The following is a 57671-nucleotide window of genomic DNA, read 5'->3' on the forward strand; positions in this document are numbered from 1 at the left end:
ACAATACTAAAATATTTAATAAAAAGCATGTTGATGAAGTATTCTGCAATTAATGATTTATTTCAACATAAACAACTCAATTTTAATACGAGTATTTTAATCTATGTTTCTGTGTTTCTGTAAAAAATACGAAATGAATGCTTCGTATTTGGGCGAGACTCCTGAGGGAACAGGACAAGCGGAAGACTACAGGCTGAAGCTGTCCCCTAGGAAAGCGAGACAACAATACTAAAATATTTAATAAAAAGAAACCCTAAGATAAATGAATTATTCATCTTAGGGTTATTTTTTTCAGGATTAATATCCTAGACGCTTAAAATATAAAATAATAAATTATTGCTATTTATCTTTCATAACTATTATTTATAGGTGTCCATTAACACCTTAATTTAATTTTGTTTCATTGCTTATCGTTTTATAAGCCAACCTTAAGTCAGCATTATTTTGTTGACTTATTAAATTCAACACAACATTAAAGTCATTAATAATATAACTCAATTTTTTAAATATAGGTTTCATATCAACAGTAGTATGTTGTTTCAATCCAAGACAAAATATAAGTTGCACTTCCTTAGTCTCCCACTTTATCGGTTTATCCAGTTTAATTACATATATAAATGACTGTTTGGCTTGAGGTGTGACTGGATGTGGCACTGCAATTAAATTTCCATATGCTGTTGTTGCTACTGCCTCTCTTTCATACACCTGTTTCAAAAAATTGGGTTCGATGTAATCTAATTGCTTTAAATCACTTTCTATTGCGGTTAATAATGTTTCTTTAGAATTGATACCATTTTTCAAATCAAATATTTCTATCAGTTGCTCATTCTCATTTTTATCGTAATTGTTTATAAAATGATTTAATTGCAAAATATCCTCTTGAGTTAAAATTGTATTAACAGTGATAACTGGCACATCATATTCCCTTGATAGTGGTACTGTAGCAATGATTAAATCTGTATTTTTAAGTGTTTCTTTACTCAATTCATACATTTGTTGAGAATCTGTCATAGTTAATGCATTTCCAAAATTCTCAAGTAATTTATACTTTATTAATTCTGAACTTGCCATGCCAGAAGCACAGACGATAGTCGCTCTGATTTTTTCTGTTACTGATTGCGCTTTTTGTAATACTAATTGAAAATGTAATGCTAAAAACCCAATCTCGCTCTCTGAAATTTTTATCTTAAATGCTTCTTCAATAACCTTTCCTCCAACTAAAGCAATATCAAATGCATAGGGATAATTCTTCTTTATCTCAGTTAAAATAGGGTTTCTAATATTCATCTTATACTTATAACGATTGATTGAAGTAGATAAGTGTAATGCCAAATTTTTCTTTAATTCTAATTCATTATCCAAATTAATTTGAAAAACATCCTGAATTTTATTAAACATTTGATGAATTAAATCGTTAATTTCTTTACGATCTATGAGTTCATATTTTTTTGAAACTATTCCAGATGCCGCAATATGTGCTTTAATATATTGTTTTTCTTCAATTGGCAATATAACATCATAACGTTGTTCGAGCAGACCTACAATTGCTTGAAAGAAATGTTTCAATTCAGCATCGTAATATTCAAAATTCTGAAATATATTATCTTTATCGGCTATCATAAATTTATTTTCAACTCTGAACATGGCAATATAAATATGAATTACCAAATTTTCAAGTTTAACGTCTGGAATTGTAATTTGAAATTGATTGATTAACTTAATCAGTTGTTCTTTTAAATCATTGATTTTATCTATATCAAATGTGTGATTGTGATAAGGTTTATCGAGCAACATATTTGCAATGGCATATCTTTTTTGAAATTCAGAACCTTCTATTTTCAAACCATAGTACGGACTGGATATCAGTTGTAATTCATATTTATCAAGTTCGTTTCTAATAACCTTTAAGTCCTTTTTCACTGTCGTGTCACTGACATACATACGTTCACTCAAACGTTCTATTTTGACGTAATTATCTAATATGAGTAATTTACTCAATATAAAATGCACTCTGCTTTCCTGATTATTAAAATTCAACAACTCATCTTTAAGATATTGATTATTAATGAATAAATTGAATTTGCTTTTATCCTTTATATCGATTTTGTAACCAGCGGATTTTTTTGATTCAATATAAAAACCATGCGTTGCTGCGATGCCGTTGATCATTTTTATATCATTTCTAATTGTCCTTGGTGAAACGCTTAAACTTTTAGCTATAAATGCTCCTGAAACATAACAATTTGTGTGGTTATATAATAGCCTGATAGTTTCTAATGCCCTTTTATTCATGCGCTCACTTCCATTATCTTTATCGTTTTAAAGGGACTATACTTGATAATCAAATTGGTTCGTTTCAGCTAAATCTTTAAACCAATAACCACTTTTCTTAATTGTTCTTTTTTGATTTTCTAAATCTACTGAAATAAACCCATATCTATTTTTATAAGCATTCATCCATGACCAATTATCCATAAATGTCCACATGTGATAACCATGACAATTAGCGCCTTCATCAAGTGCTCGATGTAACCAATATAAATGATCCTGTAAAAAACGAATACGATAATCATCTTCAATACGCCCATCTTTTAAAAAGCGCTGTTCATTTTCTACTCCCATACCATTTTCAGAAATAAATGATTTGATATTACTATAATTTTGTTTCAAGTTAATCATTATATCGTATATCCCTTTAGGATAAATTTCCCAACCTCGATATGGGTTCATCTTTCGACCAGGCATTTCATAATTATCAAAATAGTATTCCGGTTTAAAAGGTGCATTCGGGTTTGGTAAATTATCTTTTGCTTTGATTCTTCTTGGTTGATAATAATTTACGCCTAGTAAATCAATCGTATTTTGCTTTATCACCTGTAAGTCTTTCGCTTCACACTCAGGTAACAAATCATGCTGTTCTAATATTTCTATTAAGCCACTAGGGAATTCTCCTTTTGTAACAGGATCTAAAAAGCTTCTATTAAAAAATAAATCTGCAATTTCGGCAGCTCTAACATCAGCATGGTTATTACTTCTTGGATATGAAGGTGTCAAATTTAATATAATGCCTATTTCACCTTGATAACCTCGTGATTTAAACAGCTCAATTACTTTAGCATTTGCTAAAATGGTATGAAACGCAAATTGAATACCTCTTTTAGCGTCGTTCACGTCTGGATAGTGAAAATTATAAAAATAACCACCTTCTACTGGAACGATTGGTTCGTTAAACGTAAACCATTTCGTTACTCTATCTCCAAACAATTCAAAGCATGTTTGTGCATAATCTAGGTAATGTTTCACCACGACTTTGGATTCAAATCCACCTTGTTCTTGCTGTTTCAATGGCATATCAAAGTGATATAAATTAACAAATGGTTCAATATCATTACTAATTAATTCGTCAATTACTTTATTATAAAAATCTACTGCCGCTTCGTTTACATCACCTGTCTCTTGATTAATCAATCTAGTCCATGAAATTGATAACCTAAATGAATTATGGCCAGTCGCTTTCATCAATTGAATATCATCTTTATAGGTATAATAAAAATTAGATGCTACATCCGGACCGACCTGATCAAAAAAGCGATTTGGTTCTTGTTGATACCAATAATCCCAATTTGTTTGATCATCTATATTTTGTGTCCCTTCAGTTTGTGTTGCACTAGCTGCACTTCCCCACCAAAAATGTTTTGGAAATGAAATATTCATCCTATCACCTATCCCTTTTCATTAATATATTGGTACAAATCGATAAATTCATTGGCCATGTCTTTAATCGTTATTGCATTCATTAAGTGATCTTGTGAATGAATCAAGATTAAATTAAGTTCATAGTTCTTTCCTTGTGCTTCCGCTTGTAAAAGTTTGGTTTGGAAGTTGTGGGCCTTATTTATTTCTGATGCTGCTTCTGCTAATTTTTCTTGTGCAGCATTGAAGTCATTGTCCTTTGCAAATTGTATTGCTTCCATAGCGCTTGATCTACCATTTCCCGCAAGCAAGATGATTTGAAAAGCCATTTCTGTATTATTCTCCATAAAGCATTACTCCTCATTCTGTTTATTTTTCTGCTCTTGTTTAAAGTAACCATTATCTAGTACCTTAAAGAATGGTAACCAAATGATAAAAGTAACTAATAAATTGACTAATTGTAATACAGCACCTTGCCATGCATTTCCTGTTGCTAAATAACCGCTTATAAATATTGGTGTCGTCCACGGAACTATAACTCCAGAAGGTTTAGGTACTAGCCCTAATTGCATTGAAAAATAGGTGATTAAAGTTACAACAATGGGTGCAATAACCCATGGTATAACTATGATTGGATTCATTATGATAGGTAGTCCAAACAATATCGGTTCGTTTACATTAAATATAGAAGAAGGTGCACCAAGCTTACCTATTTCTTTATTTTGTTGACTACGTGCAATAATATAAATTAATAAAATTACTGCCATTGTGCCACCAGTACCACCCATACCTACTAAAAATGTATCAATAAATTGCTTTGTTATAATATTTGGCAGTTCTTGATGTGCTTTAAATGCTTCTAAATTCTCATTATTTAAGGAGTACCAAATCGGATCGAAAACAGTATTGACAATGATTTGACCATGTAACCCGAAAAACCAAAATACTTGTATCAATAACACTGCAACAATTGTTGCAGGTAATCCACTACCTAATGCTGTCAATGGCTGCTGTAATACTGTATATATAAGATTTTGTAAAGTTTCAAATGGTGTAAATGAAACTATAATTCTAATCAATAACACTATTGTTAAAGTAGCAGAAATAGGTATCAATGCACTAAATGACTTTGATACTTGCTCCGGTACACCATTTGGCATTTTAATCGTAATTTCTTTTTTACATAAGTAGCTATATATTTCACAACTCAACATCGATACGATTAATCCTAAGAACATTCCCTTTGCACCTAGAATTTCAACAGGTATCACACCCTGTGTTTTCCCTACAATTTGTGGCGTCAAAATCAGCACACTACTTAAAGCAGTGACTGCTCCATATATTCCTTCAAACCCATTTTTTTCGGTTAATTTATATCCAATACCGATAATGACAAATAGTCCCATTATTGATAATGTTGATTCTGATGCTGGACCTACGAGTTGTTGCCATGTAGCAAATTGCTGTTTGGATAAAATTTTATCTAAAAATGGAAAATTTGAAATTACAATGAAAATTGATCCAAATATGATTAATGGTAAAGCCACCATAAAACCATCACGTAAACTTGAAAGGTACTTATTATTATTTAATTTATCGGCTATTGGTAATAAAATATCTTCCAATTTTTCCATAAATTTACTTTCCATACTTTCATCCCCTTATTACTCAATTAAATTCAGTGCTTGTTTTAGCACTCCAGCACCATCAATGCGTCCATAAGCAACCGTATCTATAACATCAATAGGAATACTAATATTTTGTTCTTTGACATGTTTTTCAAATTTTCTCTTCATAAATCGCATTTGTGGACCAATTAATAAGACGTCATAACTATTTAACATTGAGAAAGCATTGTCACTAGACACCGCATCAATTTGAACTGATAAACTTTGCTCTTCTGCTACCTCTTTCATTTTTGAAACTAACAAGCTTGTAGACATACCTGCCGAACAGGATAGTAATATTTTTTTCATCATTCATCATCCCTTTCTTTATGTTGAACCCATCATACAATGTATACGCTTACATATTAATGATTACTTTTTCCACTATTAACGGCAATTTTGTTTACCGCTTAAAATGCCTATATCATTCAACAGCTAAACTATACTTTTATTTAACGCTATAACGATGTAAATTAAATCTAGGTACTGACTTATATCCAAGAACATCATCACTTAATAAACGGACACATCAAAAAACCTTTCAATGAAATAATTTCATCGAAAGGTTTTGAGTTTATTTTTGGTTACATCTATTGTTAATTGCTATTTTGTAGCATAGGCTTTAGCCATTATGCGTGCCATTTTGATAATTAATTTTTACACCTTTTTGTGTATTAGACACCCACACATTTATATTTACTGTTTGGCCTTCGTCATTAACAGAATAAGCTCTTACGTGTGAACCCCTAGGAAGTAACTCACTGCCTTGATAAACTGGTGTCACTTTATAATACACTTTAGTTTGTGGATGTTCGTGAATCGCATTACGAATTTGTGTTTCAGCATAACCCATTCCTCCACCATTACGGTCTCGATTAGTACCAACATTTTGTGCGCGTGTACCTAAGGTAAGATTATGTGTTTCCATATCTCCTCCAAGTGACCAAGCTAATGAATGTGATTTATTATAAATATAACCTCGATAACCATTTAACTGCAAAATTTCGTTATTAGATTCTTCTCCCTTCCACGCTTGCTTTTCAGGATTGTATACACCGTCTTTATATTCACCAGCAATATGCACACCATAATCAAACGCTGGTCGTTTTCTAACCTTTGAAGAATGACTTTCCACAGACTGCTGCGTTACTAATGCAGTAACAGTTCCAGCCCTACCATATTGATCTAATTTCGGATAAATTACCCAGAACTTTTCACGACTATATTTATCAAGTAACTTATTATCTGCTGTTGTTAAATTTGTTTTATTATCATTAATATAGGCATAATTTTCACTATTAGTATTAGCGTTAATCAGATCAATATCTGCCTTTGTAACCTCAGGCTTGGATGTATCGTCTGAGTCTTGTTGTAAATGCTTAGTTAAGGTTTCTAATCCTTGCTCTACCTTATCAAAATCTGATTGTGTAAAGTTCCCATCACTATCACATGCGGTTAATAATGTTGTCGTTAATATAATAAGGGCAATTACTTTAAGTATTTTCATGATAGTTGAACTCCTGCTTCAATTTAATTTATAACACGATTTAAATTAACTCTATTCGCTTACTTACTTCAATGATAAAGGCTATAACTGATTTTAAAAGAGGCATAATTACATCAATTATGTGTAACAAACAATTTTAAGGTACATTTATTGTTTTTTCACAACAAGACATTCATATGAAATTCATTTTTTAATAATTTCATTATATATTAAGCCATCATATCTTGATTCCTTTCAATAACCTCAATGCATTCAAGACAACTAATACTGCAGCCCCTGTATCACTTAAAATGGCTAACCACAGCGTGAGCCATCCAGGAAAGACAAGCATAAAAGCAATTAATTTTATAATAATAGAAAAATAAATGTTTTGTTTGATAATTGCAGTCGTTCGTTTACTTAATTGTATCGCGTAATGAACATACTCCAATTTATCTGTCATTAACACTACATCTGCAGTTTCCATTGCTGTATCTGTACCGATACCACCCATAGCAATACCAATATTACTCGTTGCTAATGCAGGCGCGTCATTTATGCCATCTCCTATCATACCGACAACTTTACCTTGCTGTTGAATCATTTCTATTTGGCGCAATTTATCTTCTGGTAATAACTCAGCATAGTATGATTTTATGCCAGAACTTCGCGCAATATTTTTCGCGGAACCTTTATTATCCCCTGTTAACATTATCGTTTCTTCAATACCACAACGTTTTAACTTCAGCATAGTTTCCTGTGTTCCTTCACGTACTTTATCACTCAAAGTAATATAGCCAAGTAATTGTGATTGATTAGCAATAACGACTACGGTTTCGCCTTGAGTCATATGATTTAAAATAGCATGCTGATATTGAGTAACTTTGTCATTTATGCTAGCTACAAATGACATATTACCTGCGAAATATCTTTCACCCTTTATAACAGCACTAATACCTTTGCCAGGTATATTCTCAAATGTTTCAGGTTGCATTGAAGTTAAATTATTCTGCGGATCAGTATAATTTAATATTGCTTGTCCAATCGGATGAGATGATTGCGATTCAAGGACTTGTGCTATTGCAATCAACTGCTGTTTGTCACTATCAATTTCTACAACTGATCGAACCGTTGGCTCCCCTGTAGTCAATGTACCTGTCTTGTCGAACGCCAGAACATTAAGTGAGCTAAGCTGTTCTAGATAACTGCCCCCTTTAATTAGAATCCCGTTTTTAGCAGCATTACCTATAGCAGTCACAATTGCGACAGGTGTTGAAATCACTAACGCACATGGGCATGCGATAACCAGTAATTCCAATCCTTTATAAATCCAGCTCCCCCATGTACCAAAGGCAAATAGTGGAGGCACTATCATAACAAGTAGAGCCAATACAAACACTACAGGTGTATATATTTCTGCAAACCTATCAATAAAACTCTGTGTTGGTGCCTGTTGTTCTTGTGCAGTTTCAACTAAATCAATAATGTGTGCCAGCATGGTTTGTTGTTCTGTTTTAGTCACTTCAATTACTAATGTATTATCCTCATTAATAGTACCAGCATAGACCTCATCACCCATACTTTTATTTACAGGAATAGACTCACCTGTTATTGGAGCTTGGTTTATCGCTGATGTACCTTCTATTATCACACCATCTAATGGCACACGATCACCCGGTCTAATTTGAATTATGTTTCCAACAGCAATACTGGCAACGCTTTGTTCTGACCAACCATCTTCTTGTTTAACTCGTGCTACTTGTGGTGTTAGATTCATAAGTGATTGGATAGTCGCCCGGGTCTTTTCTATGGAAGCTTGTTGTAAACTTGTGCCTATTACAAATAATAAGATAACCATTGTCGCTTCAAAGTATTCTCCAAGTAACACAGCACCTATAATAGCAACTGACATCAATACATTCATATCTAATCGTTTAGCCTTCAAGGCAAAAATGCCACTTTTTACCGTTTTAAATGCGCAAATGATAATTGCAGTTAGTAGCAATGTATTAACTAAAATATCTGACATACTAAAGTAAGTGAATAACCAAGCACACAACAGTAATATTAACGATATCAATGGCAATTTAAATAAAGTCAGTATCGACTGTTGTTGGGTTTGTTCATTTGATAGCGTCGCACTATATCCCAACTTAGATACTTCTTTAATAACCTGTTTGGGCTGTCCATTATATTGTAAAGCTAACTTTCCAGTTGCAAAATTAACGCTCGCTCGATCTACATAATCTAATTGAGTCATATGCTGTTCTATCGTTTTGGCACAATCACTACAATCCATACCCTGAATCTTAAATACTGTTTCAGTACCAGCATTACTAAGCACACTCACACCATAGCCTAACTGTTCAATCGTTTGTATGACTTGCTGTATATCTTCCTTGCAATTAACATTCAAATGTAATTTTCCAGTTGCAAAACTAATACGCGCATCTTGAACAACATTTAACTTTAGTACTGATTGTTCAATGGTCTTAGCGCAATTATTACAATCCATACCTGTTATTTTAAGAATATAATAAGTTTCTGCTGATTGTTTAACTGTTTGAGAGTCAGTTTCACTGTTATTACTATGATCATTCACTTCATGTGAATTTATTGTGCAACAATGATTATCGTGCGCTTCTACTGCCTTATCATGATGCCCTTGTAAATTGTTGCCTCTATACTGTTGACGACTCACTCATATCAACTTCTTTCTTTACTAATACTAATTATTTAATATGATGCTGACATTTTTTTGTATCATCTTGCGTTTCTATAATCACTGTATCAATAAGTGTTAACAATGTTTTCACACTATTCGTTGTGAGCTTATAATACACATACTTACCTGCTTGTCTAGAAGTAACTAAACCACAGCCTTTGAGGCAAGCTAAATGTTGCGACACGCTAGATTGACTAATTCGAGTTGCTGACACAATTTGATTTACAGTACATTCACAATCTTTGATCAATTCTAATATTTGTAGACGTATAGGATTGGATAAACCATGAACAAAATCTGCCCTCTCCTCAATTGTTATAAAATCCAAATCTCCACCTCATATTATTTCTATTTAATATGTTTCATATTATCATTTTCTAATATGAATTACAAATACTGTCATGACGCGATCTTCATAAATTTTCCAAAAATATTTTCTGAATTTTTCGATAAATATATAAAATTTTATTGATTTTAATTCTCAATAAGGCTAATATTTGTATTTCAAGTATGTATAAATATAGAAGATATTTAATAAAGGGGTTATATTATGACGGAAGAAAGTAATTTAGTGTTATCAACGCAACAAGTAACTAAAGCTGCTTTACATAAATTAGGTTTTGATGAGGGGATGTACGAATTAATCAAGGAACCATTACGATTTCTCGAAGTACGTATCCCTATTCGTATGGATGACGGAACAATGAAGACATTTACCGGATACCGTGCGCAACATAACGATGCAGTTGGTCCAACTAAGGGTGGTATTCGTTTCCATCCGGATGTTAATAAAGATGAAGTAAAGGCACTATCAATGTGGATGACATTGAAATGTGGTATTACCAATTTACCATATGGCGGTGGTAAAGGCGGTATCATTTGTGACCCAAGACAATTGAGTCAACAAGAATTAGAACGCTTATCTCGTGGATATGTAAGAGCAGTGTCACAGTTCGTTGGCCCTTCTAGTGATATTCCTGCACCAGATGTATATACAAACCCACAGATTATGTCGTGGATGATGGATGAATACAGTAAGATCAACCGTTCTAATGCTTTTGCGTTTATAACTGGTAAACCATTGGCACTCGGAGGCTCATTAGGCAGAAATCGTGCTACTGCATTAGGTGCTGTAATAACTATTGAAGAAGCTACAAAACGTAAAAATATTAATATCTCAGAATCACGTGTTGCAATTCAAGGTTTCGGGAATGCTGGTAGCTTTATTGCTAAAATTTTACATGAAATGGGAGCAAAAATTGTTGCAATTTCAGAAAGCTATGGTGCCCTGTATAATCCAGATGGGTTAGACATTGAACATTTAGTGGAATTAAAGGAACAACACGGTCGCGTAACACATTTATTTGACGATGTGATTCCAAATTCAGATTTACTTGAGTTAGATTGTGACATTCTAGTACCTGCCGCACTATCTAATCAAATTACAGCTGACAATGCACCAAATATTAAGGCAACCATTATTGCAGAAGCTGCTAATGGTCCAACAACACAAGAAGCAACTGCAATATTAAACCAACGTGGTGTACTATTAATTCCCGACGTTCTTGCTAGTGCAGGTGGCGTAACTGTATCTTATTTTGAATGGGTACAAAATAAGCAAGGTTATTATTGGTCTGAAGATGAAGTAGAATCAAAGCTACGTGACAAAATGGTCGAAGCATTCAACACAATTTATGATTTAGCTGAAGATAGAAAAATGGATATGCGTTTGGCAGCTTATGTATTAGGTATCAAACGCACTGCTGAAGCATCTCGTTTCCGTGGTTGGGCATAATACAACCTTTTGATACTACTTCACGTTCCATAACACTTCGCTATTACATCACTGCGGTACAATGCTTAAATCTTCGCAAAATTACGTTCCCTATTCGCCTTTAAACTAAGCTGAGTTTCTAACTTTCCCAGGTAATATAAATTATATAAGTAATCGAGTATTTACATTCATTTGAAATACAAAACAATAATTTATATAATTATTTACAACAAAGGGGAGGAATTACATTATGAAAAATAATATATATGGCAATATACCTTGTTTTTTAAATAGTAAGAACCTAACTAAGTCACAAACATTAGATACGGATGTCATCATTTATGGTGCACCATTTGAAGGTGAAAGTACTTGGGGAGATTATACAGGTGTCGAATTAGGACCTAAACAAATTAGATCTAGTTCAGCACGTTATAGTCAGTATTTACCGGAATTGAATCACATCAATATTAGTAATCATTTATCACTGGGTGATGTAGGCGATGTCCCATTTGTAGCCCATGACAATAAGCAAAGTTATGAAAATATTGAAGACTTTGTAAAGCCTTTATGGGAAAGTGGCAAATTTCTTGTCGGCTTTGGCGGTGAGCATGGTGTTACATATCCAATTTTAAAATCCTTAACAGAAACTACAGGAAAAAAAGTTGGTATTATACATTTAGATGCACATTACGATAATATGCCAGATTATGAGGGTGAAATTTACGCGCGTAACACACCATTTATGCACTTATATCATACTGATGGTATCAGAAATGAAAGTATTATTCATACCGGTATTCATGGCCCTAGAAATAAACCTGAAACCGGAAAATACGCAAATGAAGCTGGCGCAGTTACAATTACTATAAACGATATTCGTGCTGCAACTAACTTAAAACAATTCGCAAGAGACATATATAAGCAAGCAAGCAAAGATGTCGATGTCGTGTACTTAACTATTTGTAGTGATGTTTTAGACTTTGCCTTTAATCCTGGTGGACCAGTTGATGGTAATGGCATGACCTCATATGAATTACTAACGATGATATACGAATTCGGCACACTCGGATTATGTGGTATGGATTATGTTGAGGTTTATCCAATGAATGATCCGAACCAAAATTCAGCTCATTTTGTATCTACTGCCGTACTGTATGTACTTGCTGGACACGTTGCCTATTTAAATAAAACTAAATAACTGAGGAGTGGTGTAGATGTTTAAGGATGCAAAGAAACTATTTAAGTCTATTGGTCCTGGAATGATAATCACAGCCTCATTTATCGGTCCTGGTACTGTCACAACAATGACCCAAGGTGGCGCAGGATTTGGTTATAGTTTATTATGGGCGGTTGTCTTTTCAATTGTAGCAACAATTGTTTTACAAGAAATGATTATTCGTTTAAGCCTTGTTACACGAGAAGGTTTAGGCGAAGCGATTCAAGATTTATTCGCCAATAAGATAGGTAAATTAATCATCGTTTGGTTTACATTAATTGCCGTAACACTGGGGTGTGCCGCATATATAAGTGGTGATTTAATTGGTACTTCACTGGGTGCTGCTTATTTATTACATTTGCCTGAAAATGCAGTAGCACCTGTCATTGGTGTAATTATTTTATTAATTGGTCTGTTTGGTAACTATCGTTTTTTAGAGAAAATCATGATATTCCTAATGGTAATCATGGGCATTATATTTATTACAACAATGATTGTCATCAAACCGGATATTATTGGAATCTTAAAGGGTATCTTTGTGCCGACTATTCCTAACGGCTCAATTATAACTATTATCGCATTAATTGGTACCACAGTCGTTCCTTATAATTTCTTTATCCATTCTACTGCAGTACATGAACGCTTTGGTAATATCAAAGAATTAAAATTTGCACGTTGGGATACAATTATATCAATTTCTATAGGTGGTATTATTTCAGCTGCTATTCTTATCGCAGCAGCCACTTTAATCAAAGGTAAAGAAGTTACTAGTATCATCCAACTCGCCGGTCCATTAGAACCCGTATTAGGCAATGCCGCACCATTTGCTATAAGTATTGGTTTATTTGCAGCTGGATTATCTTCAGCAATTGCCTCACCAACTGGTGCAGCTGCTACCATCAGTAGTTTACTCGGTTGGCAAGGTGGCATGGAAAGTAAAAAATACAAATTTGTATTCACATGTATCATTATTATTGGTATTATTACATCCGCATTAGGATTCGAACCATTGCAAGTATTACTTGTTGCACAAGCACTAAACGGTATCATCTTACCAACAGTGGCGATTCTGATATTTATTGTAATTAATAAAAGGAATTTAATGGGCAACTATGTCAATACTGTGTGGCTTAATATCATCGGTGGTATCGTCGTAATCGTCGTGACATTCTTAGGTGTATACAGTCTTATTGATGCAATTAATAGCTTTATACAACGTTAATATAAAGTTATAGTTCAAAATGTAATTTAACTTATTCTGCTATTTCGTTGCATATCTAATATTTATCAGCACCTAATTTTAACGAGCAACGCCATTAAATGAATTGGAAAATTCATTTAATGGCGTTTTTTGGCTCTATAATATTTATGTCAATCTTTCTAAATTACAACTATTACGATGAATGAATAGTAAATCATATTAATACAAATACTCGGTCTCATGTCTAAACTTTATAATACTTAACAATATTTTAAATCGATCCCGCTTCCTTTAAATTCATACTTTTTGTTTCTGGTGCCATAAAAGCCGATATTACGAAGCCAATCATTAATAAGAATGCAGCAATATACATCGTTATACTAACACCAAAATTATCTAAGATAACTGGGAAGAAGAAAGTGCTAATCGCTGAAGCAATACGACTAATCGTTGTCGTAAATCCACCACCAGTCCCTCTTACATGGGTCGGAAATAATTCATATGGATAAATCCATTGATGACTTCCCATACCTGTATTAAAAATGCCATATATAATAAATATTAAGATAATAAATATAAATGGTGTCGAGCCTGCAGACAATACGCCCAAACTAAACAATGCAATAGCTGTAATTAGGAAAGGCCAAATTAATGTTGGACGACGACCATATTTTTCAACTAAATAAAGCGCAGGAAAAATACCTATTAAATAAAATAAATTGATAATTGCTGATCCTAAATACTTTTGAGAACCATCTTGAAAACCAAACTGACCTAGTATTTCAGGGATGTATGTACCTATAGCAAATGTAGTCATTACTTGTAAGGACCAAAATGTAGATACAAAAAATGTTCTTTTACCATAACCATTTTTAAAAATATCAACTAAACTGGTCTTTTTAGCTTCCTGCTCCTCATGAGATACTACCACACCTTGACCAAAGACCTTTTCAACTATTGTATTAGCTTCTTTATGTCTACCTTGTTTAATCAACCAATGTGGCGATTCAGGCATGTTTAGACGCGCTAATAATAACAGAACAATTGGTAATGCACCACTAATCAACATCCATCTCCAACTGCCTTGACCTAATGGCAATAAAAAATAACCAATTAAATAGGAAATCGCATAGCCAATAAACCAAAATGCATTAATTCCCCCTAGTAACGCACCTCTATGCTTACTAGGAGCAAATTCACTCATTAACGAACCTGCAATCGGATAATCTGTCCCTAATGCAATGCCTATTAAAAACCTTAATACAACTAATTGTGTTGGGTCTGTCACAAAAAATTGCAATGTAGTAAATATGCCTAATAACAGCATATCGATGATAAACATTTTCTTTCTGCCTAATATATCGGTGAAGTAACCTCCGACTAAACCACCAATGACCATGCCACCTAAAGTTCCCATACCTAATAGACCAATCATGGTTACGGACATGTCGAAATCACTTTGCATCACTGACAAAGCAATAGCAATAATTCCTAAACTGTAGCCATCTACAAATGAACTTCCGCTTGCATAAGCGAAAATTTTCATGTGAAATTTACAAAGGGGCATATCTTCCATTTCTCTCTTTTTCATGGCAAAAGCCTCCGCTCTTTATTGTAAACGCTTACAAAATATTTTGCATTTCTTCCATTTTATTAAAACCTAATAGGCTGTTAATATTTTGTGCTGCTGTAAAACCTGTTTGAATTGCAGTTTCTGTATAAAATGTACCTAAATAATCGCCAGCAAGGAATAAACGACCATCTGGCTCAGTTAATGTAGCTTGAATTTGACCACGTCCTGGATAAACATATGCAGAGCCATAAGGAAATTTATTAACTTTTGCTTCGACTACTAAATTTCTAAATCCTGGAAACATCTCTTCTAAATCAGTTAAATAAATTTCTAAGATTTCTGCTTCACTTTTATCTATCAATGCTTTTCCTCTATTTGCAGGAGAAAAAGTCATAAAACTACTCCCTTGCTCTCTTTTATTATGCATGGCATGTACTACATTTGAATTGTGTATTAATATATCAAATGATTTTTTAGGTGTTGCAAATGCATATACGTCATCCCAAACTTGTTCACTCGTTTCATTTGTTAAAAATGATGCACTTACGTGCGGACCATATTTAACTTGCTTTAATGCATGTTCTAATTTTGGACTTAAATTTTTAGCGATTTTTTGTGTTATTGGGGCTGGTGTAGCTAAAATGACATATTTGGCCGTTTCAGTATATTCCGTATCTCCTATCTTATATCTGACAGTAACAAAGTCATTATTTTTGATAACTTCAGAAACCTGTGCATTTAATTTAATCTGCTCTTTTAAACGACAAGCAATAGTATTGGTCAATGTTGATGGACCTCCCATAATATTTTGAGATAGCCCTCCTTCTTTATTCCAAATCATATGGAAATAGCCAATACCAGCTCCTGCTGAAATCTGTTCTGGTTCACCAGTTGAACGACTAACTGTCGGTCTAAATATAGCGTCTGCATCAACTGGTAATGCTCCAGTAAAGTCGGTAAACGTCTTATTATTCATAAAGTCTAATATTCGCTGTTGTCTAACACTGTAATCTTCATGCTCGAGTTGCTTTGCAACTTTGCCATATTTAATCACTGCAGCTCTTACCTTAGCTCCTGCTTTAAGTAACGACAATCTAGACTTCCACGACATTGGTACTCTAAATGGATATAATTCAACCCTACCGTTTAATAATAGTTTTCCATTTAAATGCATTGCCGATAACTTTCCAGGAACCGGTAATGCTTTTACACCTACAGACTTCAGTAATTCATCAGTAGCAGAACCTTTACCTGCATACACATGACCTCCCCAGTTCATCCAATAGTTACCTCTTCTTTCAGACATTACACGTCCACCGACTCTATTTTCAGACTCTAGCAATAAGATGTCATGATTCTTTAATCTCCATGCAGCTGATAAACCAGCCAATCCACCGCCTATAATAATTACATCTTTCATAGTAAGCACCTTCTCACATTTTAATTTAACTTAATTTAGGTACGCTTTAATCTTAGCTTCAAATTCAGATGAGGCAGGCTTCAATGGTGATCTACATGTTGTGTTTGCAATGCCTAAAGCCTTGAGACCAGCTTTCACAGTTCCAGGAACAGTTTCTTCTTCTAACAATTGATATAGTGGTAACAATGTTTGATTCAATGCTGCTGCTTCTTGAATTTTATCTTCTTGAATTAACTCATAGAGCTTTGCAATTTTGTCTGGAACCAGATTATGCACTAGACCAATTGCACCTGCGCCCCCTAACGCTAAAGTTGGTAAGAATAAATCCTCAAACCCTGTTAACAATGCAAAATCTGGGTCATCCTTTACAAGTGCGAATAATTTAGATGTATGAATGCCGTCTGCAGTATTTTTAATACCAATGATTCCTTCTATTTTACTAATCTCATGAATTAACTCAGGTGCCAATTCAACTCCTGTCGCGTCTGGGTAATGATAAATTACAATTCCAACATTCGTATTATTAGCAACTTGTTGGTAATGTTCAATGATACCTTCATCACTTGTCACCAAATAATAAGGATTGATAACTAAAGCGCTATCTACGCCTACACTTTCAGCATATTGCGTTAACTCAATCGTATCCTTAGTTCTATGACATCCAGTACCAGCCATCACTTGAACACGCTTATTTACAGTTTCTGTAACGAATTTAATAATTTCCTTACGCTCTTCAAACGTCATTAACGAATATTCGCCAGTACTACCTCCAACTAATACACCATGAATACCACCACTTATCACATGTTCAATCAATTTGCTATATGATTCATAGTCTATTTCACCACTCTCTAACATTGGTGTTGGTAATGCTGATATCATTCCGTATGGTTTATACATATAATTACCTCCATTAATTAATATTTATCATTACGCTCTTAACTTCTGTGTAGCTTTGAATACCGTATTCGCCACCCATTTCACGACCAATACCAGACTGCTTGTAACCACCAAAAGGCATTGTTTCCAATTCAAGTCCAACTGTATTAATCCAAACCGTACCTGCCTTTAACTTTTTAGAAATATAATGACCATGCTTAATATTTTGAGTCCAAACACTTGATGCCAAACCATAATCACTATCGTTAGCTCTCGTAATGACTTCATCAATATCATCAAATACAAATACTGACATTACCGGACCAAAGATTTCTTCACGTGCAATCGTCATATCATCTTGGACATCAGCAAATATTGTAGGCTCTACATAATAGCCCTTATCAAATTTGCGATTGCCTCCCACAATCAAACGTGCGCCTTCATCTTTACCTTTACTGATATATTCTAATACCTTCTCTTGCTGACGTTTCGAAATTAATGGCCCCATATCCGTTGTTTCATCTAAACTTGGTCCAATTGTCACTTCTTCAGCACGTTGCTTTAATCCAGCAATTACATCGTCATAAATGGCTCTTTGTACATAGACTCTTGTACAAGCACTACAGTTTTGACCATGGTTATACATGGTTCCATTAAATGCACCCTCAATTGCTTCATTTAAATCAGCATCTTTTAAAATAATCGCTGGAGATTTACCACCTAATTCAAGTGTGACATTCTTAATCTGATCAGCTGCACCTTTCATTACTGATTTTCCTACACCAGTAGAACCAGTGAACGCAACCTTATCTATCTTGTCGTGAGCTACAATTGATTCTCCAACTGTGCGCCCAGGTCCTGGGATAATATTCACAACACCATCAGGGAAGCCAGCTTCTTTAAATAATTTCGCAGCATATAATAACGATAACGGCGTTTCCGTTGCAGGCTTAATCACAATCGTACAACCTACCGCTAAAGCCGCTCCTAATTTCCATGCCGCCATTAATAATGGGAAGTTCCAAGGGATAATTTGTCCTACTACACCTATAGGTTCATGCACTGTATAACTAACCAAATCATTAGAAATTTGCGTTGTTTTACCATTTATCTTTGTAGCAAAACCAGCATAATATTCAAATTGTTGAATTGTTCCATCAATATCATCAGCTAATGCAACTTCATAAGGTTTTCCACTATCTATGGATTCTAACTGAGCTAATGCTTCCCTATTCTCTTTAAGTAATCTAGCAAATTCATAAATGATATTCGCTCTTGTATGCGCTTCCATTTTTGTCCATAAACCATTATCAAATGCTTCTCTTGCAGCATTTACCGCTTTATCTACATCTTCTTCATTCGCTTCATGGACCTTAGCTATTAATGATTCATCTGAAGGGTCTACTACTTCAAATACTTCATTTTTGCTTGATGCTAGAAATTCGCCATTAATATACAATGGAATTTCATTTTCTAAAAACTCTAGAACTTCCTGTTTCAATTCATTTCTTTTTACATTCAACACTTCCTGCCCCCTTTTGAGTATTTAATGGCATATTATCACCTAAATGAACAAATGTAAATCATTTTAATTTAAGAAGGATTATTTATGTTCATTTTCAGAATTTTTATTCTTTCTAGTTCTTTGATATGATATAGAAAATAATGTTGATGACGAGTAAAGGGGCAAACGAAAGTTATGAATCAAACTTTTGATTTAAAAGCTAAAATTGTAAGTACCAAAAAAACACTTCCAAAAAAACAGCAAAAGCTATGCGATTACATTTTGAAACACTTTGAAGATTTAGGATTAGTGACTATCAAAGAATTAGCAAAAGATGCTGAAGTCGGTATTTCCACAGTTATGCGTACCATACACGCTTTAGATTATGACAATTTCAATGACTTTCGCAGAGATATCTACAATAGCGCAATGCCAAACGATTCCAAATTTTCTCTTAAAAATGCATTTATCGAAAGTGGCAAAGTAAAATCCCATACATTGACACACGTATGGGATAAAAGTGTCTCGTTGCTAAATCAATCACTGAAACCTGATTTAATTTCATCATTTGACCAAGCAATCAATTTAATTGAACAAGCAAACAATATTTATGTATTAGGTACACGACCTTATAAAACAACAGCACTCTACTTAGAACATTTATTAAATGAATTTAATTTAAGTATCCAGCAACTGAGCTATGATACAGATGCCATATTTGATAAAACTAAAAAAATGACTAACAGTGACTTGCTTATTGCATTTTCATTCGAACCTTATACTTATTCAGTAATAAACGCTGTCAAAGAAACCAAACAACAGGGAAACGACATCATCTTAATTACCGATCATGACACATCACCATTAATTGAATTTAGCAATGTTACATTAAAACTATCTGTAAGAAAGGATCATTTTTCTATTTTGCCAATCATCGCCTTAATTGATGCCATCGTATTAGAGTTAGGAAAAAGAACCTCCGAAACATCCCTTAAACATTTAGAAAAACTAGAAGAAGTATTGAATAGAAATCACGTCACTTACAATACTTCTAATAACTAGTTAATTCTCTTGATAAATTAACTAGTTAAGACGTAAACACTAAAAAATCCAGTAAATGATTATTGATAATCATTTACTGGATTCTATTATTATGATTCAACATATATTTGACCTTTTCGTTGGTTTAATTAAATATATTGTCGTTTTATTTTCACACCACAATTTATACACACCCTAACTGCACGATGAGAATGCATCATTTTCGATACTTCAGTTTGTAAGGTTAAAGTGTACTATAATTAATCAGCACCTATATTCATATAAACTATATGTGTATGAAGATATTCTTCTAATCCATGTTTACCATCAGCGCCACCAATACCAGAATTTTTAATACCTGCATGAAATCCTTGCATTGCTTCAAAATTTTCTCTATTTATATATGTTTCTCCAAATTCCAAATTATCAACTAATTTAAATATTTTTTTATTATCGTTTGAATAAATAGATGAAGTCAAGCCATATTTACTATCATTAGCTAGTGAAATCACTTCATCAATTGTTTCAAAGGTAACAATAGGTAAGACAGGACCAAATACTTCTTCTTGAACGATATCCATATCGTTTGTACAATTTGTTATAACAGTCGCAGGATAAAAACTCCCTTTATCATTTGGTAATTCTCCGCCACATTCTAATATGGCACCATCTTTTATAGCTCTTTGCACATGTCTGTGTACATTTTCTTGTGCTTTTTTGTTGATTAGCGGTCCCATATCATAATCACCATCTAATGTGTTACCATAGGTAACACTGCTCATTTTTTGAACTAATTTTTCTATAAATTGCTCTTCAATTGATTTTTGTACATATAATCTTTCTACACAATTACACACTTGACCAGTATTTATGATGCGAGAATCTATTACATACTGTACAGCTTTGTCTATATCTGCATCTTCAAGAACGATTGCAGGTGCTTTGCCACCAAGTTCCAAATTAACCTTTGTTATATTAGTACTTGCTGCTTCCATTACTTTTTTACCAGCATCTTCACTTCCAGTAATAGATACAAGCTCAATATCTTTATTCCTAGCAAGCTCATCTCCTACTATTTCACCCGAACCATTAACTAAGTTAAAAACTCCACTCGGTAAGCCCACAGTATCTAATATTTCTGTAAATATATATGCATTAATAGGAGTTTCTTCTGAAGGTTTCATGATAATTGTATTTCCTGTTACTAAAGCAGGTGCCATTTTTCTTGCAACTAAGAAGAATGGGAAATTCCAAGGAAGTATACCCGATGTAACTCCTAAAGGTTTTTTATAAAGTAAAATATGTTCATTTTTACGATCGCTTTGGATAATTTCTCCCTCATAACGTCTAGCCCATTCTGCCATGTATTCTAAATAATCTGCAGTAAAGTATACTTCTGTACTAGCAAGTTCTCTAGTTTTACCTCCTTCTTTAATAATAATTTCTGTTAATTCTTCGCCACGCTCTCGAATCCCTTTAGCAATTTTCTTTAAGTATTGAGCTCTTTCAATTGCTGGGGTTTCACTCCATGCTTTTTGAGCTTCTTTAGCACATTGTATCGCTTGTTGTGTGTAGTTCTTTGTTCCGTTGTAGGTATGAGCAATGATTTCTTCAGTAGCTGGGTTCAATACGTTTACAATTTCTAAATCTGTTCTTTCAACAAACTCTCCATTAACATAATCCTTAATTTGATACATAATCTTAATCCCTCACTTCATTTAATTTATTTATCTCAGTAGATAATAATTGTGTATTTGGACTTTCTCCATACCTTTCTTTTTCAATTTGGCTTAATGTTTTTCCTTGCGTTTTAGGTGTTAAAACAATTCCTATTATTGAATGAATAATTAAGAAAATAATCATAATAATACCAGTCATTTTGAAACCTAATGTTGCAAGTATTGTTGGTAATATGAATGAATATATCGAAATTCCTGTACGGACAATAAAATACATTAATCCTTGTGCTCCAGCTCTATATCTAGTTGGGAACAATTCGCTTGTCCATAAAGCATAAAATGCTTGAGCACCGATTCCTGCTGCTGATCCCCATAAGACTACAAATAAAATGAGCGACACCCAATTCATTGGTATAAATGTTATAATAATCCAAGCAAGAATCCCCATTGCTGCTCCAATACCAAATAACAATCTTTGATTTAACTTATCTCCTAATTTCATAAATCCAAAATAAGTAGTTATAACAGTTAAAAACCATAATATAGCTTGTAATATATTAGCTTGTGCGCTTGATAAACCTCCTATACTTTCGTATATGAAAGGCATAAAGTATCCCATCGCCCCTGAAGTTAAATTCCAAAAAAGATAAATTCCAATTAAAAGTAGCATTGCTTTTAAATTAACTAGATTTGTAAACAGTTCTTTAACTACAGAAGTCTTTTTAACATCTTGTAATAATTCTTTTCTTTCTTTTTCTTTTTCAGCTTCCCAAATTTCAGATTCGTTCATTCCTTGTCTAATCCACCATGTGATACCTGCAATAATAAATAAATGCACAAATATAATACGTGACCCTAATAAACCCATTGGTGATACAATAACAGCCAGTAAAAATGTAATAGTTGGTCCAATTGACCATGCAAGTTGAGCAGTGCCTATTCTTTTAGCTCGTTCTTTTTCAGGCGCTTCTTCAGCAATGTAGGTCCATGCTACCGGAACACCGATACCTACCGCTATACCAATTACAATTGTTCCAATTAATAACATTGAAAAATTAAATGAACATATCAGAACAAGCATACCTATCATATATAGTATTAGGTCATATTTAAAAATGAATTTTCTACCAAGTTTATCAGTAATTGGTCCACCTATAAGAGCCCCTATCGCAGCACCTAATGCATTAGCACTTAAAGCCCCCAATAAACCAATCTGAACATTATTTAGATTTAAGTATGATTGCCATAAAGACAAACTACTTGCTGCTGCAATTATAGATCCTGCTTCAATATAGTTAGCCATTGCAATAGCTATCGTTGCTACCCATCCTTTTGTTTTCTTGACTTTTAAGTTCATTTCCCTATCCCCTTATTATTTTATTCTAGGAAAAACACTTCTTTTAATAATTGGTACTTAGGACTATTATCAGAATTTACATACATAATATCTGCCATATAATCCCACCATTCTTGACATATTTTGTGATTAGCTATTTCAGAATATAACGATTGGTTTTCAATATCTAAGACTGTAAATAATTCGCCGTTTTTTTCATTCAAGTATATATGATAATTGCTAACACCATGATTTTTTAACATTTCTTTCATTTCTGGCCATATTAGGTCATGTCTTTTTTTATATTCTTCATAACATCCTTTTTTAACATACATAACGTTAGCTATTTTATTCACATTACACACCAACCTCTAAATAACCTGATTTTGGTACTACATTAAATCCTTTTGCTAATTTTAGTAAATCTTCATCGGTAATATCTTGTTTTATACCACCTTGAGATTGAACATGCGTATAGACTTCAGCTGATTTTTCAATAGTTTCTATTAATCCAAAAGTCTCATCTAAATCCGTACCTGCGCCGAATATTCCATGGAAAGGCCATATGACACTTCTATAGTCTTTCATTTTTTCTGCAGTTAACTGACCTATTTCTTCAGTACCTGGAACAACCCAAGGTATAATACCAAGTCCATCTGGAAAGACAACTAAACATTCAGTACACATCTTCCATAATGTTTTTGTAAAATCTTTTTCATCTAACTTATGAGAGAAAGTCATCGCTATTGTATGAGTTGCATGACAATGCATGATGACTCTATGTTCTTTATCGACTTCTAACCTTTGAATATGATTCATAAGATGTGTCGGTAATTCACTTGTTGCAACTGCCCCATTTACAAACCCCCATAAAATTTCGTAATATGATCCATCCTTAGCTATTTTAATTAATCCTATCGAGTCTTGAGGATTCTTTATAATATTCTTAAAATATTTACCAGTTCCTGTTACTAATAAATATTTATTAGCTAATTCTTGTACATTGAAAGGTAACTTTATCTGTCTAACATTTTCTATATTCTTAGTTAAATAAGGGGTGATTTTTTCTTCATCAATAATACATGAAATATTACCTCCATTACGCTCATCCCAACCTTTGTTGTACATTAACTTTGTTATTTCACAAAACTCTTTAACCGTAGATGATTCGATAAACTTTTCCAATTAGATCCCTCTTTCTTCAAGTATATTTTTTTCATAGTCTTTAATAGCATCGTACCAATCTAAACCTGGTTCAACATTATTTCTAATGCAAAATTCATTCCAAATAGGGCCAAATAAATATGTCTTTACTTCCTCTTGAATAGCTAGACGTTGTGTAAAATCCCTATTTTTTTCTGCTTCTTTTAATTGGGCTATAGGATCTAACATTGCTTTTAGTAGGGCTTTTTGCATATTTCTAGTACCAATTACCCATGCTGCTACGCGATTAATAGATGCATCAAAGAAATCAAGTCCTACAGTTGTATCTTTAATTAAATTGTTATAAATTAGCTCTTTAGCAATATCATTCAATTCATCATCTAATATCACGACATGATCGCTATCCCATCTAACTGGTCTTGAAACATGTAAACTAAGACCATTAGTAAATAATGAGAGTGCTGATAATTTGTTTGATACTACCTCAGTTGGATGAAAGTGACCAGCATCTAATAAAATACGCTTATTTCTAGATAATCCATAACCCATATAAAATTCATGTGATCCTACAACATAACTTTCTGATCCAATACCAAACAATTTACTTTCTAGAGTATCAATATTATATTTTTCATCAATTTCTTCTTTAAATATCTCATCTAAACTATTCATTAATCGTCTACGTGGTTCTAAACGATCTACAGGTGTATCTTTAAAGCCATCGGGAATCCAAATATTAGTTATTGAAGGTTGGCCTAATTCTCTACCGAAATATTCTCCAATTTTTCTTGAACGTTTACAGTGTTCAATCCAAAAATCTCTAATATCTTTATTTGGATGGGCTAACGTAAATCCTTCTTCTGATTTTTCATGACTAAAACATGTAGGATTAAAATCTAGTCCCAAATTATTTTTTTTTGCCCACTCAACCCAATTATGAAAATGTTTAGGTTCAATCTCATTTAAATCAATACTTTCATTTGTCTCTGCATATATTGCATGTAAATTAATCTTATGATTGCCCGGTATATGCTTTAAAGCCTCTTCCAAATCATTACGTAATTCTTCACCATTACGAGCTTTTCCTGGATAATTACCAGTAACAGATATACCTCCGGTTAAATCTTGATTAAATAAAAATCCTTCGACATCGTCACCCTGCCAACAATGAATAGATATCTTTATATTTTTAATTGACTCTAAAGCTTCTTCTACATTAATTCCTAACGACTCATATTGATTTTTCGCCAATTCATATGCTTGTTTATGTTCTGTATTCATATTGCGTGACCTCCTTAAATTTCTCTATATCTTTTTGTACTTCTGAAAAATTCCTTGTCTTTTTAAATCTTATTATATTATTAGATTTGCCAATAGATTCTCTCACTTCTTCCACTGTCTCAAATTGTTTTGTAGCAATCATAGTAGCTGCTAAATTACCAAATACTGTGGCTTCAATTGGGCCAACAATTACTTCACAATTTGTATATTGTGACGTTAATTCATTTAAATAGTTATTATTAGAACCTCCTCCTACAATATTTAGTATTTCAATATTAGACTTTGTGATATCTTTTAAATCTTCTATTGAAATTGCATAGATAATTGCTAAATTCAAATATATAACTTGTGCTATTTCACCAATCGTCTTAGGAATTTTTTGATTTGTTTCTTTACAATACCTCTGAATTTCTTCAATCATATTTTTAGGATTTATAAAACGTTCATCATTAAAATCTATAAAAGCTTTAAAATCCTTGTTTTTCTTAGCTTCTTCTACTATTTCAGGAAATGTGTAATTTTCAGGCCAATCTTTACGTACTCTTTGAACAATCCACATTCCTATGATATTTTTTAAAAATCTATATGTGCCTGCAAATCCTCTTTCATTAGAATAACCTTTATTTAATGCGTTTTTAGAGATAATTGGTTTATTTAACTCTTGACCGATTAATGACCATGTACCACTTGAAAGAAAAGCCCATTTTTTCTTTCTATCGCCAACAGCACCGAGGACTGCAGAAGCCGTATCATGTGATGTAGTAGCATAAACATGCGTAATTGGTAAATCATATTTTTCAGTTAAATATAAAGTGATCTCTCCTAGATAAGTTCCTGCTTCAACAATTTCTGGAAATACTTGTTGACTTATATCTAATAATTTAAGAAGTTGTTGATCTAATTCAGATTTATATACATTTATTAACTGTGTTGTACTTAAATTCGTAATTTCATTTTTGGAAACTCCTGTTAATAGATAGTTTAAGTAATCTGGAACGAGTAATATAGTAGATGCTTGTTTCTTTAAACTTGAACTCTCTTCGTATAACTGATATAACGTATTAAAACTTAAAAATTGGATACCTGTTTTTTTATAAATTTCTTCTTTTGAGATTTTTTCAAACACTTTATCCATAGTATTATTTGTTCTTGAATCTCTATAGGAAACAACCTCTTGTAAGCGCTTACCTTTTTGATCCAAAAATATATAGTCTACTCCCCATGTATCAATACTTAAATAACACGACTCTATACCTAGTAACTTTGCTTTATTTAGAGACATTAATATTTGTTCAAATAAGTAATCAATATCCCACACATTCTGTCTATTTTTTCTCGTGAATCCATTAGCAAATCGATTAATCTCTTTGATTTTGATTTTACCATCATCCACATAAGATGCTACGGCTCTTCCACTGGAAGCCCCTATATCTATAGCTATATAGTTATTCATTTTTTCACCTCTTTAGAAAAGTATTATAAACTTAAAAACCACACAAATCAACATTATTTGTAAAATATATTTATTTATGTGGTTTCTTATCAGAGAGTTATATACTCTTATATGATACAATTGACCTAAAAATATAGGAGTAAATAATTATGAAAGCTTTTGAAAGAAAGAAAAAATTACTAAATGAATTGTATTTTAATAAAGTTGTCTATGTTAATGAACTAGCAAAAGAGTTTAAAGTATCGGAAGAAACGATACGTAGAGATTTAGAAAAATTAGAAAAAGAAGGTATCGTAGAACGAAATTATGGCGGAGCCAGATTGTTAAAAACTGAAGATTTACCATATTTAGTTAGAAATACACACAACAAGGAAAGTAAGCTAAATATCGCTAAGAAAATCGACACTTTTATTTGTAATGATATCAGTCTTTTTGCAGATTCAAGTTCTACAGTAGTTGAAACATTAAAAAGATTTGCAGTATCTGATAAAAAGTTACATGTTATAACAAATGCAGTAAATGCATTATACGATTTAAATCAATCTTCTTTAGAAATTAATTCTACTGGAGGCAAATTACTAAAACAATCATACGCATTTATAGGTAGTCAAACAATTGAATCTATTAACAAGTTTAATCCAGATTTTGCAATTATAAGCTGCAAAGCCTTAAATAGAGACGGAATTATTACAGATTCTAATGAGGAAGAAGCTTATATTAAGCAAATTATGATGAATAAAGCTAAAAAAACTATTTTAGCTTTAGATTCCTCAAAATTAGATAAAACCAGTCTTATCACTTTTGGATCTCTGTCAAACATAGATTATATTGTTTCTGACAATGACTTCGATGCAAAATTTATAGAACTCTTACAAAAAAAATCCGTTAAAATTATAAATTAAAAATACTCTATTTAAAAACCATATAAACCAAACAAAAACCACAATAAACAAAAAATATGTTGTTTATTGTGGTTTTTGGTGTTATAATCCCATTTAAATGTAAGCGGTTTCTTTATTTCGTTTATATAATCAATAAAGGAGGATACAAAATGAAAAAAACTGTATCTATAGTTTTAATCGGAATCAACGGTTATGGAAGAAACTATTTAGAAGAATTGTTGTTCAAAAAAAATGAATCGATTATCTTGAACGGAGTTGTGGATATAAATGCAGAATCTTCAGAGTTTTATGATGAGTTAATCAAAAGAAATATATCAATTTATAACTCCATTGAGAGATTCTATGAGAATAATACTGCAGATTTATCCATTATATCTACTCCAATACATTTACATAAGTACCACGCTTGCTTGTGTATGAATAACAACAGTCATGTATTATGCGAAAAGCCTGTAACTGCTAATTATGATGATATACATGAAATGGAGCGAATAAGAGACAAAACTGGTAAATTTTTGGCAATAGGATTTAACTGGTCATTTATAAATTCAATTTTAGAATTAAAAAAAGATATTATTGATAAGAAATTTGGAAAACCTATACGTGTAAAGAGTATGGTTCAATGGCCAAGAAATGAGATTTATTATAATCGTTCTTCTTGGGCAGGAAAAAAATTCAGTTCCGATAATTCAATGATATTCGATAGCGTAGCTAATAATGCAACTGCACATTTTTTGCATAATTTATTTTATTTAAATGGTGATCATATAAATACTAGTGTCTCCTTAAACACAATAGAATATGAGCTTTATCGTGTAAACAATATAGAAACATTTGATACATGTGCATTACATATAAAAAGCAAAAAAAATATTGATATATTTTTTTATGCTTCTCATGCCACTAAAAATGTTAGAAATCCTTGTTTTGAACTAGAATTCGAAAAAGCCACAATAAAATATGACCCTGATAAAGGATATGAAAATATAACAGCATTTTTTAAAGATGGTCTTCAAAAAACTTACATGAATCCAGAGGCCAAAAGTCACTTAACAAAATTATATGTTTGTATAGATGCTATTTTAACTAATAACTATCGTATTCCTTGTGGTTTAGAAGCCGCGACTCCACACGTTTTATGTATTAAGACATTACATGGGTCCTTTTCTAAAATAAATTTATTTCCAAAAAGTTTAATTCGCTACAGTGAGCAACAAAAACAATATTGGGTTAATAATTTAGATAAAGATTTAGAATATTGTTATTCTCATTGGATTTTACCAAATGATGCCGATATAAAATGGTCAAAGAAAAATAATAAAGTCAATGATGTTTTTTCTTAAAACAATTAAATTTAACTAAGGAGGATGAAGAAATTTGGGAGATGCTTCAAGAAAATTTAATTATAAAGACAAATTAGCTTATTTATATGGGGACTTAGCAAATACTATAATACTAGGCTTAGTAAATAGTTTTTTGATGATTTATTTCACTAATGTTTTAGGTATAACTGGATATATAGTAGGTATATTATTTTTCACTACTAGAATTATAGATGCTTTTGTTGATGTTTTAATTGGAAGGTTATGTGATAATTCCAAAGTTAGTAAAGAAGGAAGATTTAGACCTTGGATTCGGAAGATGAAATATCCTTTTTGTATCAGTACAATTATTTTATTTCTACCATTTATTAATGATTTTTCTATGAATTTAAAGATTATTTACGCTTTTATATCATACTTATTATTCGGGATTTTATTGTCTGCCATAAACATACCTTATGGATCAATGGCATCAACTATAACTAGTGATGTTAAAAACAGAGCTTCACTATCTACTTTTCGTAGTATTGGTGCTGCTATTGGTGGAAGTTCAACCGGTTTACTAATTCCTTTATTCGTATATATAAATTTACCTAATGGACATCAAATTGTTTCTGGAAATAGATTTTTTATTGTATCTATAATTTGTGCTATTATTGCATTCTTTTTTTATAAATTGACTTACAAAAATACCGTAGAAAGAATTCAATTCACTAAAAAAGAAATTGAACCTATTAATAAAATTTTTATTAGTTTATTTAAAAATAAAGCTTTAATTGCTTTGGTTATAGTTGATATATTCATTGTAATCAATCAAATATTGACAAGTACAAATATAACTTATTTGTTTCATGATTTTTATCACAATAAAACAGCAATGTCTATAGCTTTATTTTTAAATTATGGAACAGTTATATTATTAGCACCTTTTTCAACTTTATTAGCTACTAAATATGGGAAAAAGGAAGTTAGTATTATTGCTCTTTTATTTTCCAGTGTATTGTATTTAACTTTATATTTCTTAAATATTCAAAACGTATGGTTATATTTATTTTTAATGTTTCTTGCAACTTTAGGGGCATCATTATTTAATTTGATGATATGGGCATTTATTTCAGATGTAATTGATTATCATCAATATACTACTTATTTAAGAGAAGATGGTACTATATATGCGGTAAATTCGTTTGCTAGAAAAATTGGGCAATCTTTGGCTGGCGGATTGGGGGGAATCCTATTAAGTATAATCGGGTACAATTCTTCTAAGAATAGTACAACAACACAAACTGATGAGGTTATGCAAAGAATATATGATATGTCTAATTTATCTCCTTCTATATTATTGTTTATATCATTTATAATTTTAGCTTTGTTTTATCCACTTAATAAGAGTACCGTCACTAAAATATCAAATGTATTAAATGTACGTAATAACAAAAATCAATAGAACATTATTTAAGAGAATTTCACTTAATATGATTGATTATATAAAATAAGGAGATATATAACTTGAAAAATTTATTAAAACAAAAAAATAGTAAGAATTTTAAATTTGTATTTGCTGCCGTGGCATTAAATCATGACCATATTTATGGTATGTGCGAAGGACTGATAGAAGCTGGTGCTACATTAAAGTGGGTTTTTGATTCAAATCCCAAAAGAATTAAAGAATTTACTTACAAATTTCCTGAAGTAAAAATTGCAAATTCACTTCATGAAATTTTAAATGATAAAGAGGTTCAACTAGTTGCCGCAGCAGATATACCAGCTAAAAGAAGTGATTTAGGAAATAAAGTAATGAAGGCTGGTAAAGATTATTTTACAGACAAAACACCATTTACTTCTCTACCACAGTTAGAAGAAACAAGAAAAATTGTTCAAGAAACAAAACAAAAATATATGGTTTATTTTAGTGAACGGTTACATGTAGAAAGTGCAGTATTTGCTGAAGAACTTATTAAAAATGAAGAAATTGGTGAAGTAGTTCAAATCACTGGTTTCGGACCACACCGTTTAAATAAAACTACACGTCCTAACTGGTTTTTTGAAAAAAAACAATATGGTGGCATATTATGCGATATTGGTAGTCATCAAATAGAACAATTTCTACACTTCAGTAATAATAAAGATGCCAAAGTGTTACATAGTAAGGTTGGCAATTATAATAACCCTGATTATCCAGAATTTGAAGACTACGGTGATGCTACTTTAGTTGGTGAGAATGGAGTAACATTTTATTTCAAGGTCGATTGGTTAACTCCAGATGGTTTAAGTAATTGGGGTGATGGACGATTGTTTATAACAGGAACTAAAGGAACTATAGAAATTCGTAAATTTATTGATTTGACTCGATCGAGTTCTGGAGAACATTTATTTTTAGTTAATGAACATGGGGAAAAATATTTTCATCTTCAAAATAAAATTGGCTTTCCTTTTTTTGAAAAAATGATATTAGATTGTTTAAATAGAACAGAAAATTCAATGACACAAAAACATATTTTTAAAGCCGCTGAATTATGTCTAATTGCCCAAGAAAAAGCTATAAAACTAACAAAATTAAATTGATCTCAATTGACTATATTATATAGAAAGGAGTACTATGTATTGCTTATAACAAAGTTACAAAGGTACGCCTTATTTTTGCTCAGTATTTTTATAATGGGGATGGGGATATCTTTAGTTACCTTATCTCATTTAGGAACCACACCAATTACAAGCCCCCCTTTTATATTGAGTTTATCTCAACCAATAAGCTTTGGCGTATTAACTATGTGTACAAATATCATTTTTGTACTATTTGAAATCATAATCTTAGGGAAACAATTTCCCAAAGAACAATATTTACAATTAATAGTTGGCCCTATTTTAGGGATCTCAATTGATTTATGGTCTTTAGTTATTATATATATACCTAAACCATTTTACATTATAAAACTATTAATGGTACTAGTTGGTTGTACTATTATTGCTTACAGTACTATCTTACAATTAAAAGCTAAAGTAGTTAATAATCCTGCTGAAGGTGTTGTTAAAGCTTTATCAAAAAAAACAGCAAAAAGTTTTGGAACTATTAAGTTATATTTTGATATAACTTTGGTTGTTATTGCTATTCTAATATCTTTACTGACTATAGGTACTATTGAAGGTGTACGTGAAGGAACTATTATTTCCGCATTAATTGTTGGCTTAATAATTAAAAAATTACAATTTATAGAACAGAAATACTCTTCACGTTTAATAAACAAATAATTTTTTTCTATAAATGCTATCTTTTTCCTTACTAAAGTCATTTTTAGCAGTATTTGTTTTTGCATTCCTAACCGCTATGGCGTTATAATACAATTAACAAAGATATCTGCATTTTATGCACCAATCCCCTCACTACCGCAAATAGTGAGGGGATTTTTTCCGTATGATTAGTCGCCTATTCGTCACGCTTGCTTAGCCAATACGTAAATAGCGTAACGAGACAAACACTTGTTTAGTTACTTCAATATATTGCGTTTTAAATTTAAAAGGTATCTATCTCATGAAATTGGGATAAATAAAGCTGTTTATAAGGACCATCATGTTGCATCAGTACCTCATGACTACCTTCTTCTAATATTTGCCCATCTTTTACAAAGACAATGCGATCTACATCCTTAATTGTTGATAAACGGTGTGCAATGATGAGTGATGTACGATTTTCAGACAATTTTTTAAAGGCAGCTTGAATTTTGTTTTCAGTCTCAATATCAAGTGCGCTAGTGGCTTCATCTAATATAATGATTGAAGGGTCCTTTAAGAACATACGTGCAATCGCGATACGTTGTTTCTGTCCACCGGATAATTTCGTACCTCTTTCTCCTACCATCGTACTTAATCCTTCAGGTAAACTCATTACAAATTCTTCTAGCTGTGCCTGTCTAATTGCTTTAAACAACAATTCTTCACTTGTATCTAAATTACCGTATATAATATTTTCTCGTAATGTGCCGGAAAATAAAAAGACGTCTTGTTGTACAACACCAATTTCTGAACGAAGTGAACGCAGTTGTATATTTTTTATATTTTCACCATCAATCATGATAGCCCCACTATCCACCTCATAAAATCTTGGCAATAGTGCACTAATAGTGGTCTTACCGCTACCACTAGGTCCAACGAGTGCAATTTTCTCACCATGTTGTACCTTTAAATTTAGTCCATTTAGAATCTTATCTTCTCCATAACCAAAGGTCACATCTTGATATTCAATCTCTCGAAGCGCCTTGGGCATTTGTACCGCATTTGGTTCATCCTTAATTTCAGGGTCAACTAATAATATTTCTCTAAAATTCTTAAATCCAGCAATAGCCTTGGGAAAGAGTTCAATAATCATATTGATTTGTTCGAGTGGCTTAAATAGTACATTTGTAATCATAATAAATGCAACAATACCACCATAAGATAAGTCTCCATGTAACACAAAGTAACTACCGACAATTAATACAACAATCAAGGTGATTTTTTGTGCAATATGACTAATCGTAATGTTCCAAGACATATAGTTATATGCCTTTAACTTAGTCGCTCTAAAGTTATCGTTAATATTACGGAATTTATCATTCTCATAACGTTCATTAGTAAATGCTTGAACCAAACGAATACCACCTACATTATCGGCTATCAACTCATTAAATCGAGATACATTAGCGAATAATTTTTTAAAAGCGCGTGACATTTTTTGGCTAAAGAAAATAGCTAACACAAAGACAATCGGCACCACACAGAATGTTATCAATGCTAATTTCACATCAATAGTTAGCATGATGACAAAGGCACCTATAAGTGTCATTATTGATAAAAAGACATCCTCGGGTCCATGATGTGCCGCCTCACCAATATCCATCAAATCATTAGTTAACCTACCAATTAACTTGCCTGACTTTTGATTATCAAAGTATTTGAAATTCAATTTTTGAATATGCCCATATAAATCATTACGCATATCTCGTTCAATATTGGTTCCTAATTTATGACCCCAATATGTGACGATAAATTTGAGTACTGCTTCAACTGCAAAAACAAATAATAATAACAATCCGAACAAAACAATTAAATTCCAATGATTTGTTGGTAATAATTTATCTATATAAACACTTGTTATTAATGGAAAAATTAATTCTAATAATCCTACAAAAATTGCAGAACTAAAATCTAAGAAAAACAATCCTTTATAAGGTTTGTAATATTTAAAGAATTCTCTCACGCTAATTCACCTATTTTCTCTATCTATCTTAATCAATCCCTTACATTATGTATTAAATAATTTTTATTTTCAATAAAATAATAAAATATTTAATTGAAGTTGATAATTTCAGTCTAAAGAAAATAGTTAAGTTGTTCAATTTATATAATATTAATTATACAATTGACTTCTATTTCGTAATTTTTTTGCTATTTGTTCAGGCAAATTCACTATGGTTATATCTTGTCCTAAAAATAAAATCCAGTTTATCAATTCATCTAATGTCTTATCATCTTGAAGATTGACTGACATTTTTAAGACGCCTGTTGTTTGAAAGGGATCCATATAAGCAATTGACACCTTAATTGGATGATATTTTTGATATTGTGCAATTCCCTCAGGACCTAATATGATTTCAACATTCGTTTCTGGTTGCGCGCGTGCAATCATTTTTAATATTTTTGGTTTCGTCCATTTTTCTGAAGGTTGAAAGGCTTCTACATGTGTGGCTTTATCAAGTGCAAATACCATTAACACTTTATTGTTTAAGTCAAACCCCTCTACCATCCATAAATGCTTTTCTCTATATAAATGTAGAACAAATACTGGATAACTTTGTTCTGCGCCATTACTAATTACCGTAATTTTTATAAATTGACTATATAAATATATTTGTATCAGCTGCTCTAATAATGGATGTGCAATATCCGATAACTCCAATAAGTCAGGATTCTGTACATTGGTTCTCTCAAAAATAAGAAAATCATTTAATGAAACAAGCACTTCTTGTTGATGCTCAGGTATCAAACCTAATAATTTTTCCGCTATTGATTGTCTACTTTCCAAAAATGGCAATTGTTGGTTGCGCGATGCCATAAAAGCAATAAATAATGCTTTTACCTCATCATCTGTAAATTGAATAGGTGGCAACATTGAATTATTCATTACGATGAACCCACCGCTTCGCCCTACTTCTGATATGAGTGGCATACCCATACTTTCTATTTCCTTTATATCTCGAAAGGCAGTCGACCTTGAAATGTCGAATTCCTTCATTATTTCAGTAATTGTGAAAAATGATCTATTATTCATATAACGCATCATTGTATTTATACGTTCAACTTTTTTCATGTTACCTCCTAAACATAGTCATTTTTTGACATGATTAAATGTTAATATAAATTTAGCAAAAGATAAATGGGTATGACTTATATTAAAGGAGGAACTTATGATGACAAACTATTCATTAGAAACAAAAGAAAATTTTACAGTGTTAGGTATTGGAACAGAATTAAAAAGTGATTATACAGATTATGCTGGTATTAATAATGAAAAGACTACCTTTTGGAATGATATGGTTAACAAAGGTATTATAGATAAATTAAAATCTATAGCTACAAATGATTATCTTTTTATCGTTAATGAGGCAGTAAATAGTAAAATGATGCATTATGTTGGCGTAATGACTAATGAGACACTTCCTGAAGCAACGCGTCAAATTGAATTTCCGTCAAGTGAGTATTTAGTCGTTGAAGGAGAAGCTCAAAGTGAAAAGGAACTCAGTGATTTACTAACTGGGCGCGCTTTTGGTGAATTGTTACCTTCAAATTCTGATATTTCCTATGTAGGCGGACCAAACACTGCTGTTATCAAAGGAAATAATGAGGATCTAGTATACGGAGAAATGTGGATTCCTATTGTGAAAAAGAATTAAATCGTCGAAAAAGTGTGATAAATGCCTATGTCATAGACACATTTGAACGATGTTAATAACCGTTGAAACATCATAATTAGAACCAGTAATAAAACCCACGACTAAGACATTGTTAAGTATGTACTATAACCATTGGACTACAATCCAATATTTATTGGTACATGTGCTTTAACAGACTTTATCGTGGGTTTTTAATGTTTCAAACTTTAACTTACTGCAATTATACTGTACAAATACTGTGGATTAAACGCCAGAATACGAATTAAATCCTCCATCAACAGGTACGACGATTCCTGTCACAAAGCTACTCGCGTTATAATCCATCAACCAATATAATGTACCTAGAATTTCTTCTGGTTCACCAAATCGATTCATTGGTGTTTGAGATAATATTTTGTTTGCTCTATCAGAATAGGAACCATCGCCATTCCTTAATAGCCCTTTGTTTTGATTGGTTTCAAAGAATCCAGGAGCAATCGCATTAACTCGAACCTTACCTGAGAAATAAGTGCTTAACCATTCAGTGAAATTACTCACTGCCGCCTTAGCTCCACTATATGCTGGAATCTTTGTCAGTGGTGTAAAAGCATTCATCGATGAAATATTAATAATCGAACCTTGCTTTGAGGTTACAATATCTTGCGCAAACACTTGTGATGGCAGAAACGTTCCAACATAGTTCAATTTAAATACTGCATCAACACCGGGTTCTGTTAAATCAAAAAATGTGTTAGTTCCTTGAGCATCATAAAATTCATCACTGGTAGTTGCGTTCGGATGATTGCCACCTGCACCATTAATCAGAATATCAATCGTACCAAATGTTTCATTAAATCTTTGTTTTGCTCGTTCTAATTCTACTTTATCTAATACATCGGCTACTAAATCCACTGTTTGTACTTTAGCTTCACCTAATTCATTCTGCAATGCAGTAATTTTTTCTTCTGAGCGACCTAATAAACCGACATTCGCACCTTTGGCAACCAATCCTTTTACAAAGGTACTGCCAATCACACCAGTGGCACCTGTAATAATGACATTTACTCCTTTAAATTGAGCATCCATTAATCACTCACCCCTTCGATTAAACCATTAATATATGTTGCACCAAGCGCTCTATCAAACAGACCATAACCTGCTTTACCAGTTTCACCCCATATCATACGACCATGATCAGGGCGGATTGTTCCCTTATAGTTAATAGCCAACAACGCTTGTGTTACAGCTTTCATATCTACAGAACCTGTTTCAGACAAATGACCCGTTTCGACAAATGACTGCGCATCTAATCTTTTCACATTACGCATATGCACAAAATGGATATGTTTGCCAAATTCTTTAATCAGCTCGGGTAAATTATTTTCAGCTAAGGAACCTAACGAACCTGTACAGAAACAAATGCCGTTATTTGAAGCTGAATTAATCTTAGTTAATCTTAAGTAACTTTCTCTATTTTTAATAATTCGAGGTATACCAAAAATAGACCAAGGTGGATCGTCTGGATGAATAGCTAGATTTACATCATGCTCTATAGCCGTTGGAAGCACAGCATCTAAGAAATATTGCAGATTATCCCACAATTGATCCTCTGACATTTCACGATATTTCAAAATGAGTTTATTCATTTCGTCACGTGTATAACTTTCATCCCAACCAGGTAAGTTTAAATCGGTCGTTAACGGATCAATATCCTTAATTTGCTTGTGATCATATATTAGCGTATTAGAACCATCCTCAAGTTGATAGTCTAATTGTGATCTAGTCCAATCAAATACAGGCATAAAGTTATAGGTAACTGTCTTAATGCCACACTCAGCTAAATTTTTCAGTGATGTTTTATAATTTTCAATCAATGCATCACGTTTCTCAGTTCCTAACTTGATATCTTCACTAACTGGTAAACTTTCAACCACTTCAAAGTTAAGTCCTGCTTCGGTAATTGTGTTTTTAAGTTGTTGAATACGTTCTTTCTCCCAAATTTCACCAACTGGTACATCATATATAGCAGAAACAATATGTTTCATATTGGGAATTTGTCTAATATTATCCAACGTTACAGGGTCATCCTGTCCATACCAACGAAATGAAAGTTTCATCATTATACCTCCTTAATTCCTTCTATTTTAAATAATTTAACTGCATTGTTATAACAAATATCCTTTAACATTTGTTCAATCGTTGTATTAGATAATGCAATTTCACCACGTTCTATCTTTTCACCAATAAAGTTACAAAGAATTCTTCTAAAGTATTCATGTCTTGTATATGAAATCATACTTCTAGAGTCTGTTAACATACCGACAAATTTAGATAATAAGCCAACAGTTGCGTAGTCTACTAGGTGACGTTCCATACCTTCTTTTGTATCATTAAACCACCATGCTGCTCCAAGTTGTACTTTATGCGCACTGTTACTAAAGTTACCTGAAGTCGCTTGTACCATTAAATGATCATTACCATTATTCGGATAAATAATCGTATCAGATAATGCATCATTTAATTCTAAGTGATTCAACATTGCATTTAATGTCTTTGCATTGAGCTGGTTACCCACACTATCAAATCCACTATCTGTTCCTGCAATGTTTAGCATTTTCGTATTATTATTTCTGATTGGACCTAAGTGGAATTGTACGACCCATCCGAGAGAATGATAAACTTTACTAATTTCAGTTAAAATATATCCTGCTAATTCGTACTGTTCTGTTTCAGAAACAGCATGACCTGCTGCTAACTGGTTATAAATGGCTTGTGCTTCCTCAGTTGTTGCTGTCATTAATGGCACCTTTTCAAAGCTTTGATCCGAACTTTTAGCTCCTTGGCGATCAAAATAATATACACGTGCTTTCAAGGCATTAATATATGAATTTAAATCAGTGATTGTCCCATCAGTAACTGCATCTAGTTTTTCTACTTTCTCTTCGAACGACTGCTCATTTAACAGCACATAACTATCTGGTCTAAATGTAGGACATACTTTAAATGTTACATTGTCATCTTGACTTAATAATTTATGATATTTTAAATCATCACATGGATCATCTGTTGTACATACCACAGAAACTTGGCTTGCTTTAATTAATGATTGAGGGGTGTGTGTTGATTTAGCTAATTTTTTATTTAAAGTCTTATATAATTTTTTAATATTCACCTTATCTAAATCAGTGTCCTCGTTAAAGTATCGGTTGAGTTCTAATGCACACCAGTGATACATCGGATTCATAGCAGCATACGGTAACATCTCCATAAATGCTTGGAATTTTTCAAAATCATCTGCGTCACCTGTGATATAGGCTTCATCAATACCAAATGCACGCATTAAGCGCCATTTATAGTGATCTCCAGATAACCATAATTGTGTAATTGTTTCATATTTATTATTTTCATATATTTCTTTAGGATCTAAATGGCAATGAAAGTCATAAATTGGTAAATCTTTTACTTTCTGATAAAGTTTAATCGCTGTCTTGTTGTTCAATAAAAAATTGTCATGAATTAATGTCATACTTTAACCTCTTTTCTGTATCGTACATTACAAACTATTTGTAATAAGTCACCTTTACAATAAGGATTACAGTTACAAAACCATCTGTATCCGCTTACAAATATTGTTAAAAATTTTTCATAGTTCTAACTAACGTTTTAACGAACCTGCATATTGTGCTAAATTGAGCACCTCTTCTACTTAGCATGACAATGCATCTTCCTTTGTCGTGTGCTGTAATACGGCGCATTTTGTAGCAAAATCTAGTGTATCTTCTATCGGATATTGCTCAATTAATCCGTGTATGATACCTGACATAAATGCATCACCTGCACCAATACGATTTAATACTTGGTAAGGATATATCTCGCCTGTTATAAACGTATCCCCTTGCAATATAACCCCTTGTAAAGTACTGGCCGCAATATCTCTATTACTAGAAGCGAGCATTGGAATATGATAGTGATCCTGAATTGTTCGCGCGCAAGTTTCCATGCTATCAATTTCTGAATTTAAATTTAATAAATGTGTAGCATCCATCTTGCCAAAGAGCAACACATCAACTAATGGAAGTATCGATTCAACAGTTGCCTTTGCCACTTCCTTATCCCAAAGATTACTTCGATAATTAATATCAAATACAATGTATGCACCACGTGCTTTGATCTGCGTTAACAATGAAATAATATTATTACGTAACATTGAATTCACTGCTAAAGTAATACCTGTTATCACAAAATAATCTCCAGCTTGCATTTGTTCTATATCAAACAATGTTGTTTCAAATTCTGCAAATGTTGAATGTTGCCTATCGTAAATAACCTTGCTACTACGAAAACCAAAACTTTCTTCTAAGTAATAAGTACCTAAGCGCCCTTCACGATATTTAATATTGCGCGTGCCGATCTTTGTCTGTGCCATTTTCTGTAATGGAATTTTTGCTAATTCATGCTCAGGCAACACTGTAATCATTTCGGTATTATGATCAAAGCTTGACAATGATATGAGTGTATTTAATTCAGCACCTCCAACTTGCACATCAAATGTATGTGCATTTTTCAGTAAACTATAATCGGGTGGCGTATACCGTAACATGACCTCTCCTAAACCATAGATAGTCATTCATTACACCTCACTTTTTAAATCAACAATATATTGTTCCAGTGCTGCTCTACCTTGCTCTTGATATACTTTCGTTATTTCACTACCAATGCCTACAGCAAAGCTGCCAGCATTTAACCACGCTTTATGATTGGCTTTGCCGATACCTCCAGTTGGTACAATTTCTATTTGTGGTAACGGCCCTTTAAAATCATTAATTGACTTTGGTGAGAATTGCGTTGCCGGGAATAGTTTCAACAATTTACAGCCATACTTTAAAGACTCTACCATTTCCTTTACTGTCATACAGCCTGGAATATAAGGGACATCGTAAAGGTTTGCTACTTTTGCAGTTTCCACATCAAATGAAGGACTGACTATAAATTTGGCACCATTTAATATGGCATTTCGAGCCGACACACTATCAAGGACTGTTCCAGCACCTATCAATGCATCATCTCTTTCAGATAACTTACTAATAATATTTAATGCTTGAGGCGTTGTTAATGTGACCTCTATAATCGTTAATCCATTATCGATAATTGTCTGTGCGATTTCTATAAATGTATTGGGTTCATTCGTTCGCATAACAGCGATGTGCTTACCTTTATTTATTGCCTTTAAAATTTCGACGGAATTCATAATTACAGCCCCTTATCAGAGAAATTTATCCTTTACTTAAAAATAACAACGTTGTTATTTTTGTTCAAAAAAATATTGTAACGCTTACCTCTATGTTATAATTAATTCTATCTTAAATCAAATACTTTCAAGGAGACGTTCTATGGCTGTAACTTTAAAAGATGTCGCCGAAGCCTGTGGCGTCAGTTATTCTACAGTAAGTAAAGCATTGAAAAATTCACATTTGGTAAAGCCAAAAACAAAGCAAATGATACAACAAAAAGCACTAGAAATGAATTACATAGCCAACCAATCTGCCAGATCGTTAGTCTCAAAAAAGAGTGGCACAATTGGTTTAATATGGCCTTCTGTTGACAGAATAGCTGTAACGCACCTCATTTCTGAAATTAATCACGCTATCAAATCTTATGGTTATGCAATGTTTGTATCTATAGATGATGTCTCTACTGCGTCCAAAAAGTTTGTTGAATTTGGATGCGATGGTATCGTTATCTTTGATGAAGGTGAACATACTAATCTACCACCTGAGATTTATCATAATATTTCAGTCGTCGCTTATGGTGCGGATAGAAATACACCTTACCCAATTATTAATGTCAATCATGCAGAAGCAATGGTTATGGCTATTCAAGCATTACAAGAAAAGGGCATTGAATCCATTGATTATATCGGTGATACGGACACCAATGATGTGCGTCAAATCACCAAAAAGCGTGCCATTGAAACATATTGCACTGCGCACAATATTGACTATCGCCTTATCAATTCCAAAGGATTAAATTCCATTGAATCAGAAACTTCTATCAAGAAATTTCTACAGACAAACAGCTTAGCGCCAGGCGTAATTTGTGGTAGTTATGATATAACAGTGGGCACCATTAATGCTTTAGATGAAACACAGCAACCTATTATTTACTCATATGATAACATTCCACAAATAAAAAAATTAGATTATCCAGTAAACGCAATTGGTGTACCAACATCACAAATCGCAGAACAAATCGTTGCAATACTAAACAAAATTATTAACGGCGAAGATACAGAAGCATCCTATGACTTACATCCAGAACTTCAAAATAATATGTAACATTCATATACAAAGAATAAAACGCCTAAAGTACATTGGACAGGTGTAACTTTAGGCGTTTTACTTGAGAGAGATAGTTATCTAGAGGGTCAGAATAGTTTCATTATTTCAACGAATCGCTATATACTAATGTCTTAACAACAACACATTGAAACAAAGGTACGATACAACAATCGAACGTAACGGCTCAAAATACTTCGACTCACGTAATCTCATTCACTTAGCACCATACTAATGATTACGCTTACATTTTATAAATCATACCTTCGAAAATGCGATGCTTAACATAGCATAATTAAGTTATGAGTTCTGACTAATTAACATAAGTCATCGTAATACTTAGGTGTATCAACTTTTGAATAGTTTGAAACTGACTTATTGATGAATCATCGTGAATAAATTATCATTACTCACAACCCTCTACACCCTTATTATATAACCTGTTGAACCATGATTAAAATACATAGTTGGAATACAAACCATTCCTCAAAGGAATACTTAAGACAAAATGGCACGCTTTTTCTCATTCTATACGTGTCATATTCGTTTGTTACCTTGCGCTATCTCTACCTACTTGTACAAAGCAATCCATTCATCATTATATTTTCCAGTATAACAGTAGTGACTCATCTAGTGTGTGTATACCTTGTTAAGCACATTATTACCTCTTATGGTTTATTGAATATTTGAAATAAACTTAATCCATTCATTTGTAACATAGTTCATATAACTGTCTTTTTTCCATACAATACCTAAATTCCATGCAACGTCAGCCTCATCCAACTCAATACCAACCACTTCATTACTTAGGACATTAACTATACTTTCTGGTAAAATACTTACTCCTATGCCATCACGTATCATATTTTCAATAAAGGTAATTTGAGACATTTTGGCTACCGTTTTGGGATGAAAGCCAACCTTTCGACAGCTTTCTATTATTTGATCTTTCAAATAATAATCATCGTGGAACATAATAAAGCTTTCTCGTTTTAAATCACCCAAATGCACGACAGTTTCTGTAGCAAAGGGGGATTGTTTATCAACAACGAGCAACAGTTTCTCTTTATATAAAGGTACAGCATGATAAATATCATTATCTACAGGTAAGGTTGTAATACCAACATCAATATCATCATTATTTAAATAGAATTCAACTGCCTTTCCCCCACCTTCAATGACCTCATAAGTCACATTTGGAAATTGTTGATGGAATCTGTTTAAACTCTCTGTAAATAATCTGACATTCATAATAGCGGATATACCAATTCGAATATGACCGCGTTCAAGATTGGTAACATCCCCCATTTGTAAAGATAAATCGTCTATGACCGCCAAGGCCTCTATGCATTTTTCGTAAAAAATGGCTCCCACATCTGTTAAGACAATATGCTTTTTCGTTCGATCAAATAATTGAATATTAAATTCGCTTTCCAAGCTCTTAATATTTTTACTAATCGTAGACTGCGCAATAAATAAATGTTCTGATGCTTGCGTCATTCCACCATGTTTCACTACCTCAACAAAGTATTTCATCTGCTTAATTTCCATATCGCACTTCCTTAATCTCATTCCAATTTACTTTCATTCTATATTCTAAAATTGAGATGAATTGAAGTATACTCACATCTTCAATCCATCTATACTAAAGAACGATTCACAATAATTTAATGCTTCAAATACTTAATCGCAATTTCAGCTGTCTTTGCTATAACTTCATCGTTAGGTTTCGCATTTTTATCACTTTGCTTGGTATAAATCGCTAATATAATTGGTTTTGATTGCCCCTTTGGATAAATAAATGCTAAGTCATTACGCGTTGCATAAGTAATACCTTGTCCGCTCTTATCACCAACGATATCATCTTTAGCAGCACCTGCTTTGATTAAGCTATCTCCTGTTTCATTTTTAATCATTAGCTCTTTTAAGAACTGTAAATTGCCCTTATGCATATTAGAATGAGTTAAAATGTAATTAAGTGTCGTAGCTGCAGCACGCGGTGTTGTCGTATCAGCAATTTTCTTAGGATCATAATTATTCAAATCCGGCTCTAACCTTTGCGGTTCTGATACACAATCACCTAGCTGACGTAACTCTGATTTAAATGCATTCACACCACCTATTGCTTGAATTACTTTATTATTTGCAGTGTTATCACTTTTCAACATCGACGCTTCAATGAGTTGTCTAAGCGTCATCGTCTTACCAATATATTTTTCTGTAACCGGTGAGTATGTAACAATATCTGATTTATTAATTGTTACCTTTTGATTCAAATCTTGTGGTGAAAGTTGATTCAATAATATGCCACTTGCAATAGCCTTGTAAGTCGAAGCAAAAGCAAAACGTTCATTCGCACGATGCTCAATTTGTTTACCATCTTGCGTATTTATCCCATAAACACCTATAGTCGTATCATAAGTTGCTTCTAAATCTTTTATTGATTTACTTTCGCTGGCATCCACACTTTGTGCCTTTATAACTAACGTTATCAATCCAACTAACACCATAATAGTAATTCGTTTCATAACTATCCCCTTTTTTATACAATTTATATACAAAATCGTTCTATTATATTTATTATAATTCTCTAAAAATTATAAGACAATGATTTAAGATATACATTATATGAAAAAGAACCCCTATTATAATAATTACAATAGAGGTTCGCTACTCCTATCAAATCAATATAGCCTTATATTTAATTCAATTTATTGTCCAATTGTAATTTCCATTAACTTATCATTTTGGTCAAAGAATGCTGTATATGAGCCGTCATTTGTTCCATATTTAACAAATGTACCGTCGCCATTACCTAATTTTCCTTCATCTACAATTTCATTTGAGCTGTGTGCATCTTTGAATGTTGCTTTAGATACAGCATCTGGTTTCGTAAAGAATGTAATTTGAACTACTTCATCATCGCTATTAAATTCAACCGATGTATCATAAAGTTTTTTAGTATGATCAAATTCAGCCTTTGCATCTGTATCTACTTTATAACCATTAATAGTTACGTTGTCATATTTTAAAGCTCTAACAAAGTTATAATCTTGTGTGAAATCTGCATCATATGATGTATAACCTTCATATTTATACCATGGGAGTTCTGCTTTAGCTGACACACCACTTGTTCCATAACCCCATGTTGCTTCTTTACTTGCCTTCGCTTGAATCTCAGGTCCATTAGCCGTTAGATATACTGTAGACGTCCCTAATACCAATGCAGATACGATTGCTGTGGAAGATAACATTTTATTTATTTTCCGCATAATAAACACTCCTCGTATTAAAATTACGCTATTGGCAAGATATAAAACTACTTTATTCGCATTATAGATACGTCATTATGTTGAGCTATATCTTACATGCGAAAGTGACATGTAACACATAGCACCAAGTCTTAAGATAGCGAATCAACACGAGTGGCAAGTTAACGAACTTATAACAATGCGGGAGATCCAATACTTGAAATCAAAGTGGCATAGTATAGAAATGATTCACCTAACTTTAAACTCACTCCTTCTTTAAGTCCCTAATTCAAAGTGTAATTATTCACCTTTTATCTTACTCCGATTTTAGCTAAATTCAAGTAATAAACTTTAACTTTATTTTTATAAAAATTTTTTCAATGTTTAAACTTCGAAAACGTTTTCTCTAAACATTTATATATTAGGATTAAAATATCTTTTATGGTTGTATATAGTATTGATTCTTTAAAAAATTAATTGTATTCATCAACCTTCAAACAAGGGGGGCATTGTTATGACATCGCATGATTATCAATTATTAATCATTACGGTAGTAAGTATTCTATTATTAATCTTTTTAATAACTTCCAAATTACGCTTTCATCCACTATTAGCTTTACTCTTAACTGCTATTTTTGTTGGATTTACTTCTGGATTAGACATCGATAAAATCGTTAAATCTATTGAAACGGGGGCCGGTTCAACATTAGGTGAAACTGGTGTTACCATTGCGCTCGGAGCAATGGTAGGCAAGATACTTTCTGATTCAGGTACAAGCGATCGTATTGCAACTGCTATATTAAAAAATGCGACACCTCAACGTTTACCATGGCTCATGGCACTTGCAGCATTTATCACCGGCATTCCAATGTTCTTTGAAGTAGGACTCATCATGCTCTTACCACTCATATTTACCATTGCTAGAAAACTTGAAGACAGTAATACTATAAAGGGCTCTGCATACATAGCAATTGGTGTACCTGTAATTGCCGCATTATGTACGATGCACGGTATGGTACCACCTCACCCTGGTCCACTGATTTCTGTGAACCAATTTGGTGCTAATATTGGTTTAACTATGATTTATGGTATGATTTGTGCCATCCCTACCATCATCATTGCCGGTCCTTTATACGGTAAATTTATTACTCCTCGTTTATCAGTAAAACCGAGTGACGATTTGTTGCAACAATATACCAATGACTCAAATCTTACAACACGTCAACCCATCTCAACAGCACTTGCCTTTTCAACTATACTCGTTCCTGTTGTAATGATGCTCTTACATGCTATTGCCGGTGTTTGTTTTAGAGAACAATCACTTCAATACAAAGTATTCGAATTTTTAGGCAGTCCAATTATTGCAATGTTCATCGGTGTACTTTATGCATTGCTTACCCTAGGTTATCTTAGAGGACAAGACACTCAACAGTTAAGAGACGCATTAGGCAGCAGCTTAAAACCAATTGCAGGTATCATGTTGATTATTGCAGGTGGGGGTGCATTCGGACAAGTACTTGAAGACTCTGGTGTAGGTACTTCAATTGTACATTTAGCTGATCAATTTTCACTCTCTGCATTATTGATGGGCTGGATTGTTGCAGCGCTGCTTTCTATTTCAACTGGTTCTGCAACAGTGGGTATTGTTGGAGCTACAAATTTATTATTTCCATTAATTCAAGCCGACTCCTCTATCAATGTCGAGTTGCTGACGATTGCCATTGGATCAGGCTCTTTATTCTTTAATTACGTTAACCATGGTGGATTTTGGTTAGTTAAAGAATCTTTCGGGATGTCCATGGGAGAAACCTTTAAGACTATTACAATCGTACAATCCATAGTCGGATTATGTGGATTAGTCATGGTGTTACTACTAAATGCAGTTATCAATTTATTCTAAATTTCAATATTTAAAAGGTGTCATATGTACAATTCGATACTGTACATACGACACCTTTATTTTATGATTGCAATTTAGCCATTTCAGCAGCAAATGTTTCAAAGTTAATCTCACTCTTTGAAAATGATTCAACTAACTGATACATTTGTTCATTTTTCGTATATTCCGTTTTATATAATAGCGTGTCTGCGTGTTCTTCCTCTAATAATGGTTCAGGAATATGCGTTCGTTGATTAAATGCTGCAAAATAACGCATTCCTAATAAACGTTGTGATGCTGCATCAATGTGAATGCCATCTGGGTTAGCCTGCAATCCAGAACCTGTAACGTAATAGCAATGCTCTACATCATTTGCCACATCTCTTAAGCATTGATTGATTTGACTATATTCATTAGCACTTAAACCAAATCCTGATTTTCCGAGATAATCTCCGAGCTCACCTATAATAAATGGTAACTGCGGCAATGCTAATTCAGAGCGGTATACCTCAATCAATTGTTGTAACTTAGAAGCGTATGTTCGATATTTCCCACCAGAACTATCACTTTCACCTTGATGCCATAAGATACCGATTAATTCACTCGTTTCTAACGCAAAGCGAGTTTCCATTAATGCATGACGTGTTAACACGCCATCCTTTGACCACTCATCAATCTCTGTACCTCCATCAGCACAAGGAATTAAACCAAGCGTTTCACCAGGATGTGCATCAACCCACATTTTAGCAAATGAAGCTGCTGGACCAATACCCGCAACAGATCTGTCACCATGAATAGGTTCAGCCATCATTTGCCAACGACCATTTTTCAATACTTTGATGCGCTCATCAATAATCGGAGATACGCTATCTATAAAGCCACGTCCAGCCATATTAGATTGACCAATTAATAATATTGATTTCATTTTTCTTAACCACCTTATACGCATTTAACTTCTATTCACCATTTACTAGTCATATGATATTGGATTATTGTCACATTTTAGTGGCTCTACCTGCAACTATTAATTGCTATTTGTTGTTTGACCTTGCTTAATTGCACTTGTTTCAGGGTCAAAATATTGGATAGACTGCTTACGTAATTGATCCTTTTTAGCATCAGATTGACTGAAGTCATTATTATATAGCACTGATTCCCAACTACCATACATTGGATTAGGGAAAATAATATACTTCTTACCAAAATCTTTTTGGTGTTTATTTACTAATTGTTCACGTGAAGCTTGTGTCGGTTGTTGCGGATCATCAAAGTCCAATAAATTATCACCAAATAACATAACTAATTTATGATTTTTTCTAACTTTATCGCGACGCTCTGCTTTGTTTTTGTCATTCTTACCTTTTAACATAATATGTTGATCTGTTGCTTGTGGTAATCCTTGCGCTATTAAATTTTCTTTAGTTGCTTTAAAATCTTTGTCCTTATCGCGATCAGAAATATAATAAATATCTACACCTTTTTTATCAGCATATTGCAAGAAATCTTTAGCACCATAAACTGGTTTAGCTTTAGCTGCTTGAATCCATTCATGCCAACCTTCTGGATATGATTTATTATGTAATGCAGAATAACCTTGATAAGGCGAATTATCCAATACTGTTTCATCAATATCTAATGCAATCGCTAATTTCTTATGTCCATTATTCTTTTTATGTTTTTTCAATTCTTGATCTAAATTCGTCTTTGCTGTGTTATACCCCTGTAAATATAAAGCCTTAGCTTCAGCAGAATTTTGATACCATGAAACTGCCATGATATTCTCAGCACCTAGATTAACCTGTTGCTCAGTTGATGCTTGTTGCTTTACTTCCGATTGTTTCGTTGCTGTAGTAGTGTTTGCATCTGCAGTCACCGTTGTCGATAAAGTCATAGTACTTGCTAAAGAAAAAACTGTTAAATACTTTGCGATTTTATTCAATTACGCCACCCCTAATTATTATGTATATTTCTTATCACTATCTTACTATGCTATAAATTAATTTTAAACATTAATTTGTTTACACAATAAAGTTTTTATATATTAAAAAAAGAGGCCCCATCGCTGTTATGACACTTTTAATATTGCATTCGCAAACTAAAGCACACCAATGGTCAACCTCTTATGATAGATTACTATTATGCATTTAACTTTTTACGATAAAAATAATTTGCAACCACAATATCTACTATAGCAACGCCTACAGATTTAAATACCGTAATTTCGTCATCTGAAACTCTGCCTTCCAAGCGTTTTGCCACGATATGTCCCAATTCGCCATGCAAATCATTAGCAGTAAATTCACCTTCTGATATAGGTGTAAGCAAATCGCCTGTTTCTTCTAAAGCAGCAGATTCAGCTTCTACAACTACCTTATCCGCGTTCGCGATTAATTGAGATGGCAACTCTTGCATGTCTGGTTTAAATGAGCCTACCGCATTAACATGTACCCCAGGCTCTAACATTTGGTCAAACACTGGTGTCTGAGCATTGGTTGCAGTAACAATCACATCAGCACCAGCAATAGCATGCTCTACTCGCTCATATACTTCAACCTCTAGTTCTTTATGTTGTTGCTGTACCATCTCAGCAAATTTCACAGCTTTGTCATACGTACGATTAAAGCACTGAATTCGCTTAATATCTCTCACTGCAAGTACCGCTTCAATGAGTCCTTGAGCTTGGTCACCTGTACCAATAACACATAAAGTCGATGCATCATTACGCGCAAGATACTGAGTGGCTACACCAGAAATTGCACCCGTACGAATTTTAGTTAAATAAGAACCTTCTAGAACAGCCAACGTTTCACCAGTTTCATAGTCTGATAAAATAACCGAACCAACAATTGTATTCTTACCTTGTTTTGAATTATTAGGTGCAACCGTCACAGTTTTCAAGCCAACTATTTTTAATTCATCTGATAATGCCGGCATTACTAAATAGCGATTATCCTCATTAAATGGTAATACGTAACGCAACGGCGTATCCGTCTTGCCTTCAGAATAAGCACGCAATGATTGTGCAACCGCATCAACGACTTCTTCCATATTTAACAATTTCTCTTGTTCCTCTGCATTAATATAAAGCATAAAACACCCCTACTGTTCATGATTATCACTAAAAACAAATGAGCGTTTACCCAAGATACTTGTAATAAATATTAGCAGGCAAATCACTCCCACAATACATGCTATAACTACAATATTTACTGGCCACTTCCAAAATAAAATCGTATAAATTATACCTACAATACACATCATAAATATTATGTAAAAAGTAAAGGCCAACCACAAATCTGCCTTCACCGTTATAAACACCGGTTGCCTTGTATGTCGATAATTATCAATAGCCTGTTCCGTAGTAATAAACTTTCTAATTACTACGTACCCTAAAACAATTAAATATAGTGTCATTAACACTAAATGATATGACGATTTATCTATAAAGTTTGATAATAAGACCAGAATAACTGGTACTAATATAGTAAGCATTTCTGAAAATTGCGCATCATACCGCTTCATGTTTATTACACCTTATCTGAATACTATTTCTTCAAACATAACATAAAACATGACAACTCTAAATCACACATATTTATAATAATTATTGTGCAGTATAACCACCATCAATTAATATAGATTGACCTGTCACACTTTTTCCACCATCACTGCATAAGAACAACGCATAATTCGCAACATCAGCAATATCAACCAAACGCTTTTGTGGAATCAATGGGTATAATACATCCTCAAGTACCGCTTCCACACTCACACCTCTATGCTTAGCTAAATCAGCCATCTGATTTCTAACTAATGGTGTATCTATATAACCAGGACAAATCGCATTCACAGTAATACCATCTGTAGCCGTTTCCAATGCTGTTACTTTCGTCAAACCAATAATGCCATGTTTCGCACTATTATAAGCTGCCTTTCCAGAAAATCCTATCACACCATTAATTGAAGCCATATTTAAGATTCTGCCACTTTGTTGCGCCTTCATAATTGGTAAAGCATATTTCGTACCAATAAAGCTTCCCGTCAACATAATATCAATCATTTGTCTAAATTTATCTGTTGGAAATGACTCTATCGCTTCAACATGCTGAAGGCCCGCATTATTAAACAATACATCCAAACGACCATATTTCTCTACGGTCTGGTCTATCATTTGTTGAACAGCCATTTCATCTGTGACATCTACTTGAATTGCCATACAATCATACCCCAATGCAATTAACTGCTCTACCTCACTAGTTAATTTCTCTTTATTCATGTCAGCCAATACGACCTTTGCTCCATGTTCAAGAAATACCTTTGCAATGCCAAGACCAATACCACTTGCCGCACCCGTAATTATCGTCACTTTATCTTTGACCATTGTTCACACCTACTTTAAATGATTTTCAAAGTACGCGTCAGTACTTGCTTCAACTTGCTCTAACGTCGCACCCTCTTGTAGTTCTATTAACTGCATCACTCCATGTTCAAATTGAAATACTGCCAAATCAGTAATTAATGTATCCACCACTTGCGCACCAGTTAACGGTAACTCACACTGTGCCTTAATTTTAGACTCTCCATGCTTATTCATATGATCCATTATCACAACCACTTTCTTTGCGCCAACGACTAAATCCATGGCGCCACCCATACCTTTGACTAATTTCCCTGGAATCATATAATTTGCCAGATCACCCTTCTCAGAAACTTCCATACCACCTAGAATGGCCAAATCGATATGACCACCTCTAATCATGGCAAAGGACTCTGCGTTATCAAAGAATGATGCACCTTTAGCAGCAGTAACCGTCTCCTTACCCGCATTGATTATATCAGCATCTACTTCATCCTCCGTTGGATAAGGTCCAATACCTAATAAACCATTTTCAGATTGGAAGTAAACATTCTGCACATGATCATTAAGCTCATTGGCAACTAATGTCGGCATACCGATACCAAGATTAATAACCATATTACTTTCAATTTCTTTCGCTGCACGTTGAATAATCCTTTGCCTTTGGATTTGTTTACTCATGATTAGCCTCCTTTACAGTGCGTTTCTCTATTCTCTTTTCAAAATGCTTCCCTAAATAAATATAATCCACATATACACCAGACAAATGTACCTCATCTGGGTTAATTTCACCAATTTCTACTAATTCCTCAACCTCAACAACTGTAGTCGTTGCAGCCATGGCACATAGCGGATTAAAATTACGCGCAGTCTTCTCAAAGACTAAATTACCAAAAGTATCCGCCTTTTTCGCCTTAACAATGCCATAATCCCCTGTTATTGCTCGCTCCATAAGAAATGTTTCACCATCAAAGTCACGCGTTTCCTTACCTTCAGCGACAAGCGTACCGACACCCGTCTTCGTATAAAATGCTGGAATACCAGCACCACCTGCACGCAATTTCTCAGCTAATGTACCTTGTGGCGTTAATTCCACATCCAATTCACCATTAATTAACTGTTGCTCAAAGATTTTATTTTCACCTACATAAGAACTAACCATCTTATCAATTTGCTTATTTTCCAGTAATCTACCTAAACCAAAATCATCTACTCCACAATTATTACTCACCACTGTTAAACCCTTCGTCCCCTTAGCACGAATTGCTTCAATTGAATGCTCCGGTATACCACATAACCCAAATCCACCTGCTAATATCGACATGCCATCCGTTAAGCCCTCAAATGCAGATTCTAAATTTTGAATTACTTTAGACATCATATCCCTCATTTCTATCGTTGATAATTACATATTTCATTTAGCTATTTAGCACCTAGTACTAATATTTATTATACTTTATCTTCAGTTGAAAGTCTTTTTATAGCAGTTCGTATACTGAGAAGGAATCATAAATGGTATTCTAGTTAAATATTGCACTGCCATTCCGCACACAGTAACTGCGCTAATTATTAATTGTTTGCTTTAACAACAGTTAAAGATATTAATTTGACTTTTTAAGGTGAAAAAACAGGCTAAAACATTGTTACTTAATGTTTTAGCCTGTTACGAAATTCAGTGATAAATCACTATTATAAAATGACAGAACATCAACAACTATACTTAATTCAGTATAAATTGTTATTACTAATTTTATTATTTTAGTTCTTTGATTATAGCAACGACTTTATCTTGTTGTGCTTCAGTCATATCTGATCCAGATGGCAGACAGACACCATGATCAAATAGGAATTTAGCATTATCGTCATGATCAAAAATAAAATCATAATCTTTATATAGTGGTTGTAAATGCATAGGTTTCCATACTGGTCGCGCCTCAATATTTGCTTCATCTAATTTATGAATTATGTCATTTGCAGAGAAACCAGCCTTACTTTCATCAATAGTCAACGCTGTAAGCCATCGATTTGATTTGGAATCTTTTAGTTCAGGTTGGAATTCGAGCCCTTCGATATCACTTAGTTCACGTTGATATTTATCAAAGATTGCTCTTCTTCTTTCAACTCGCTTATCTAATACTTTCATTTGTCCTCTACCAATTCCCGCTGAAATGTTACTTAATCTATAGTTATAACCTAACTCACTGTGTTGATAATGTAACGCTTTATCTCGAGCTTGTGTAGATAAGAACAATGCATGATCTCTATTAGATTTACTGTGAGTTACTAACATTCCTCCACCACTTGTTGTGATGATCTTGTTGCCATTAAATGAAAATATTCCATAATCTCCTAAGCTACCACTCATTGCACCTTGATACTCAGATCCTAACGATTCAGCCGCATCTTCAATCAATATCACCTTATATCGGTCACAAAGTGCTTTTATTTTATCTAATTGTGCAGATTGACCATATAAATTAACTACAATCACAGCTTTAGGCAATTGACCTTTTGCTGCGTATTTTTCAAAAGCTTTTTCAAGTGCATTTGGAGACATATTCCAAGAATCTAATTCAGAATCGATAAGTACGGGTATTGCACCTTGATATAAAATAGGATTAGACGTTGCACAAAATGTTAATGATGAACAAAATACAATATCTCCTACACCAACTTCACTTTCTATCAAAGCTAAATGAATCGCAGCTGTTCCACTACTTACTGCTAAAGCCTCATTCACACCAACATACGCTTTTATATCATTTTCAAATCCAGTAACATTTTCTCCTAATGGAGCAATCCAGTTTTGTTCAAATGCTTGGTTGATAAAATCTAGTTCGTCTCCGCCCATATGCGGTCTAGACAAGAATACTCTTTCATTTTCCAATTATATTCACTCCTTAGATATTGCAGGTGTCCCTACAACCGTTTGATACGATTCAATATCATTAATAACAGTAGCACCTGCACCGATGACACAATCTTGGCCTATATTAATTTGCGGTATGACTTTGGCGCCTATAGCTACATGTGTTTGCCTCCCCACTGAAACACCACCAGCTAGCATTGCTCCAGGTGAAATATGAACATAATCTCCTATACGATTATCATGTTCTACAACAGCACTCGTATTTATAATGACATGTTCACCTATAACCGTATCTGCGTTAACAACAGCATTCGGCATTACCACTGTTCCATAGCCTATCTCACTATAAGGACTGATGATTGCAGTAGGATGAATCACTTTCGCGAACTGCTTAATCGCTATATTACTTTGCTCAAAAATTTGTGCCCTTACTTTATTATTACCAATGGCAATAATAAAGTAATAATCATTACGATAGCGCTCTAAATGTGATAAATTATCATAAAAGCATCCACTTTCTTCATAATAATTATCAATGTTATTGTCTAAATAACCAGCCAAGATAAATTCACCCTGTGCATTAATAACATCCTTTATGACTTTGGCATGACCGCCATTACCAATGATTACAACCTTTTTCATCATAAATTACCTCTAAATTTCTCTGTTGTGACATGATCCGTAGCATTAATATCTTTCTTTTGTAAAACATTTTGAACAGTTTTATAAAGAATATACATATCCAATTTGAAAGACTGATTTTCTACATACCAAACATCTAATTTGAATTTTTGCTCCCAAGTAATTGCGTTACGACCATTGATTTGAGCCCAACCTGTTATGCCTGGTTTAACTTGATGACGTTTTTTCTGTTCTTCATTATATAAGGGTAAATATTCCATTAATAACGGTCTTGGTCCTACTAAACTTAGGTCACCTTTTAACACATTAAATAATTGTGGTAACTCATCAACACTTGTTTTTCTAATAGCAGCGCCTAATTTGGTCATTCTTTGATCATCTGGCAACAGTTCACCATTACTATCCTTTTCATCCGTCATTGTACGAAACTTAAAGATTTCAAATGGCACTTCATTTTTACCTGGTCTAATTTGTCTAAATAACACAGGCTTTCCTAGCTTTGTCGCGATTAAAAAGTAAGCAATAATTAAAATTGGTGCACTTAGTATCAATCCAAATAAACTTACAGAAAAGTCGAACAATCTTTTTAACATGCACTCACCCTCAAACTATTTGTTAGCATCAAAAACGAATAATTGTTTTTCCACCACATTTTTTTCATCATATAAATCTTTCGCGCGTTGATATCCCGCATTTTTAAATCGGCTTAATTCTGCTGCATCATTTGCCAAAATATCAATTTTATTTGCAATAAACTTTGGTGCATTTAAGGGAACGATATAACCTGTTTCTCCATCGACCACTTCTTCTCTAGAACCTCTAATATTTGTAGCAATCACAGCATTTTTCATTGCCATAGCCTCAATAATTGATCGTGGCATGCCTTCTCTATATGATGGTAAACAGTAAATATCACTAATTGCTAAATATTCATTTATATTTGATATTTGACCAGTAAAAGTGATGTTTTTATTTTGTTTAAATTTTTCAATTAAATGAATTGTCTCTGTATCCCTTTCACCATCAGGCAAGTCACCAATAATTATATATTTAACATTTTTTGAAGTCAGTTTTTCATATGAATTTAATAAATCCAAAATACCTTTTTCTTTAACTAACCTTCCAATAAATGAAACCACAATATCTTCATGTGAAATATTTAAGTTATTTCTTAAATGTGATAAATCTTTTGAAGTTACAACATCATAATTAAATTTATTATCGATATCTATACCGTTACTGATGTGCAAATAATTATTATGTTTTGATTCAAGTAAAAAATTATTCTTTTTAGCCACTTCATAATCTTCAACACTTTGAGTAAAAATATAATCTGTCGCTAATTTGCCAATCCATTTTTCGATATTAAAATACACTTTATATTGGACTGTATTCATTTCATCATGGAAGTAAAAACCATGTGCAGTATATATTATTGTTTTTACACGAGCTAATTTAGCTGCAATCCTACCCAACACTGCTGCAACAGGTGTGTGAACATGCACAATATCAGGCTTAATTTGTCTAAATAATTTGACCATCTTTAAAATAGATTTCAAGTTATTCACAGGACTGATTTTTCTATCAATATTTATATTATGAACATGCACACCTTGCTTTTCGAGTTCATCTTGTTGTTCCCCCATAGTACTAATGCAATGCACTTCATGACCTTCACGTACGCTTGTTTCATTCAGTGCCTTTAATAACTTCAAATGTGTCATTTCTATAGCTGCAATTTGGACAATTTTCATCACTATAGCCTCCAAAGTCTTTGACTTTCGTTTATATCCTTATCAGATATTACTCCTTTAATATCAAATATTACACCATTTTCTTGTACTAAATTTATATACTCAGACTTATTTTCCAAATATTCTTTATGCGAGACTGCGAAAATTAACACATCTGCTTTTGACATTTGTTCCTTATCTTTAAGGTCAATATCAAAGATATCTTTAGCTTCTTTTTTATCGGCTTCTACATCGTTAACCTTAATTTCCAAACCATACGATGCTAATTCTTCAATAATATGAATCACTTTTGTATTTCTTAAGTCAGGACAGTTTTCCTTAAATGTTAATCCTAAAACATTAACACTGGCATTTTGAACTTCC

The 57671-nt window shown here is 33.0% G+C and carries 52 protein-coding genes and 1 pseudogene (1 of these 53 only partly in view); 12 read left to right on the forward strand and 41 right to left on the reverse strand.

Annotation, left to right across the window (positions count from 1 at the left end; genetic code table 11):
- Window positions 1-384: 384 nt before the first annotated feature.
- The 8 genes from JN168_RS11605 to JN168_RS11640 all read right to left on the reverse strand — a co-directional run bounded on the left by JN168_RS11605 (window position 385) and on the right by JN168_RS11640 (window position 9899).
- Window positions 385-2292, reverse strand: coding sequence for a BglG family transcription antiterminator (locus JN168_RS11605; protein WP_279525906.1), 1908 nt, complete (start codon window positions 2290-2292; stop codon window positions 385-387).
- 36 nt (window positions 2293-2328) lie between these two features.
- Window positions 2329-3714, reverse strand: coding sequence for a glycoside hydrolase family 1 protein (locus tag JN168_RS11610; protein WP_279525907.1), 1386 nt, complete (start codon window positions 3712-3714; stop codon window positions 2329-2331).
- 8 nt (window positions 3715-3722) lie between these two features.
- Window positions 3723-4040 (reverse strand): PTS sugar transporter subunit IIA, encoded by a 318-nt coding sequence (locus JN168_RS11615; RefSeq protein WP_042738027.1) that lies wholly within the window; start codon window positions 4038-4040, stop codon window positions 3723-3725.
- A 6-nt stretch (window positions 4041-4046) separates the two neighbouring features.
- The gene (gene celB / locus JN168_RS11620) at window positions 4047-5342 is read right to left on the reverse strand and encodes a PTS cellobiose transporter subunit IIC (protein WP_042738026.1); all 1296 of its coding nucleotides are present in this window, start codon (window positions 5340-5342) and stop codon (window positions 4047-4049) included.
- Between the two features lie 15 nt (window positions 5343-5357).
- Complete coding sequence (locus tag JN168_RS11625; RefSeq protein ID WP_229366948.1) at window positions 5358-5669, reverse strand: PTS sugar transporter subunit IIB; 312 nt, start codon at window positions 5667-5669, stop codon at window positions 5358-5360.
- 313 nt (window positions 5670-5982) lie between these two features.
- Window positions 5983-6867, reverse strand: a complete 885-nt coding sequence (locus JN168_RS11630) for a DNA/RNA non-specific endonuclease (protein ID WP_042738024.1) — start codon at window positions 6865-6867, stop codon at window positions 5983-5985.
- 217 nt (window positions 6868-7084) lie between these two features.
- Window positions 7085-9547 (reverse strand): heavy metal translocating P-type ATPase, encoded by a 2463-nt coding sequence (locus tag JN168_RS11635; RefSeq protein WP_279525908.1) that lies wholly within the window; start codon window positions 9545-9547, stop codon window positions 7085-7087.
- 31 nt (window positions 9548-9578) lie between these two features.
- A complete protein-coding gene (locus JN168_RS11640; RefSeq protein ID WP_042738022.1) occupies window positions 9579-9899 on the reverse strand; it encodes an ArsR/SmtB family transcription factor in 321 nt (106 codons plus the stop codon).
- Window positions 9900-10121: 222 nt separating this feature from the next.
- On the opposite strand from JN168_RS11640, the gene JN168_RS11645 reads away from it, so the two are divergent.
- The 3 genes from JN168_RS11645 (at window position 10122) to JN168_RS11655 (ending at window position 13783) form a co-directional block, all read left to right on the forward strand.
- Window positions 10122-11366, forward strand: a complete 1245-nt coding sequence (locus JN168_RS11645) for a Glu/Leu/Phe/Val family dehydrogenase (RefSeq protein ID WP_042738021.1) — start codon at window positions 10122-10124, stop codon at window positions 11364-11366.
- A 229-nt stretch (window positions 11367-11595) separates the two neighbouring features.
- Window positions 11596-12543: an agmatinase family protein gene (locus JN168_RS11650; RefSeq protein ID WP_042738020.1), complete on the forward strand. Its 948-nt coding sequence runs from the start codon at window positions 11596-11598 to the stop codon at window positions 12541-12543.
- A 16-nt stretch (window positions 12544-12559) separates the two neighbouring features.
- Complete coding sequence (locus JN168_RS11655) at window positions 12560-13783, forward strand: Nramp family divalent metal transporter (protein ID WP_042738019.1); 1224 nt, start codon at window positions 12560-12562, stop codon at window positions 13781-13783.
- Between the two features lie 250 nt (window positions 13784-14033).
- Here the strand turns inward: JN168_RS11655 and JN168_RS11660 are convergent, their stop codons facing one another.
- Genes JN168_RS11660 through JN168_RS11675 form a run of 4 tightly spaced genes read right to left on the reverse strand, consistent with a single transcriptional unit; the run spans window position 14034 to window position 19159 of the window.
- Complete coding sequence (locus JN168_RS11660) at window positions 14034-15353, reverse strand: MFS transporter (RefSeq protein WP_042738018.1); 1320 nt, start codon at window positions 15351-15353, stop codon at window positions 14034-14036.
- Between the two features lie 31 nt (window positions 15354-15384).
- Window positions 15385-16755 carry a flavin monoamine oxidase family protein gene (locus JN168_RS11665; RefSeq protein WP_279525909.1) on the reverse strand — a complete coding sequence of 457 codons (1371 nt, stop codon included), beginning with the start codon at window positions 16753-16755 and terminating at the stop codon, window positions 15385-15387.
- Window positions 16756-16785: 30 nt separating this feature from the next.
- Window positions 16786-17655, reverse strand: a complete 870-nt coding sequence (gene dapA, locus JN168_RS11670) for a 4-hydroxy-tetrahydrodipicolinate synthase (RefSeq protein WP_279525910.1) — start codon at window positions 17653-17655, stop codon at window positions 16786-16788.
- Between the two features lie 13 nt (window positions 17656-17668).
- The gene (locus tag JN168_RS11675; RefSeq protein ID WP_411841286.1) at window positions 17669-19159 is read right to left on the reverse strand and encodes an aldehyde dehydrogenase family protein; all 1491 of its coding nucleotides are present in this window, start codon (window positions 19157-19159) and stop codon (window positions 17669-17671) included.
- 174 nt (window positions 19160-19333) lie between these two features.
- Here JN168_RS11675 and JN168_RS11680 point away from each other — a divergent pair, with 174 nt between their 5' ends.
- Window positions 19334-20200, forward strand: a complete 867-nt coding sequence (locus JN168_RS11680) for a MurR/RpiR family transcriptional regulator (RefSeq protein ID WP_042738015.1) — start codon at window positions 19334-19336, stop codon at window positions 20198-20200.
- Window positions 20201-20439: 239 nt separating this feature from the next.
- Here JN168_RS11680 and aldA read toward each other — a convergent pair whose 3' ends face one another.
- From aldA to JN168_RS11710, 6 genes are read right to left on the reverse strand one after another with little or no spacing between them, the layout of a single operon-like run.
- Entirely contained in the window at window positions 20440-21876 is a 1437-nt protein-coding gene (gene aldA, locus JN168_RS11685; protein WP_042738014.1) for an aldehyde dehydrogenase, read from the reverse strand.
- A 4-nt stretch (window positions 21877-21880) separates the two neighbouring features.
- Window positions 21881-23215, reverse strand: a complete 1335-nt coding sequence (locus JN168_RS11690; protein ID WP_042738013.1) for an MFS transporter — start codon at window positions 23213-23215, stop codon at window positions 21881-21883.
- A gap of 20 nt (window positions 23216-23235) precedes the next feature.
- Window positions 23236-23550 carry an L-rhamnose mutarotase gene (gene rhaM / locus JN168_RS11695; RefSeq protein WP_042738012.1) on the reverse strand — a complete coding sequence of 105 codons (315 nt, stop codon included), beginning with the start codon at window positions 23548-23550 and terminating at the stop codon, window positions 23236-23238.
- Window position 23551: 1 nt separating this feature from the next.
- Entirely contained in the window at window positions 23552-24379 is an 828-nt protein-coding gene (gene rhaD, locus JN168_RS11700; protein ID WP_042738011.1) for a rhamnulose-1-phosphate aldolase, read from the reverse strand.
- Complete coding sequence (rhaA, locus tag JN168_RS11705; protein WP_042738010.1) at window positions 24380-25639, reverse strand: L-rhamnose isomerase; 1260 nt, start codon at window positions 25637-25639, stop codon at window positions 24380-24382.
- Complete coding sequence (locus tag JN168_RS11710) at window positions 25623-27092, reverse strand: rhamnulokinase (RefSeq protein WP_279525912.1); 1470 nt, start codon at window positions 27090-27092, stop codon at window positions 25623-25625. Before JN168_RS11710 ends, rhaA begins: the two co-directional genes overlap by 17 nt.
- Before the next feature lie 149 nt (window positions 27093-27241).
- On the opposite strand from JN168_RS11710, the gene JN168_RS11715 reads away from it, so the two are divergent.
- From JN168_RS11715 to JN168_RS11735, 5 genes are all read left to right on the forward strand, one after another.
- Window positions 27242-27994 (forward strand): DeoR/GlpR family DNA-binding transcription regulator, encoded by a 753-nt coding sequence (locus tag JN168_RS11715; RefSeq protein ID WP_042738008.1) that lies wholly within the window; start codon window positions 27242-27244, stop codon window positions 27992-27994.
- Between the two features lie 149 nt (window positions 27995-28143).
- Complete coding sequence (locus JN168_RS11720; RefSeq protein WP_042738007.1) at window positions 28144-29337, forward strand: Gfo/Idh/MocA family protein; 1194 nt, start codon at window positions 28144-28146, stop codon at window positions 29335-29337.
- A gap of 34 nt (window positions 29338-29371) precedes the next feature.
- Complete coding sequence (locus JN168_RS11725) at window positions 29372-30763, forward strand: MFS transporter (protein ID WP_042738006.1); 1392 nt, start codon at window positions 29372-29374, stop codon at window positions 30761-30763.
- 62 nt (window positions 30764-30825) lie between these two features.
- Complete coding sequence (locus tag JN168_RS11730; protein WP_042738005.1) at window positions 30826-31881, forward strand: Gfo/Idh/MocA family protein; 1056 nt, start codon at window positions 30826-30828, stop codon at window positions 31879-31881.
- Window positions 31882-31920: 39 nt separating this feature from the next.
- Window positions 31921-32565: a YczE/YyaS/YitT family protein gene (locus tag JN168_RS11735; protein WP_052495403.1), complete on the forward strand. Its 645-nt coding sequence runs from the start codon at window positions 31921-31923 to the stop codon at window positions 32563-32565.
- A 175-nt stretch (window positions 32566-32740) separates the two neighbouring features.
- On the opposite strand, the pseudogene JN168_RS14030 reads toward JN168_RS11735, so the two are convergent.
- The 3 genes and pseudogenes from JN168_RS14030 to JN168_RS11745 all read right to left on the reverse strand — a co-directional run.
- A pseudogene (locus JN168_RS14030) lies at window positions 32741-32788 on the reverse strand (type I toxin-antitoxin system Fst family toxin); the annotation flags it as partial.
- A 39-nt stretch (window positions 32789-32827) separates the two neighbouring features.
- Window positions 32828-34549, reverse strand: a complete 1722-nt coding sequence (locus tag JN168_RS11740) for an ABC transporter ATP-binding protein (protein WP_082039166.1) — start codon at window positions 34547-34549, stop codon at window positions 32828-32830.
- A 150-nt stretch (window positions 34550-34699) separates the two neighbouring features.
- Window positions 34700-35659 carry a helix-turn-helix transcriptional regulator gene (locus JN168_RS11745; RefSeq protein ID WP_042738004.1) on the reverse strand — a complete coding sequence of 320 codons (960 nt, stop codon included), beginning with the start codon at window positions 35657-35659 and terminating at the stop codon, window positions 34700-34702.
- A 100-nt stretch (window positions 35660-35759) separates the two neighbouring features.
- Between JN168_RS11745 and JN168_RS11750 the strand changes: the two genes are divergently transcribed.
- Window positions 35760-36242 carry a GyrI-like domain-containing protein gene (locus tag JN168_RS11750; RefSeq protein ID WP_279525913.1) on the forward strand — a complete coding sequence of 161 codons (483 nt, stop codon included), beginning with the start codon at window positions 35760-35762 and terminating at the stop codon, window positions 36240-36242.
- A gap of 243 nt (window positions 36243-36485) precedes the next feature.
- Here JN168_RS11750 and JN168_RS11755 read toward each other — a convergent pair whose 3' ends face one another.
- From JN168_RS11755 to eda, 5 genes are all read right to left on the reverse strand, one after another.
- On the reverse strand, window positions 36486-37307 hold the full coding sequence (locus JN168_RS11755) for an SDR family oxidoreductase (RefSeq protein ID WP_279525914.1): 822 nt from the start codon (window positions 37305-37307) through the stop codon (window positions 36486-36488).
- Window positions 37307-38338 (reverse strand): mannonate dehydratase, encoded by a 1032-nt coding sequence (locus tag JN168_RS11760; RefSeq protein ID WP_042738001.1) that lies wholly within the window; start codon window positions 38336-38338, stop codon window positions 37307-37309. The genes JN168_RS11755 and JN168_RS11760 overlap by 1 nt, the downstream gene beginning before the upstream one ends.
- 2 nt (window positions 38339-38340) lie before the next feature.
- A complete protein-coding gene (gene uxaC / locus JN168_RS11765) occupies window positions 38341-39747 on the reverse strand; it encodes a glucuronate isomerase (RefSeq protein ID WP_279525915.1) in 1407 nt (468 codons plus the stop codon).
- A 180-nt stretch (window positions 39748-39927) separates the two neighbouring features.
- Window positions 39928-40848 (reverse strand): sugar kinase, encoded by a 921-nt coding sequence (locus tag JN168_RS11770; protein WP_279525916.1) that lies wholly within the window; start codon window positions 40846-40848, stop codon window positions 39928-39930.
- Between the two features lie 3 nt (window positions 40849-40851).
- On the reverse strand, window positions 40852-41469 hold the full coding sequence (eda, locus tag JN168_RS11775; protein ID WP_042737998.1) for a bifunctional 4-hydroxy-2-oxoglutarate aldolase/2-dehydro-3-deoxy-phosphogluconate aldolase: 618 nt from the start codon (window positions 41467-41469) through the stop codon (window positions 40852-40854).
- Between the two features lie 142 nt (window positions 41470-41611).
- Here eda and JN168_RS11780 point away from each other — a divergent pair, with 142 nt between their 5' ends.
- Window positions 41612-42556 (forward strand): LacI family DNA-binding transcriptional regulator, encoded by a 945-nt coding sequence (locus JN168_RS11780; protein ID WP_279525917.1) that lies wholly within the window; start codon window positions 41612-41614, stop codon window positions 42554-42556.
- A 675-nt stretch (window positions 42557-43231) separates the two neighbouring features.
- Here JN168_RS11780 and cidR read toward each other — a convergent pair.
- From cidR to isaB, 3 genes are all read right to left on the reverse strand, one after another.
- Window positions 43232-44107 carry a cidABC operon transcriptional activator CidR gene (gene cidR, locus JN168_RS11785; RefSeq protein ID WP_042737996.1) on the reverse strand — a complete coding sequence of 292 codons (876 nt, stop codon included), beginning with the start codon at window positions 44105-44107 and terminating at the stop codon, window positions 43232-43234.
- 116 nt (window positions 44108-44223) lie between these two features.
- Entirely contained in the window at window positions 44224-45084 is an 861-nt protein-coding gene (gene bla / locus JN168_RS11790) for a class A beta-lactamase (protein ID WP_042737995.1), read from the reverse strand.
- Between the two features lie 183 nt (window positions 45085-45267).
- Complete coding sequence (gene isaB, locus JN168_RS11795) at window positions 45268-45828, reverse strand: immunodominant staphylococcal antigen IsaB family protein (RefSeq protein ID WP_042737994.1); 561 nt, start codon at window positions 45826-45828, stop codon at window positions 45268-45270.
- Between the two features lie 493 nt (window positions 45829-46321).
- Here isaB and JN168_RS11800 point away from each other — a divergent pair, with 493 nt between their 5' ends.
- Window positions 46322-47707 (forward strand): GntT/GntP/DsdX family permease, encoded by a 1386-nt coding sequence (locus JN168_RS11800; RefSeq protein WP_279525918.1) that lies wholly within the window; start codon window positions 46322-46324, stop codon window positions 47705-47707.
- A 61-nt stretch (window positions 47708-47768) separates the two neighbouring features.
- On the opposite strand, the gene JN168_RS11805 is transcribed toward JN168_RS11800, so the two are convergent.
- The 12 genes from JN168_RS11805 to JN168_RS11860 all read right to left on the reverse strand — a co-directional run.
- The gene (locus JN168_RS11805; RefSeq protein WP_107641967.1) at window positions 47769-48611 is read right to left on the reverse strand and encodes a sialate O-acetylesterase; all 843 of its coding nucleotides are present in this window, start codon (window positions 48609-48611) and stop codon (window positions 47769-47771) included.
- A 99-nt stretch (window positions 48612-48710) separates the two neighbouring features.
- On the reverse strand, window positions 48711-49625 hold the full coding sequence (locus tag JN168_RS11810) for a 5'-nucleotidase, lipoprotein e(P4) family (RefSeq protein WP_042737991.1): 915 nt from the start codon (window positions 49623-49625) through the stop codon (window positions 48711-48713).
- Between the two features lie 197 nt (window positions 49626-49822).
- Window positions 49823-50776: an ornithine cyclodeaminase family protein gene (locus JN168_RS11815; protein WP_229366934.1), complete on the reverse strand. Its 954-nt coding sequence runs from the start codon at window positions 50774-50776 to the stop codon at window positions 49823-49825.
- A gap of 9 nt (window positions 50777-50785) precedes the next feature.
- A complete protein-coding gene (locus JN168_RS11820; protein WP_279525919.1) occupies window positions 50786-51208 on the reverse strand; it encodes a hypothetical protein in 423 nt (140 codons plus the stop codon).
- Between the two features lie 82 nt (window positions 51209-51290).
- Window positions 51291-52067: a 3-hydroxybutyrate dehydrogenase gene (locus JN168_RS11825; protein WP_279525920.1), complete on the reverse strand. Its 777-nt coding sequence runs from the start codon at window positions 52065-52067 to the stop codon at window positions 51291-51293.
- Between the two features lie 9 nt (window positions 52068-52076).
- Complete coding sequence (locus JN168_RS11830) at window positions 52077-52724, reverse strand: 3-oxoacid CoA-transferase subunit B (RefSeq protein WP_279525921.1); 648 nt, start codon at window positions 52722-52724, stop codon at window positions 52077-52079.
- Entirely contained in the window at window positions 52717-53421 is a 705-nt protein-coding gene (locus JN168_RS11835) for a CoA transferase subunit A (protein ID WP_042737986.1), read from the reverse strand. Before JN168_RS11835 ends, JN168_RS11830 begins: the two co-directional genes overlap by 8 nt.
- Window positions 53422-53796: 375 nt before the next feature.
- A complete protein-coding gene (locus JN168_RS11840; protein WP_279525922.1) occupies window positions 53797-54930 on the reverse strand; it encodes a DegT/DnrJ/EryC1/StrS family aminotransferase in 1134 nt (377 codons plus the stop codon).
- Window positions 54931-54936: 6 nt separating this feature from the next.
- Complete coding sequence (locus tag JN168_RS11845; protein ID WP_042738254.1) at window positions 54937-55554, reverse strand: acetyltransferase; 618 nt, start codon at window positions 55552-55554, stop codon at window positions 54937-54939.
- Window positions 55554-56147, reverse strand: a complete 594-nt coding sequence (locus JN168_RS11850; protein ID WP_279525923.1) for a sugar transferase — start codon at window positions 56145-56147, stop codon at window positions 55554-55556. The genes JN168_RS11845 and JN168_RS11850 overlap by 1 nt, the downstream gene beginning before the upstream one ends.
- A 15-nt stretch (window positions 56148-56162) precedes the next feature.
- Window positions 56163-57308, reverse strand: coding sequence for a glycosyltransferase family 4 protein (locus JN168_RS11855; protein WP_052495402.1), 1146 nt, complete (start codon window positions 57306-57308; stop codon window positions 56163-56165).
- 2 nt (window positions 57309-57310) lie between these two features.
- Window positions 57311-57671, reverse strand: partial view of a nucleotide sugar dehydrogenase gene (locus JN168_RS11860; RefSeq protein WP_279525924.1) — the final stretch only. 914 nt of this gene lie beyond the right edge of the window; only the last 361 of its 1275 coding nucleotides appear in the window; its start codon lies off the right edge, out of view; its stop codon occupies window positions 57311-57313.

This window comes from Staphylococcus gallinarum, from assembly GCF_029774255.1.
GTDB lineage: Bacteria > Bacillota > Bacilli > Staphylococcales > Staphylococcaceae > Staphylococcus > Staphylococcus gallinarum.

What these genes read in the sequence shown, in the direction of transcription:
- rhaA (WP_042738010.1), bottom strand. Translation starts at nt 25,639, where the DNA reads ATGAATACAGAACATAAACAAGCATATGAATTGGCGAAAAATCAATAT.
- JN168_RS11845 (WP_042738254.1), bottom strand. Translation starts at nt 55,554, where the DNA reads ATGAAAAAGGTTGTAATCATTGGTAATGGCGGTCATGCCAAAGTCATA.
- JN168_RS11800 (WP_279525918.1), top strand. Translation starts at nt 46,322, where the DNA reads ATGACATCGCATGATTATCAATTATTAATCATTACGGTAGTAAGTATT.
- JN168_RS11655 (WP_042738019.1), top strand. Translation starts at nt 12,560, where the DNA reads ATGTTTAAGGATGCAAAGAAACTATTTAAGTCTATTGGTCCTGGAATG.
- JN168_RS11615 (WP_042738027.1), bottom strand. Translation starts at nt 4,040, where the DNA reads ATGGAGAATAATACAGAAATGGCTTTTCAAATCATCTTGCTTGCGGGA.
- JN168_RS11680 (WP_042738015.1), top strand. Translation starts at nt 19,334, where the DNA reads ATGAATCAAACTTTTGATTTAAAAGCTAAAATTGTAAGTACCAAAAAA.
- JN168_RS11825 (WP_279525920.1), bottom strand. Translation starts at nt 52,067, where the DNA reads ATGGTCAAAGATAAAGTGACGATAATTACGGGTGCGGCAAGTGGTATT.
- JN168_RS11805 (WP_107641967.1), bottom strand. Translation starts at nt 48,611, where the DNA reads ATGAAATCAATATTATTAATTGGTCAATCTAATATGGCTGGACGTGGC.
- JN168_RS11665 (WP_279525909.1), bottom strand. Translation starts at nt 16,755, where the DNA reads ATGAAAGATGTAATTATTATAGGCGGTGGATTGGCTGGTTTATCAGCT.
- JN168_RS11710 (WP_279525912.1), bottom strand. Translation starts at nt 27,092, where the DNA reads ATGAATAACTATATAGCTATAGATATAGGGGCTTCCAGTGGAAGAGCC.
- JN168_RS11610 (WP_279525907.1), bottom strand. Translation starts at nt 3,714, where the DNA reads ATGAATATTTCATTTCCAAAACATTTTTGGTGGGGAAGTGCAGCTAGT.
- JN168_RS11820 (WP_279525919.1), bottom strand. Translation starts at nt 51,208, where the DNA reads ATGAAGCGGTATGATGCGCAATTTTCAGAAATGCTTACTATATTAGTA.
- JN168_RS11835 (WP_042737986.1), bottom strand. Translation starts at nt 53,421, where the DNA reads ATGTCTAAAGTAATTCAAAATTTAGAATCTGCATTTGAGGGCTTAACG.
- JN168_RS11645 (WP_042738021.1), top strand. Translation starts at nt 10,122, where the DNA reads ATGACGGAAGAAAGTAATTTAGTGTTATCAACGCAACAAGTAACTAAA.
- cidR (WP_042737996.1), bottom strand. Translation starts at nt 44,107, where the DNA reads ATGGAAATTAAGCAGATGAAATACTTTGTTGAGGTAGTGAAACATGGT.
- JN168_RS11605 (WP_279525906.1), bottom strand. Translation starts at nt 2,292, where the DNA reads ATGAATAAAAGGGCATTAGAAACTATCAGGCTATTATATAACCACACA.
- bla (WP_042737995.1), bottom strand. Translation starts at nt 45,084, where the DNA reads ATGAAACGAATTACTATTATGGTGTTAGTTGGATTGATAACGTTAGTT.
- JN168_RS11650 (WP_042738020.1), top strand. Translation starts at nt 11,596, where the DNA reads ATGAAAAATAATATATATGGCAATATACCTTGTTTTTTAAATAGTAAG.
- dapA (WP_279525910.1), bottom strand. Translation starts at nt 17,655, where the DNA reads ATGTATAAACCATACGGAATGATATCAGCATTACCAACACCAATGTTA.
- JN168_RS11770 (WP_279525916.1), bottom strand. Translation starts at nt 40,848, where the DNA reads ATGACTATCTATGGTTTAGGAGAGGTCATGTTACGGTATACGCCACCC.
- aldA (WP_042738014.1), bottom strand. Translation starts at nt 21,876, where the DNA reads ATGTATCAAATTAAGGATTATGTTAATGGAGAGTTTGTTGAAAGAACA.
- JN168_RS11760 (WP_042738001.1), bottom strand. Translation starts at nt 38,338, where the DNA reads ATGAAACTTTCATTTCGTTGGTATGGACAGGATGACCCTGTAACGTTG.
- JN168_RS11715 (WP_042738008.1), top strand. Translation starts at nt 27,242, where the DNA reads ATGAAAGCTTTTGAAAGAAAGAAAAAATTACTAAATGAATTGTATTTT.
- JN168_RS11745 (WP_042738004.1), bottom strand. Translation starts at nt 35,659, where the DNA reads ATGAAAAAAGTTGAACGTATAAATACAATGATGCGTTATATGAATAAT.
- JN168_RS11850 (WP_279525923.1), bottom strand. Translation starts at nt 56,147, where the DNA reads ATGTTAAAAAGATTGTTCGACTTTTCTGTAAGTTTATTTGGATTGATA.
- JN168_RS11815 (WP_229366934.1), bottom strand. Translation starts at nt 50,776, where the DNA reads ATGCTTTATATTAATGCAGAGGAACAAGAGAAATTGTTAAATATGGAA.
- JN168_RS11755 (WP_279525914.1), bottom strand. Translation starts at nt 37,307, where the DNA reads ATGGATGCTCAATTTAAAGGAGTAAATGTCATTATTACAGGTGCCACT.
- uxaC (WP_279525915.1), bottom strand. Translation starts at nt 39,747, where the DNA reads ATGACATTAATTCATGACAATTTTTTATTGAACAACAAGACAGCGATT.
- celB (WP_042738026.1), bottom strand. Translation starts at nt 5,342, where the DNA reads ATGGAAAGTAAATTTATGGAAAAATTGGAAGATATTTTATTACCAATA.
- JN168_RS11625 (WP_229366948.1), bottom strand. Translation starts at nt 5,669, where the DNA reads ATGAAAAAAATATTACTATCCTGTTCGGCAGGTATGTCTACAAGCTTG.
- JN168_RS11780 (WP_279525917.1), top strand. Translation starts at nt 41,612, where the DNA reads ATGGCTGTAACTTTAAAAGATGTCGCCGAAGCCTGTGGCGTCAGTTAT.
- JN168_RS11830 (WP_279525921.1), bottom strand. Translation starts at nt 52,724, where the DNA reads ATGAGTAAACAAATCCAAAGGCAAAGGATTATTCAACGTGCAGCGAAA.
- JN168_RS11720 (WP_042738007.1), top strand. Translation starts at nt 28,144, where the DNA reads ATGAAAAAAACTGTATCTATAGTTTTAATCGGAATCAACGGTTATGGA.
- eda (WP_042737998.1), bottom strand. Translation starts at nt 41,469, where the DNA reads ATGAATTCCGTCGAAATTTTAAAGGCAATAAATAAAGGTAAGCACATC.
- isaB (WP_042737994.1), bottom strand. Translation starts at nt 45,828, where the DNA reads ATGCGGAAAATAAATAAAATGTTATCTTCCACAGCAATCGTATCTGCA.
- JN168_RS11750 (WP_279525913.1), top strand. Translation starts at nt 35,760, where the DNA reads ATGACAAACTATTCATTAGAAACAAAAGAAAATTTTACAGTGTTAGGT.
- JN168_RS11630 (WP_042738024.1), bottom strand. Translation starts at nt 6,867, where the DNA reads ATGAAAATACTTAAAGTAATTGCCCTTATTATATTAACGACAACATTA.
- JN168_RS11855 (WP_052495402.1), bottom strand. Translation starts at nt 57,308, where the DNA reads ATGAAAATTGTCCAAATTGCAGCTATAGAAATGACACATTTGAAGTTA.
- JN168_RS11690 (WP_042738013.1), bottom strand. Translation starts at nt 23,215, where the DNA reads ATGAACTTAAAAGTCAAGAAAACAAAAGGATGGGTAGCAACGATAGCT.
- JN168_RS11660 (WP_042738018.1), bottom strand. Translation starts at nt 15,353, where the DNA reads ATGAAAAAGAGAGAAATGGAAGATATGCCCCTTTGTAAATTTCACATG.